Consider the following 43,238-nt stretch of genomic DNA (forward strand, 5'->3'; position numbering starts at 1 on the left):
GCATCGGCCATCTGCGCCGCTTCACCACCGAGCGGGTGGTTCCGGATCCCTCCCTGCCCGTCTACGCGGCCGTGGCCCCCTGGGCGGAGAAGGACAACGCCTATTACTTCTCCCTGCTGTACTCCGTCGGGGAGGCCTTCGGCTTCGAGATCAAGACGCCCTGGAAGGAGCTCACGGCCGAGCAGCAGCAGGTCCTGCTCAACGGCTCGAGCGAACCCATCGCCATCCAGGCCGACAGCCGCTACCGCAAGGCCCAGACCTACGTGCGGCCCTTCGAGGGGATCCTGCCCATCCTGGAGCGGCAGCTGCGCGATGCCAGCGGGGAGTCGGTGCGTCAGAAGCTCGAGAAGTTTCTGGAGCTGGTGCCCTGTTCCAGCTGCCAGGGGCTGCGGCTCAAGCCCGAGGCCCTGGCGGTGCGGGTGGGTCCCTTCCGCATCCATGAGCTGACCGGCAGCAGCGTGGCGGAGAGCCTGCGCCGGATCGAGGAGCTGATGGGGGTGGGGGAGAGCGAAGGGGCAGAGCCCCTGCTGACCCCTCGCCAGATCCAGATCGGCGAACTGGTGCTGCGGGAGATCCGCATGCGGCTGAAATTCCTGCTGGATGTGGGGCTCGATTACCTCAGCCTCGATCGCCCCGCCATGACTCTCTCCGGTGGTGAGGCCCAGCGCATCCGTCTTGCCACCCAGATCGGGGCGGGCCTCACCGGCGTGCTGTACGTGCTGGATGAGCCCAGCATCGGCCTGCACCAGCGGGACAACGACCGTCTGCTCGCCACCCTGCTGAAGCTCCGCGATCTGGGCAACACGCTGATCGTGGTGGAGCACGACGAGGACACGATCCGCGCCGCCGACCACATCGTCGACATCGGTCCGGGGGCGGGTGTCCATGGCGGCCACATCGTCGCGGAGGGAGGCCTGCAGTCGCTGCTGAATGAGCCCGAGTCCCTGACGGGCGCCTACCTCAGCGGCCGGCGGGCCATCCCCACGCCGCCGGAGCGGCGCTCCAGTGGTTCCCGGGCGATCAGCCTGGTGGGCTGTGAGCGCAACAACCTCGCCGGGTTCGATGTCTCCTTCCCGCTTGGGCGCCTGGTCTGTGTCACCGGTGTGAGCGGCAGCGGCAAGAGCACCCTGGTCAACGAACTGCTCCACCCGGCCCTGGAGCACAGACTGGGGATGAAGGTCCCCTTCCCGGCCGGCCTGGGCGAACTCAAGGGCATCAAGGCGATCGACAAGGTGATCGTCATCGACCAGAGCCCGATCGGCCGCACCCCGCGCTCGAACCCTGCCACCTACACCGGTGCCTTCGATCCCATCCGTCAGGTGTTCGCCGCCACGGTGGAGGCCAAGGCCCGCGGCTACCAGGTGGGCCAGTTCAGCTTCAACGTCAAGGGTGGCCGCTGCGAGGCCTGCAGTGGCCAGGGCGTGAACGTCATCGAGATGAATTTCCTGCCCGATGTCTATGTGCAGTGCGATGTCTGCAAGGGGGCCCGCTACAACCGCGAGACCCTGCAGGTCACCTACAAGGGCCACACCATTGCCGATGTGCTGGAGATGACGGTGGAGCAGGCCGCTGACGTCTTCAGTGCGATTCCCCAGGCGGCCGATCGGTTGCGCACGCTGGTGGATGTGGGTCTGGGCTACGTGAAGCTGGGCCAGCCCGCGCCCACCCTCTCAGGAGGGGAAGCCCAGCGGGTGAAGCTGGCCACCGAACTCTCCAAGCGGGCCACCGGCAAGACCCTCTATCTGATCGACGAGCCCACCACCGGTCTGAGTTTCTATGACGTGCACAAGCTCATGGAGGTGATGCAGCGGCTTGTGGACAAGGGCAACTCGATCCTGGTGATCGAGCACAACCTCGATGTGATCCGCTGCGCCGACTGGATCGTCGACCTCGGCCCCGAAGGAGGAGACAAGGGCGGCGAGATCGTGGTGTGCGGCACCCCCGAGGAGGTGGCTGAGCATCCCACCAGTCACACGGGCCGTTACCTGCGGCAGGTGCTGGCTCAGCATCCCCCCCTGCCGCTGGCTGTCTGAGGCTGGGCCTGCCGATGCCGCTCGCTGCCGCTGACCCCTGAGCGCTCCTGTGGTCCCATCCGTAGTGGTGCTGTCTGCTGGGAACACCATGGGCAGTGCTTGGGACCTAGCCTGGCGGCGACGATGGGTTGATCAGGTCCACCATGCGCACCCTGGTGACGACGCTGGCCAACAGCTTCATTCTCGACTCCCTGGATGCACCGGAGCCCGCACCCTGGGTTTACACCACCGCCATCCAGTCCTCGGCTGATCTGGTGTCTTCCCTCACCGGCATTGCCTGCCTCACCCGGGAACTCGGTTTCAATCGCGATCCTGAGACGCTGTATGCGGAGGACGGCCGTAGCGCCAGTTATCATGTGGATCACGAGAAACTGGCCATGGCGCTCACCGTGGATTGCAATCCGGTGCGCCAGACCGTTTCCCTTGCCCTCAGCGGTCTGCGCTGCGACGAGACCTACCGCTGGTTTCAGCGGGTCGAGACTGCTCTCTTCGGCGCCTGCTGATCGGATGGTGCGCCGTCGTCTCGCCTCCCTGGTCTGCCTCCCCGTGCTGTTGGGGGCCAAACCGGCGCGGGCCATTGAAGACGTCATCCTGCAGGTGCCCCTGCTGGATTTCGATTTCACCGTGCGGCTCAGTGAGCTGGAGAATCCGGAAACGCTCTGGCAGGGCTCCAGCGATCTGGCGGAACTGAACCGTGCCAGCCGCGGTGTGGTGGGGCGGCACCTGCGCGAGATCTTCGACAAACCCTTGCCGGTGCAGACCCGCCAGGTGGTCAGCCAGGCCGTCGGGACACCCCTGCTGGAGCAGGTGATTCTGGCGGTCTCCGCCCTTGGTCATGTCCAGGGCCTGCCTCCCGATCCCACCGGCCAGGACCTCAACGTCGTCCTGAATGCGGCCAGCCGTACGGGGGAACTCACCCTCTACACCGTCCTGCGGGCCATCCCGGGCCAGTCGGTCACCGTCGATCTGCCCCGGGCGCTCATGGACCTCCAGCGCATCGCCGCCCAACAGCGGCTGGCCACCGCCCTGGTCGACAGCCGTCCGCCGGTTTCGGTGAGCCCCTCACTGAGTTCCCCGGGGCCGCGCCCGGTCAGGCGGCGGGTGATGGAGGTGCCCACCCGCCATCGCCCGCTCCCGCTCGAGGTGGTGATGCTGGAGCCTGAGGGGGAGGGGGAGGGCCGCCTTGTGGTCATCTCCCACGGTCTCTGGGACAGCCCCGAGAGCTTCGAAGGCTGGGCCGCCCATCTGGCCAGCCATGGCTTCCGGGTGGCGCTGCCCCTCCATCCCGGCAGCGACGCCGTCCAGCAGCGGGCCATGCTCTCCGGCGAGACCTCACCGCCCGCTCCCGAAGAGCTCCGCCTGCGGCCCCTGGATGTCTCCGCGGTGATCGATGCCCTCAAGGCACGCTCGGTGGTGGTGATCGGCCATTCCTGGGGAGCCACGACAGCCCTGCAGCTGGCCGGCACCGCCCCGAGTTCCCGAAGGCTGATCGAGCGCTGTGGGGATCGCACCGATCCCGAGCGCAACCTCAGCTGGGTGTTGCAGTGCAGTTTCCTTGGTTCGGCGGACCGTGCCGGCCTGGCGGATCAGCGGGTGCTTGCGGTGGCGGCGGTCAGCACCCCCCTGCGGCTCCTGTTCGATTACGGCTCGCTCCAGACCATGCATGCCCGCGCCCTGCTGGTGAGCGGCAGCCGCGACTGGGTGGTCACCCCCGATCCCGAGGCCATGCAGGTGCAGACCGTGGCGAGCGCCCAGGGTCATCAACTGGTCGTGGCCAAGGGTGGGGACCACTTCAATCTGCGCGGTCCGGCGGGGGGGAACGGCGGCCCCCTGCGGGCTCTGCTGCTGGCCTGGGTTCAGACCGCCTTTGCGGCCGGCGATCGCAGCAGGCCCTCGCTCCAGGCTCCGCCGCTGCTGGCCCCCCAGGGCTGGGGCAGCTCTGAGCTGCCCCTGGTGGCAGCTCCCTGAGGCGTCAGGGAGCGCTGGACACGGCGGCCTCGTCAACCTCGCTAGCGGCGAAGTGGGGATTGCTTTCGGGCATCCAGTAGCTGAGTTCGTTATGCCAGTACAGCCGGCCGGGCACCTGGGAGGAACTCAGGGTGGTGTTGGCCATGGACGAGAGCAGCTGGCCCATCTCGATCGGTGAGAGGTCGGTCTGCACGTCATCACCGGCGATCTTCAGCAGGCCCGGCAGTTCGCCCAGCATGCTGGGCTGGATCAGCTTGCGGAAGACCTGGGCGAGCACCAGTTTCTGGCGCTCCATCCGTCCCAGATCACCCATCTCGTCGTGGCGGAAGCGCAGGAAACCTTCCAGGGCCTCACCCTTGAGAACCTGGGGGCCGGGGTAGAGGTCGATGTAGAGCCCCTGGGCGTTGTCGACGTAGTACATCCGCTTGGGCACGTCGACCTCGACGCCGCCGAGGGCATCGGCCAGGCGCTCCACGGCCCTCAGGTTCACCCGCACGTAGCGATCGACCGGGGTGTTCAGCAGCCGGCCCACCTCATCCTTCACCGCGTCCACGCCGCCGAAGGCATACAGGGCATTCGCTTTCAGCACCCCGAGCTGCTCAGATTCCACGAAGGTGTCCCGGGGCACCTGGAGCAGCTGGGTGGCGCCATCCTTCACCTGCACGGTGAACATCACGTCGGTGTTGTCACTGACCCGGTCGGTGCCCATCACCAGGACCCGCCGCTGGCCCATGGCGAAGGGATTCACGATGGCGGCCAACCGTTCCTGCGGCGCCCGGACGATCCCCGCCAGGGTGTGGCCCACCAGGTGGGGGAGGGGCCCCGCCAGGCCATAGCCGCAGGCGATGCCCAGGGCGAAGGGCAGCCAGGGCAGGCCGCGTGAGCGGCTGCGCGCCGGCAGCTCGTGGCGCTGGGTGCGCTGGGCCTGCTCCGCGGGCTGGTGCTGGTGCCGGCCGCCCAGAACGGACACCGACCGGGCCTGGGCCGCGCGCAGGGCCGTCCGTTCGGCACGGCCCAGGGAGCTGCGACGGGGCGGAACCGGTTGGGCCTGGGTCATGGGGGCTCCTGACCGGCGCACCTTAAGGGCCGTTCCCGGCCGGCACCAGGGTCAGCCGGCCACTACGCGGATCTGGCGGGCTGCCGCGTCGGCCCGGGCCCGCGCCTGGGCTTCATCGGCGCCGCGCGCCAGCGCCACCCCCATGCGCCGGTGCGGGCGGGCGTCAGGCTTGCCGAAGAGCAGCACCTGGGTGTCCGGTGTGCCCAGGGCCTCGGCCACCCCCTCGAAGCGCACCTGCTCGAGGCTCTGCTCGGCCAGGATCACCCGGCTGGCGGCGGGACCCACGCTGCGGATCGCCGGAATCGGCAGGCCGAGCACGGCCCTGAGGTGCAGTTCGAATTCACTCAGGTTCTGGCCCATCAGCGTGACCAGCCCGGTGTCATGGGGGCGGGGCGACAGCTCCGAGAACACCACCTCCAGCGCGCCGCCCTGGCCGGCGGCTGCCGTCCCCTCGGGTCGGCGGCAGAGGAAGAACTCCACACCGAACAGGCCGGCTCCGCCGAGCTCATCGGTGACGGCCCGCGCCATCGCCTGGGCCTGGTCCAGGGCGGCAGCGTCCAGGGCGGCCGGCTGCCAGCTGCACTGGTAGTCCCCCCGTTCCTGGATGTGGCCGATCGGAGGGCAGAACAGGGTGGGCCCCTCCCACTGCCTCACGGTCAGGAGCGTGATCTCCAGGTCGAAGTGCAGGAACTCCTCGACGATCACGCGGGTGCCGGTGCCGCGGGCCCCCGCCTGGGCGGCGTCCCAGGCGGCCTGGATGTCCTCCGGGCCGCGCACCACCGACTGACCTTTGCCCGAGGAACTCATCACGGGTTTGACCACCACCGGCCAGCCCAGCGGTGCGGCGGCCTCGGCGAGGGCCTCAGCGCTCTCCGCGTAGGCGAAGCGGGCCGTGCGCAGGCCGAGCGTCGTGGCGGCCAGATCCCGGATCCGGTCACGGTTCATGGTCACTGCCGTGGCCCGGGCCGTGGGAATCACGGTGATGCCCTTGGCCTCGAGATCAGCGAGGGCGTCGACGGCCAGGGCCTCGATCTCCGGGATCACCAGGTCCGGCTGATGGGCCCGCACCACGGCCTTGAGGGCCTCCGGATCGGTCATGGGCAGCACCTCGGACCGGTCCGCCACCTGCATCGCCGGAGCACCGCCGTAACGGTCCACCGCGATCACACGGCAACCCAGGCGCTGGGCCGCAATGGCCACCTCCTTCCCCAACTCCCCACTGCCCAGCAGCATCACCGTGCGGGGAAACGAGCTGGTCATCGGCAGGCGGAGGCAGAGCCGTCGATCCTGCCGCACCCCCCACCGGCCTGGACACCTGCTAGAGAAGCTCCTGCGGCGGCGGGAGCCATGGGCAGCCTGATCGGATGGAGCACGGCAGGGGATGCCGCCGATGGTCTGCTGTTCGGCTGGGACATCGCCACCCTGCAGAACGGTGCCCTGATCTATCTGGGGCTCTCGTCCCTGGCCTTCGTGGTGGTGTGGGTGGTGGGTTATCTGCGCCGCCGCTGAGCCCGCTGACCCGGGTTGGCGCCCGTGGGCCTCAACCGGGTTCCGTGCCGCTCAGCAGGGTCAGCTGACGCACCGGCGATTCCTCGCTCACGAAGCCGTAGGCCTCGAAGACGGCCGGATCGGGATGGGTGATCCGCTGACCCTCGGAGCTCAGTTCCAGCTCAAAGCCCTCCACGGCCATGCGGCGCATCAGGGCGGCCGCCTCCTCGAAGCGTGCGGCCATGGCCTCCAGGCTGGCGCAGTCGGCCGTGAGGCCGGTTTCCTTCCAGGTGAAGTAGGCCATCGGGCAGACGAGGGGGTGGGTGGATCAGGGGAGCAGCACCAGCCCCACCACCACCAGTAGCAGGCTCACGCCCCAGAAGCGGATCACCACCTGCTCCTCACCCAGGCCGCCCAGTTCGAAGTGATGGTGCAGCGGGGCCATCCGGAACAGGCGGCGGCCCTGGCCGTCGCTCCCCTTGGTCGCCTTGAACACCCACACCTGCAGGATCACCGACAGGGATTCCGCCAGGAACACCCCGCCCATCAGCAGCAGGGGCCAGAAACTGTTGGAGAGCAGGGCGACGGCACTGAGGGCGGCCCCCATCGCCAGGGAACCGGTGTCGCCCATGAACAGCCGAGCCGGATGGCGGTTGTGGGCCAGGAACCCCAGCCAGCAGCCCGCCATGGCCGCGCAGAAGCCGGCCAGGGCCGGGTCGCCTTCGTTGCCGCGCAGCATCAGTTGCAGGCCCAGCCCGGTGAACACCACGGCGCCGCAGCCGGCCGCCAGACCGTCGAGGCCATCGGTGAGGTTGGTGGCGTTGCTCTCCGCCAGGAAGACGAACAGGGCCAGGGGCCAGATCAGCAGGCCCAGGGGCAGCAGCCAGCCCAGGGGCAGGGCCACGGTGCCGGCTTCCTCCACCCCCAGGACCTGGGCCTGGTGGGTCCAGAGCAGGAACAGCACGGCGGCACCCGCCTGCAGCAGCAGCTTGCCCCGGGGAGTCAGACCGGTGTTGGTGTGCCGCCTCAGGCTGCGCCAGTCGTCGATGGCACCGATCGCCATGTAGGCCAGGGTGATGGCGGCGACAGCCACCAGCCGGGGATCGGCCGGACTGACCAGCCCTCCCACGATCACGCCGACCGGAACCACCAGCAGGCCGCCCATCGTGGGGGTACCGGCCTTGCTGAGGTGGGCCTGGGGCCCATCCTCCCGGATCACCTGGCCGAGCTTGAGCGAACGCAGCCGCGGCACGCCCCAGCCGGTGACCGCGGTCGCCACCAGGGTGGCGACCAGGAACGGCCAGCTGAGCATCGAGTTGGCGATGAACCGATCGCTGGCCAGGCAGGCCGCCAGCAGCAGCAAGCCCAGCAACAGCGCCGCTTGGCGGCTGTTGCTGGGCCAGGGGAAGGGGAAGCGGGTCAACAGGGGGGTGGGCCGGTGGGGTGGGCCCAGTTTCCCTTGCCTCAGTCCTCCCAGTCCTCTTCCTGCTGCTCGTCGGCCTGGTTGTAGTCCTCCTTTTCTCCCATCAGGGCGGAGAGCTCCTCCTCTTCGACCGTGCTCACTTCGGTGGCGGCGGTCTCCTCATCGGCCACCAGCCGGCCGCTGGCCTCCAGCCAGCTGAGCAGGTCCGGCTCGTCCCGCAGGGGCAGCACCGGAGCGGGCTCCGCGCGGCCGTAGCGGGTCAGCGACGGATTGATGCTGTCGAGACGACTGAGGCTGGAGGGGGAGAGATTGCTCATACGATCCGACGTCCGTTCAGGCTGGCGATGGAGTTCAGGCTGGGCGCAACGGGCCGCAACCCACGCGGGTCACGGGTTGGGAGCGGGCGGGTTCGGGAGGCCGGGCCCACAGGCGCCAATCCGCCACCATAGCTGCGACACTGCCGCCCCCGCATGCCTCCCCAGCCCCCCTTCGCCAAGCCGCGGGCCGTGCTGCGGCTGTGGGTCCTGGCCCTGGCCCTGAGCATGGCGCTGGCAGCGGCCGGGCAGCGCTGGCCCCAGCCGCTGGTGCCCGACCCCCGCTGGCTCGTTGCCCTGGTGCTCGGCGTCCCCCTGCTGGTGGGTCTTGCTCTGCTGGGGCGCTGGCCGCTGCCCGCAGCGACGGGGTCACCGGCGGTGGCGGGCCGCAGGGGAGAATCGGTCGACTGAGCGCATGGAGACGCGTTGATGGGCCGGGCCAAGAAGGCAGTGCTGGCGTATTCCGGCGGGGTGGATACAAGCGTCTGCATCCCCTACCTCAAGAACGAGTGGGGCGTGGAGGAGGTGATCACCTTTGCGGCTGACCTCGGCCAGGGCGATGAACTCGAGCCGATCCGCCAGAAGGCGCTGGATTCCGGAGCCTCCCAGTCGCTGGTGGGCGATCTGATCGAACCCTTCATCACCGAGTTCGCCTTCCCGGCCATCAGGGCCAACGCCCTCTATGAGGGCCGCTATCCCCTCTCGACCGCCCTGGCGCGCCCGTTGATCGCCCGCAGGCTCGTGGAGATCGCCCGGGAGGTGGGCGCCGACGCCGTGGCCCATGGCTGCACCGGCAAGGGCAATGACCAGGTGCGTTTCGACGTGGCCATCGGTGCCCTGGCACCGGAGCTCAAGGTGCTGACTCCAGCCCGGGAATGGGGGATGAGCCGGGAGGAGACCATCGCCTACGGCGAGCGCTGCGGCATTCCCTCCCCGGTCAGCAAGGCCTCCCCCTATTCGATTGATCTGAATCTGCTGGGTCGCTCGATCGAGGCCGGTCCGCTGGAGGATCCCGACGTGGAGCCCCCGGAGGAGATCTATGCCATGACCCGTTCGGTGGCGGAGGCCCCCGCCGAACCCCAGACCGTTGTGATCGGCTTCGAGCAGGGCCGGCCTGTCTCCATCGACGGCGTCCGCCTGGATCCGGTGACCCTGATCCGCACGGCCAACAGCCTGGCCGGCCGCCATGGGTTCGGACGGCTGGACATGATCGAGAACCGGGTGGTGGGCATCAAGAGCCGCGAGATCTACGAGACCCCGGGCCTGCTGATGCTGATCCGGGCCCATCAGGAGCTCGAGAGCCTCACCCTGGCGGCCGACGTGCTGCGCACGAAGCGCCAGCTCGAGCAGCAGTGGGCCGATCTGGTGTACCAGGGCCTCTGGTTCGGTCCCCTCAAGGATGCCCTCGATGGCTTCATCGACCGGACCCAGCCGGTGGTGAACGGCGAGGTGCGCGTCAAGCTGCACAAGGGCAACGCCACGGTGGTGGGTCGAAGCAGCCGCTCCAACAGCCTCTACGTGCCCGACATGGCCACCTATGGCGCCGAGGACCGGTTCGACCACCGGGCGGCCGAGGGGTTCATCTATGTCTGGGGCCTGCCCACCCGGCTCTGGGCCGCCAGCCGCCGCGGCTGAGTCTCCGCCTCAGGTCTCAGGGTCAGGTCCAGGCTGCCAGGCTGTTCAGGCGACGCCGCTGTCCTCCAGACCGAAGGCATGGCGCAGGGCGGCACCCAGCCTGGGCCGGGCGGCTCGGCCGTTCAGCCCATCGGCGGAAGCTCCGGCAGGGGCGAGCTGATGAAGGTTGTCCCGCAGGCTGCTGTTCTGCTCCAGCAGGCGCTGGCGCTGCTGGAGCATGGGCCCGACGCGCTCCTGGAACTTCTGCTCGAACAACTGGGGCAGGGTCTCCATCAGCGAGCGGAGCGAGGCCAGTTCCTCATGGGTGTGGGCCAGCTGCTGCCGCAGGGCGGCGAGCCTCTCGATACCAGGCTCCGCTCCCGCAACCCGTCTCGCGGGATCTGGAAGCGGAGCCTGGGGACTGTCAGGGACAGTGCCGTGGGCCGCCCGTGCGGGCATCCCGGTGGGCCGCATCGCCGGGGGCAGGTTGTCGGGGTGCAGCGGGAAGCTGCCCTGTGCTGGGGGAACCATGCTCATTGGCGGAACCTAGGCCGATCCCCCTCGGATGACAAGCAGGGCGGCTGGGCGCCGGCAGCCTGGTGCCTCAGCCCTCAGACGCCAGCGGGCTCGCCGGCGGGAGCTTCGCTCACGGCGCCCGGAACGGCGCGGGGGGCGGGCATGGGGCCGTCCTGCTTGACGGTGAGATAGCGGATCACATCCTCGGACAGGCGCATGGCCCGCTCCAGGGGGGCCACCTGCTGGCCGTCACCGTTGTGGTTCAGCTGGACGTAGATGCCTTCGCGGTGCTTGTCGATGGGGTAGGCCAGGCGACGCTTGCCGCGCATCTGACAATCCAGCACGTCGCCGCCGGCCTCGCTGACCAGGTCGCGGTACTTGTTGACGTGGGTCTCCACCTCTTCTTCCGGAATGTCCGGACGAAGGATGTACATCGTCTCGTAATAGGGCTGCGTCATGGGGTCGCCTGTCGGAAAAGGCCTCGGGGGCCGGGTGGAGGGCGTTGGCCGATGGACCGGGGGACCATCAGCGACGGATTGACCAACCTATCGCAGCAGTGTCGACCCTCAGTACAGCTGCATCCGCACGGCCTGGGAGATGGCCGGCAGATCGGCCTCCTCGCCCCGCAGGCTCTGCACCACCCCGAACAGCACCAGCACCAGGGCCCCGAGGAAGACCGTGTTGCTGAGGGTTCGCACGGCGAAGCCTGCCCCCAGGGGAGCCAGCAGGATGTTGAAGGCCAGGGCCAGCAGCACCAGCACGATGTCGACCAGAATCGCCTGCAGCACGCTGAAGCGGATCAGGTAGGGCACCCGGGCGTTGCGCACCACCGCCAGGAACAGCACCAGGAACAGCAGGAACCCGCCGAAGGGCACCGCCTGCTGCACCAGCGCCACGGGCAGGGCCGGCAGGGTCAGCCACTGCAGCATGGGGAAGAGCTGGAAGAGCGACCGTCCGAAGCTCACCGCATCCGCCCACGGCAGGAGGTAGGCCAGGGCCGCCAGCAGTCGTTGCCAGATCGGGGCGCCTTGCATGGCTGATGGGGAACGGGTCCGTGAAGGCTAGGCAGCCCCACGCCCGTCCTCGCCGGCCAGGCAGCGCTCCGCCGCCTGGCGCATGGCGTCCACCGGCACCGTCTGCTGCCCGGTCCAGAGGCGCAGGGCGGCAGCGCCCTGCTGCACGAGCATCTCCAGGCCGTCGATCACCCGGCACCCCTGGGCCGCGCTGGCCCGCAGCAGGGCGCTGGGACGGGGGGTGTAGATCAGGTCGTAGACCGTGCTGCCTGGGCTGAGGGCCCGAAGGGCTTCAGGGTCCAGGGGCGAGGCCTGCGCAGCGCCCGGGTCCCGGGGTGAGGCCATCCCCACGGGGGTGGTGTTCACCACCAGCTCGCTCTCGCGGAGCACCCCGGGCAGCTGGGTCCAGGGGATCACCTGCAGCTGCGGCGCCCAGGAGCGGCAGCCGTCGGCGAAGGAGAGCAGCGATCCGGAGCTGCGCCCGGCCACCAGGATCGCCCTGCAGCCCAGCTCCACCAGCCCCGCCACCACGGCCCGGGCGCTCCCGCCGCAGCCCAGCACCACGGCCCGGCAGCCGCTCCAGTCGCGTCCCCCGCTGCGGAGGGGGGCCAGGAAGCCCTCCACATCGGTGTTGGTGCCCAGCCAGCCCTCGCGTTCCCGCCGCTGCAGCGTGTTGACGGCGCCCACCCGGGCGGCCAGCGGGCTGAGCTCACGGCAGAGCGGGGCGACGGCCTGTTTGTGAGGGAGGGTCACGTTCAGGCCGCGGCAGTCCATCGCCTCCAGGGCCTGCACCACCTGCGGCAGCTGGTCCGCCGGGGCCGGCAGCGCCAGATAGACCCAGTCCAGGCCGAGTTCCTGCAGGGCGGCGTTGTGCATGGCCGGCGAGAGCGAGTGCCGCACCGGATCCCCCAGGACCCCCACCAGGGCGGTGTGAGCGGAGATGGAGAGGGCCATGACGGGCGATCAGGGCAGCGGCGGATCCGAACCGTAACCGCCTGTTCGGGAACCACCCCTCGCCTCGGCAAGGCCTCACTGATGAAGATGCAGGAACTCAACTTTCACCACCAAGGAGGTGGGAACCCATGGGAAAGGTCGTCGGCATTGACCTCGGCACCACGAACAGCTGCGTTGCCGTGATGGAGGGCGGCAAGCCCACGGTGATCGCCAACGCCGAAGGGTTCCGCACGACTCCCTCGGTGGTGGCCTACACCAAGAACCAGGACCAGCTGGTGGGTCAGATCGCCAAGCGCCAGGCGGTCATGAACCCCGAGAACACCTTCTACTCGGTGAAGCGCTTCATCGGTCGCCGCGTCGATGAGGTGAACGAGGAATCCAAGGAGGTCAGCTACGGCGTGGAGAAGGCCGGCGCCAACGTCAAGGTGAAGTGCCCGGTGCTGAACAAGCAGTTCGCCCCCGAGGAGGTGAGCGCCCAGGTGCTGCGCAAGCTGGCCGAGGACGCCGGCAAGTACCTCGGTGAGACCGTCACCCAGGCGGTGATCACCGTGCCTGCCTACTTCAACGACTCCCAGCGCCAGGCCACCAAGGACGCCGGCAAGATCGCCGGCCTCGAGGTGCTGCGGATCATCAACGAGCCGACCGCCGCGGCCCTGGCCTACGGTCTCGACAAGAAGAGCAACGAGCGGATCCTGGTCTTCGACCTGGGCGGCGGCACCTTCGACGTGTCGGTGCTCGAGGTGGGCGACGGTGTGTTCGAGGTGCTCTCCACCTCCGGCGACACCCACCTGGGCGGGGATGACTTCGACAAGGTGATCGTCGACTATCTGGCCGACAGCTTCAAGGGCAACGAGGGCATCGACCTGCGCCAGGACAAGCAGGCCCTGCAGCGCCTCACCGAGGCGGCCGAGAAGGCCAAGATCGAGCTCTCCAGTGCCACCCAGAGCGAAATCAACCTGCCGTTCATCACGGCCACACCCGAGGGACCGAAGCACCTCGATCTCACCCTCACCCGGGCCAAGTTCGAGGAGCTGGCCAGCAAGCTGATCGACCGCTGCCGCGTGCCGGTGGAGCAGGCCCTCAAGGACGCCAAGCTGTCGGCCGCCGAGCTGGACGAGGTGGTGATGGTGGGTGGTTCCACCCGCATCCCGGCCGTTCTCGAGCTGGTCAAGCGGGTCACGGGCAAGGATCCGAACCAGACCGTCAACCCCGATGAGGTGGTGGCGGTGGGTGCCGCGATTCAGGGCGGTGTGCTCGCCGGTGAGGTGAAGGACATCCTCCTGCTCGACGTCACGCCGCTCTCCCTCGGCGTGGAGACCCTCGGCGGCGTGATGACCAAGATGATCCCCCGCAACACCACCATCCCCACCAAGAAATCCGAGGTGTACTCCACTGCGGTGGATGGTCAGACGAACGTGGAGATCCACGTGCTGCAGGGTGAGCGTGAGATGGCCAGTGACAACAAGTCGCTGGGCACCTTCCGTCTCGACGGCATCCCGCCGGCCCCCCGCGGCGTGCCCCAGATCGAGGTCACCTTCGACATCGACGCCAACGGCATCCTCAGCGTGACCGCCAAGGACAAGGGCAGCGGCAAGGAGCAGAGCATCTCGATCACCGGCGCCTCCACCCTCAGTGAGAACGAGGTGGAGAAGATGGTCAAGGAGGCCGAGAGCAATGCCGCCTCCGACAAGGAGAAGCGGGAGCGCATCGACCTCAAGAACCAGGCCGAGACCCTGATCTACCAGGCCGAGAAGCAGCTGGGCGAGCTCGGCGACAAGGTGGGCGCCGAGGACAAGGCGAAGGTCGAGGAGTCCAGCAAGAAGCTCAAGGAGGCCGTTGAGAAGGAGGACTTCGCCACGATGAAGTCGGAGCTCGAAACCCTCCAGCAGGCTCTCTATGCCGCCGGTGCGGCGGTCTACCAGCAGGCCGCCGGTGCCGAGGCCGCAGCGGCCGGTGGCAACGGCGCCGGCCCCGACTCCGCGGGCTCAGCCGCCAGCGACGATGTGATCGACGCCGAGTTCACCGAGAGCAAGTGAACCCCGGCCGGTGACGGCCCTGAACTCCGTTCCAATCGCCCCGGCTTCGGCTGGGGCGTTTTCATGGGGTCTCCCGGTAGGGTCCGGCCAGCGGGAGACCCTCCGCCCGTCCCTTTCCGCGTGCCGATGGCTTCGCCCAGCTCCCGTCTGGCTCTGGTGACCGGCGCCTCCTCCGGCATCGGCGCGGCCACGGTTCATCAGCTGCTCGCAGGGGGTTGGCGGGTTGTGGCCGCCGCCCGGCGGGTTGAGGCCATGGAGGCCCTGGCGGCTGCGGGGGCCGCCGTCATGCCGCTCGATGTGGCGGATGCCGCCTCGCGGCAGGCGCTGGTGGAGCAGGTTCTGGCCCGGGAGGGACCGATCGAGGCGTTGGTCAACAATGCCGGCTACGGCCATATCGGGCCGATGGAAACCGTGGACCTCGCCGATGCCCGGGCGATGTTCGAGGTCAACCTGTTCGGCCTGATGGGCCTGACCCAGCTGGTGCTTCCCTCCATGCGGGAGCGTGGCCGTGGCCGTGTCGTGAACGTCTCCTCGATGGCCGGTGAGGTGGTGACGCCGGGTGCGGGCTGGTATGGCGCCAGCAAGTTCGCCCTGGAGGGGCTCAGCGATGCCCTGCGCCTGGAGCTGCAGCCGTTCGGGATCCAGGTGGTCGTGATTCAGCCGGGCCTGATCCGCACCGCCTTCGCCGAGGTCACGGCTCCCTCGATGGAGGCCAATCTGGGATCAGCGGTGTATGGCCCCATGATGCGGCGGGTCGCCGCCGCCTGGGAGCGGGTGTACCGCCGGGCCTCGGAACCGGAGCTGGTGGCGCGCACGATTGGCAGGGCCCTCGAGGAACCCACCCCTGAGGCCCGTTATGCCTGTGGCCACCAGGCAGCCGTCTCGATGGTCGCCCATCGGCTGATGCCGACGCGGCTGTGGGATGCCCTGCTCCGACGCGAAATGACCTGAGCTGGCCCGGCCGACCCGTGGGCTACTGGGCGATCTGGGCCACGGCCGCCTTGGATTTCTCGATCACCGACGCGGGCATGGTCACGTAGCCGAGTTCAGGCGCCAGGGCCTGGTTGGGTTCGGAGAGCATGGTGTTGAAGACCTTCTGCAGCAGCTCGGTCTTCTCGCCGTTGCCGCTCTGGTAGGCCAGGATCCAGGTGAAGGTGACGATCGGGTAGCCCTTGGCGGGATTGGGGTCGCCACCGATCAGGTCCGGCCCGAGATCGATCGCGCCGAGCGCCTCGCTTTCGCTTTCATTCGTGGGCTTGACGCTCTCGCCGGAGGCGTTCTCCAGGGCCGCGGCCTGCAGCGGGTCCTTCACATAGGCCACCTCCACGTAGCCCAGACCGCCATCCACCTGGCCGAGCTGGGCCGCCACACCCTCATTGCCCTTGGCACCGATGCCGGTGGGCCAGTTCACGGCCTTGTCGGCGCCCGGCCCGGATTTCCATTCGGGGCTGATCGCGGCCAGGTGCTTGGTGAAGTTGTAGGTGGTGCCGGAACCATCGGAGCGGTGCACGATGGTGATCTTCTTGTCGTCGCAGCCCAGCTCCTTGAAGTTGGTGATCTTGCCGAGGAAGACATCGGCCAGCTGCTTCTGGCTGAGCTTCAGCTCACAGCCCGGATTGTTGTAGGCCACGGCGATCGCGCCGGCCGTCATCGGGATCTGCAGGACGCCGCGAGCCACCTTGGCGATCTCCTCGTCCTTCATCGGCTTGTCCGAGGCACCGAAGTCCACCGTGCCGGCGATGAACTGACGCACGCCGGCGCCGGATCCCACCGACTGGTAGTTCACATTGATGCCGTCCCCGCTCATGTCCTTGAACCAGCGCTGGTAGATCGCTGCCGGGAACGAGGCTCCAGCGCCGCTGAGGGTGCCGGTCGGGCCATCCCCGCTGCTGCCGCCACCGCAGGCGGCGAGCGAGAGGGTGAGGCCCGAGAGCGTGAGGGCGGCGGTCGTGCGGCGCAGTCGGCCGGAGAGCAGCGTCATGAAAGTGGTGGCGGTGGAGGGAGGTAACGACGTCACCACCTCGACCGTACGCAAGCGCGCGGCCTGTTGCGATAACCGGTTCTTAATGCTCGATCGCCCTGTGCTCCACCTGCTCCAGCACCCACTGCGCCGAGGCCGGTGCCAGCAGGACACCGTTGCGGTAGTGACCGCTGGCCAGCAGCAACCCCGGTTCCAGCTCCTCCAGCAGGGGGGCCGGTCGGCCGACCGGATGGCAGCGGGCACCCTGCCACTGCCCTCGCACCGTGGCGTCCTGCAGCCAGCTCAGCTCGGCTCCGGCCCAGCCGCGCAGCTCGGCCAGCCTGCTCGGGTCGGCGCGGTCGCCAGGCTCCAGGGTGGCCCCCAGCCACAGGCGCCGCCCTCCAGCCAGGTCGGGCCGAGGCACCACGTTCTGGCCGCGCCACACCACCACCCCGGGCCAGGTCCAGCCGGGCGGGGCGCTCAGCTCAAGTTCCAGGGCCTGCCCCAGCACCGGTTCCATCGGCAGCCTGTGGCCGAGGGCCTCCAGCAGCCCGGCGCTGGCTACACCGGCGCTGAGCACGAGCCAGGCGGCGTTGAAGCGCTCGGCCGCGCCGCCGTGAACGATCCACTGCCCGGCCGGTCCACGGCTGATCGCGGCGGCCTTGGTGGCGTGGGTGACCAGGCCGCGGTCGCGGGCATCCGCCAGCAGGGCCGCCATGGCGGCCCTCGGGTCGAGCTGGCCGTCGTGGGGCGAGTGCAGAGCACCCAGGGCGGCGGCGGGCACGGCGGGCTGCAGCGTTGCCAGGCGCTCGCGGGACCAGAACGCCAGCGGGAAGCCCCGGGCCTGGCGTTCCGCCACCAGCCGTTCCTGCCGCTCCCGTTCCTGGGGGTCGGTGGCCAGCAGGAGCAGCCCCTCCCGCCGGCTCACCGGATGGCCGCGGGCCTGCAGCTCGCCCAGCCAGTCCTGCCAGAGCTGCAGGCTGCGCTGCCGCAGGCGCCAGGCCCGGCCGCTGCCGCGGTGGAACACCTGGGCCATCAACACCCCGAGAGCGGCCACACTGCCGGACCCTTCGCTCGGAGGGCCCTCCAGGGCCGGATCCACCAACGCCACCGGATGGCCCTGGCGCTGCAGCAGCCAGGCGCAGCAGAGGCCCACGATGCCCGCCCCGACCACCACCACGGGCTGGGAGCGGGCCACCGCGGGCCTCAAGGGTTCTGCCGGGAGGTGCTGAGCTTGAAAGGCCTCAGACCTGCTTCAGGTCGGCCTGCACCTGCTGGGGCAGGATCTGGGCGTAGCGCCCGAAGCCGCTGGCCACCTGGATGTAGGCCTTGCGCAGCTTCTCGCCGTCCTGCAGGCGGGCCGCCTCATCGAGCTGGGCCAGGGCGCTCTTGAGCTGGGTGGCGAGCTTGTCGGCCTCGGCCTGGTCGGCCGGCAGCAGGCGCTGGTTGATGTACAGCATCTGGCGCCCCACCTCCTGCATCGGCCCGTGGATCACGTTGCGGGTGAAGGTCCAGTCGCGGCTGTTGACCAGGGCGGCGAGCTCGGGCAGCCGGTCACGGGCGGCGAGGAACCCCTCGGCCTGGCGCTCGATCGCGGCGATGTCGTCGGTGCTCAGGGTGGGCGGCTTGGCCTGGCTGGCGTCACAGGCCGTGAGGCCGACCCCGAGCACGACGACCAGGGCCAGCATGGCCAGCCGGCGGAGCGGCAGGGCGATGGCGCTGCGCAGGCGGGAGATCAGGGAGGGCGCTGGCAAAGCAGGGGCCATCACGGTCAGGGGGGCCATCACGGTGAGGTCGTCGAGGCGTGGAGCTGACTGTATCGGCCCCGGCAGGGCGTTCCTGGATCACTGTTGCCCCTCGCCACATCCACGCCCAACGCTCTAAAACGGAGTGACTATGAGTTAGTGCCATGCGTCTCGCTGTCCTCCCCCTGGCCGCCATCCGCCGCCCCCTGGAGCGCAGCCTCGATGAGGCGAAGGTGGCGGCGCTGATGGCCTCGATCGCGGCCGAAGGGCAGAGGGAACCCATCGATGTGCTCGAGGTCGACGGCCAGTGGTGGGGGTTCAACGGCTGCCACCGGGTGGCGGCCCATGAACGTCTGGGTCTGCCCACGATTCAGGCCCGGATCCGGCGGGCCACACCCCAGGTGCTACGCATGCACATGCTCTGACGCACCCGTCCGGCCGCGACCATGCCGTCCTCGACCGCCATCCTCCAGGTGATCTGCCCGGATCGCCCGGCCCTGGTCAGCGAGCTCTCGGGCTGGGTGGCGGCGAACGGCGGCAACATCCGCCACGCCGATCACCACACCGACCTGGGGGCGGGCCTCTTCCTCAGCCGCATCGAGTGGGCGCTGGAGGGCTTCGGGCTGCCGCGGGAGGCGATCGAGCCCGCCGCGACCGCCCTGGCCGCGCGGCTGGGGGGGGAGGGTCAGCTCCACTTCTCCGATGTCCTTCCCCGCGCGGCCATCTTCGTGAGCCGCCAGGACCACTGCCTGGTGGATCTGCTCTGGCGGGTGCGGGCCGGGGAGCTTCCGATGCAGGTACCGCTGGTGGTGTCGAACCACCCCGATCTGCAGGACCTAGCGGAGGGGTTCGGGGCCAGCTTCGTGCAGGTGCCGCTCACGGCGGCCACCAAGCCGGAGGCTGAGGCCCAGCAGCTCGAGCTGCTGCGGGAGCACGGCATCGAGCTGGTGGTGCTGGCCAAGTACATGCAGGTGCTGAGCGCCGAGTTCCTGGCGGCGTTCCAGGGTGGGGGCGGGGCGCAGGTGATCAACATCCACCACTCCTTCCTGCCTGCGTTTCAGGGGGCGCAGCCGTACCACCGGGCCTGGGAGCGGGGGGTGAAGCTGATCGGGGCCACGGCCCACTACGTGACCGAGGACCTCGATGCCGGCCCGATCATCGAGCAGGCCACGGTGCACGTGAGCCACCGCGACGAGGTGGAGGACCTGATCCGCAAGGGCCGCGACACCGAGCGGCTGGCCCTCTCCCGGGCGGTGCGCCTGCACCTGCGCCGCCAGGTGATGGTGTACCGGGGGCGCACGGCGGTGTTCGACTGAGCCTCGTGCCAGGTGAAACTGTTGGCGAGGTGCAGAAACCAGGACAAGGGCAACTTCTTTCTGCTGGAGGTGAGAGTGAGTCAGGCGAGGTTGGTCATCGCCAAGGGATCGGTCCTTTCCCCCCCGAAGGTCTGGGCCAAGTCTGTACTGACCTTGAACCCTCCGATCAGCAGCAGGCCGGCCACGTGGGGAGCCGCCATGGATGTGCCGCTATAGGCCACTGTGGAGCCGTCAATCCGGAGGGATGTGATGTTCACGCCAGGAGCGGCATAGGCCACGTTGTCAACATCACCGGCACCAACGAGGTTGTCAAAATTTGTGAAAGAGGCGTTTTTGCTGTAGCGATCATGAGCACTGATCGTATAGATACCTGCCGCCGGGTTGCCAGCGCTTGCCGGGCTGAAGGAATCCACATCGGCATAGGAATTGCCGGCTGCCAGGGAAAAGCGAATCCCTTTTTCGGTGGCGGCTTGCTGAATCGCATCGTTCAGGGATTCAAAATATCCCCCGCCCAGGCTGAGATTGGCAACGTCGCCAGTCCCTGCAACTGTCATCATGTAATCGATTCCTGCAATGATCCCGCTGTAGGTGCCACTGCCCTGATCGTTCAATACCTTGATCGCAAACACCTTCGCGCCGGGTGCCACCCCGACAACACCACGGTCGTTGTTGATGGCCGCAATCGTTCCGGCGACATGGGTGCCATGGCCGTTTCTGTCGTAGAAGCCACTCTTGCGACTCCCTGTGAAATCTTTGTTGATCGGATCATTTTTGTCGAAGTTGAGGTCACCGGTGTTGGGGGAGATTCCGGTATCCAGGACAAACGCGCGTTTGCTCGCGAAGGATCCAATGGTTGAGGTTCTGTCCTGATTGCCCCAAACCCATTTCACCCCCCAGTCCAGCACCTGTGAAGTGGACTCCGCTGGAGCGTCACCCCCACCACCGGGTCCCTTGCCAGGAGGTGGTGCCGCGGCGTCGGGGCGACTGAGGCTCACCACCTGATCGGCTTCCACGCGCTTGACCCCGCCGCGGCGCTCAAGCGCCGCGGCCTGGGCGCTGGTGAGGCGGGCGGTGAGCATGCCGAGGTTCTTGAAGAGGGCCTGGGGTTGGACGTCCCCAAGGACCTCGCGAGCCCGCTCACTGAGAGGAGGGCCACCATCCTCGAGGGTGATGATGTACAGGCGTCGGGTTGCCGCCGCTTTGCTCGTGCCGGGCACTCCGGTGACGCGATCGACGGACGTCTGGAAAACTTGACCCTTCGGCGGCGTGTTCGCCGTCGTGAGGGGAACGCCTGCTGTGGTGACGCTCATTCCGGTGAGCGGATCGCTGCTGACCACAACCTCCTGCGAAGTTGATCCCTGGAGCTTAAGGATTTCTTCCTCTCCGCTCCTGCTCCGGCGATTTGGGCCGGAAGACTCCCAGGGTTCAAGAATGGAGGAAGCCATGATCCTTTGCCTGATCTCTGCTCAGAATATTAATTCTATCGCGGTTTTGTCGATCGGGCAATCGAAGGATCCGCAATTGATTTGAAGTTATTGGCTGCCGTTGCTCTCATGTTGGTCCGAGCTGCGGCTTCCCGGTCTCAGCGGTGGGGTTCAGGTTGGAGGGCCCGCCGCGCGTGCCCCTGCAGCACCTCCTTGCTCAAGGGTCCGCGCAAATGTTCCCATGGCAGCACCCGCTCCGGACTCCAGGTGCTGTGGACCACCTCCTCCCAGGGTGGCGGCGGCGGCATCCCCGCCGGTCGTTCCACCTCGCCGGCCAGCACGGCCCGGTAGGCCCGCTTCCAGCCCCCCAGGCTCTCGTGGCTGCCCCGGGCCGCGGCGATCACCGGCGCCAGGCGTCGGTCGCTGCGGGAGAGCAGCGCCTGGATCACGCTCCAGCCGTAGCTCTCGGGGCGCAGCTCGACCCCCTTGGGCTTGAGCCGTTTGGCCAGCAGCTTGAGGCGTTTCTCGGCTTCGGGCCGCACCCCCTGCCATTGGAAGGGGGTGTGGGCCTTGGGCACGAAGGTGCTCACGCCCAGGCTGAGCCGCAGGCCGGGGGTGGCCTTCTTGAGGTCCAGCAGCAGGGAAGCGGTCGCTTCGACGTCAGCCTCCTCCTCCGTGGGCAGCCCGGCCATGCCGTAGAGCTTCAGGCCGCTCAGGCCACCCTCCTTTGCGTAGTGGGCGGCGGCGAAGATCTCCTCGGTGGCCAGCTTCTTGTTCACCACCTCGCGCATCCGTTCGCTGCCGCTTTCGATCGCGATCGTCAGCGACTTGCTGCCGCGTTTGGCCAGGATCCGGCCCAGCTCCGGCGTCACCGTGGCGGCCCGCACTGAGCTCACGCTCACCCGGGTGTCCGCGAAACGGTCCTGGTCGAGCCACTGCAGCAGGTCGGCGAACTGCGGATGCTGCGTCACCGAGGCCCCCAGCAGCCCCAGCCGCCGCGTCACGGTCAGCCCCTTCTCCACCGCCGGGATCAGGCCGTCATCGAGGCTGGCGGTGCGGAAGGGCAGCGTCAGATAGCTGGCCAGGCAGAAGCGGCACAGCTCCGGGCAGCTGCGCACCACCTCCACCATGTGGATGTCCGGCCAGGCCGCCTCCGGGGTGACCACCGTGGAGTGGCTGAGCGTGTTGCCCTGCCAGGTCTGTTTGGAGATTGTGGCGGGAATGCCGCTGCGCCGGGGCACGACCTCGAGCAGCTCACCATCCGCCCCGTAGCGGGGTTCGTAGAGCGCGGGCACATAGACCCCGCTCACCCCGGCCAGGTGCACCAGACGGTCAGCCCGGGGGGCATCGCGGCAGGCCTGCAGGGCCTCGATGAAGGCCGGCAGCAGCAGCTCGCCATCGCCGAGCAGCACGGCATCGAAGAACGGCGCCAGCGGTTCCGGATTGGCGGTGAGCACCGGTCCACCGCCGAACACGATCGGGTCGTCATCGCCCCGCTCGCAGGCCCAGATCGGGATGCGCTGCTGCTCCAGCAGGTCGAGCAGCACCGGGCCATCCAGCTCCCAGCTCAGCGACAGGCCGAACAGGTCGCAGCGGCGGTGGACGGGGTCACCCCGGTCGGTGAACAGGCGCCGCACGTCCACATCGGGCCGCCTGGCCAGGGTGGCCCACACCACCTGATAGCCCAGGCTGGTGATGCCGACGCTGTAGGTGCTGGGGAAGGCCAGCACCGCGCGCAGGGCCCCGGCCTCCGGCTGGGCGGGTTCGAACAGCAGCGTTTCCTGATGCAGGGTCGACGGGGTGCGTCCGGACCCATCCAGGGTCTCACCCGGACGGATGCCCTGGCGCTACTGGCCCATGAGGGCTGAGAGCGGACCTATCAGCCCGGTGACGGCCGAGGAGGCTTCCCCGCCGCTGGGGCTGCCGCCCACGGTCTTGATCAGCAGCTGGGCCGCCTGGTCGATGGCCGGCCACTTGTCGCCCGCCAGCGGCTGGATGACGGGTGCGGCCTTCTGCCACAGCGCCGGGAAGCCCCCCAGGGTGGTGAGGGCGGCCTGCAGCTTGCCGCCGTTGAGCTGGGCATCCCCCTGCCTGAGCAGATCCAGCACCGGGTTCACGGCCGGGGCCAGCGCGGCCTGCCCGGTCGTGGTGGCGGCCTCCTTCACCGTGTCCTGCACCGTCTGCTTGGCCTGCTGACAGCTGCTGAGCAGCAGACCGCCCGCCAGCGCCCAGGCCATCCCCATGCCCAGCAGGCGGGTCCGGCGCAGGGAGCCGGCCTGATGGCGGGGGGTTGAGCCAACGGCTTCTGCCGCGGCACGTTGGGCCGTCACCATGACCACTCTGCAATGTTCATCACGAACCTATTCAGGTCGAGCCGGTCTGCCCGTCCCCGCCGGGTGTCCGTTGCAGGTTGTGATCCGGCCCCGTCTCCAGGGGCCGGGGCCGCAGTGGGACGGAGTTGAGGCGCAGGCTGCTGCCGGCATCCGGCTCAGCGGGGCCTCCGGGGGATGGGGTCTGCAGCATCAGCCGCTTGAACAGCGACTGGGGGTGCAGCAGCCGGGCCATCACCAGGCTGCCCAGGCAGGCCACCAGCACGGGCCTGAGGATCAGCAGTTCCTTGGTCACCGCGAAGGTCAGGAAGGTGGCACTGATCGGCGCGCGGGCGCAGGCGGCCATGAAGGCCCCCATGCCGGCGAACACCGCGGTGCTGGGAGCGGCGAGACCGAGCTGCTCCAGCGCGGCAGCCGCAGCCAGCCCCAGCGCTCCCCCGAGGGTGAGCATCGGCGCGAACAGTCCGCCGGGCGTGCCCGCCGCTGCTGCCATGCCGGTGGTGAGGAACACCACCAGAAAGATCGCCAGCGCCTTGGCAAGGTCCACATCGCCTTCGGCGATCGCCTGCCGGATGCCGGCGCGGTTGAGAAAGTCCGGCGGCAGCCAGGCATCGACCAGCCCCAGCAGGGTGCCGGTGGCGGTCATCGCCCCGGCCAGGGGAATCCGCCAGCTCTGGCGCAGACGCTGCAGCCCCATCACGTAGCGGCAGTAGAGCTCGGCGGCCATGGCCACCAGGGCTCCCAGCAGGAAGAGCCACAGCAGGTCGATCGGGCGCACGACCACGAAGGCCATCACCTGCCGCTGCAGCTGGAAGATGCTGTCGGAAGCCCCGACGCCCGACTCCGGTTCGAGATTGACCAGCCGGGCCAGCCCGAGCAGGTCGGCCCAGGTGTCGGCCCAGAAGGTGGTGACCAGCACCAGCAGCATCACCACCGGTCGGGCGCCCTGCAGGAGTTCTTCGAGCGCGTAGAGGAAGCCGCCGATCGGCGCCCTGAACACCGCCGCAATGCCGGCGCCGCCCCCGGCGGCCACGATCAGCCGGCGGAAGGCGTTGGGTGCACGCAGCAGCCGGGCCATCTCCCAGCCCACCGAGCTGCCCATCTGCACCGAGGGGCCGGAGGGACCGAGCGGAAAACCACTGCCGATCGCCACGATCCCGGCCACCAGCTTCACGGCCGCCACCTGGAACCCCATCGGAATCGGCTGACGCCGCAGGAACTGCATCACCTGCGGAATCCCCGAGCCCTGGGCGGCCGGGGCCAGCAACTGCACCAGCAACCCCGCCACCAGGCCGCCACCGCCGCCGATGGCCGGCAGCACCAGCCAGCGGGGGCCCAGCTCCAGCATGTGGATGCGCCAGCGTCCCAGCCCATCGAGGCCACTGCGGAAGACCAGCGCGGCGGTGGCGGCCCCCAGCCCCGTGACGATCAGGGCCAGCACCACCACCAGCCAGCGATGCTCCAGCAGCTGCCGGATGGACGTGCTGCGCACGGGCTCCAGCCGCGGCAGGCGCAGCGCGGTGGTGCCTGCGGGTCGTGGTGTCAGTCGCAGGCGACCCAGCATCGGGCCGTCCCCATCAGACCCCGGCCAGCACTTCAGCCTCCGCCTCGGCGCTCACCACCCGCCCGGAATCCTCGAAGCCCTCGATCTGATCGAAGTTGAGGTAGCGGTACAGCTCGGCTCCGTAGGGGTCAATCTTCTCGGCGGCGATCGCCAGGTACTCCTCCTTGCTGGGGATGCGGCCCAGCTGGGCGCACACCGCCGCCAGTTCGGCGCTGCCCAGGTACACCTGGGCGCCGTTGCCGAGGCGGTTGTTGAAGTTCCGGGTGCTGGTGGAGAACACCGTGGTGTTGTCCTCCACCCGCGCCTGGTTGCCCATGCAGAGCGAGCAGCCGGGCATCTCCATGCGCGATCCGGCAGCTTCGAAGATGGCGTAGTAGCCCTCCTCCTTGAGCTTCTCCTCGTCCATGCGGGTCGGTGGGCACACCCACAGCCGGGCGGCGTTCTCACCCTGGCCCTGCAGCACGTTGGCAGCGGCGCGGTAGTGGCCGATGTTGGTCATGCAGGAGCCGATGAACACCTCATCGATCCGCTCGCCCGCCACGTCACTGAGGGTCTTGACGTTGTCGGGGTCGTTGGGGCAGGCCAGGATCGGCTCGGTGATCGCATCGAGGTCGATCTCGATGATCTCGGCGTACTCGGCGTCGGGGTCGGCCTCCATCAGCTGCGGATCGGCCAGCCAGGCCTCCATCGCCTTGATGCGGCGCGCCAGGGTGCGGGCATCGCCGTAGCCGCGGGCGATCATGTTCTTGAGCAGCGCCACGTTGCTGCGCAGGTATTCGCTCACCGTGTCCACCGAGAGCTTGATCGTGCTGCCGGCACAGGAGCGTTCGGCGGTCGCATCCGTCAGTTCGAAAGCCTGCTCCAGCTTGAGATCGGGCAGGCCCTCGATCTCCATGATCCGGCCGTTGAACACGTTCTTCTTGCCCTCCTTGGCCACGGTGAGCAGCCCCTGCTGGATGGCCACGTAGGGGATGGCGTTGACCACGTCGCGCAGGGTCACGCCCGGCTGCAGCGAGCCGCTGAATTTCACCAGCACCGATTCGGGCATGTCGAGCGGCATGGCGCCGATCGCGGCGGCGAAGGCCACCAGGCCCGAGCCGGCCGGGAAGGAGATGCCGAGGGGGAAGCGGGTGTGGCTGTCGCCGCCGGTGCCCACGGTGTCGGGCAGGAGCATGCGGTTGAGCCAGCTGTGGATGATGCCGTCGCCGGGCCGCAGGGCCACGCCGCCGCGGGAGGCCATGAAGTCGGGCAGCTCGGCGTGGGTCTTGAGATCCACGGGCTTGGGGTAGGCGGCGGTGTGGCAGAAGCTCTGCATCACCAGATCCGCCGAGAAGCCCAGGCAGGCGAGCTCCTTCATCTCATCGCGGGTCATCGGCCCGGTGGTGTCCTGGGAGCCCACGGTGGTCATCAGCGGCTCGCAGCTGGTGCCCGGCCGCAGGCCCGGCAGGCCGCAGGCCTTGCCCACCATCTTCTGGGCCAGGGTGAAACCCTTGCCGGTGTCGGCCGGGGCCGCCGGGCGGATGAACAGCTCGCTGGGGGGCAGCCCCAGCTGGGCGCGCACCTTGTCGGTGAGCGAGCGGCCGATCAGCAGGGGGATGCGGCCGCCGGCCCGCACCTCATCGGTGATCGTGCTGGGTTTGAGCTCGAAGCGGGCCACGATCTCACCGGCGCCGGGCTCACCGGCGGCGCGCTCGATCGTGCCGGCGTAGGGCCGGATCGTGATCACATCGCCGGAGTTCAGCGCGGTGACGTCGCACTCGATCGGCAGGGCGCCGGAGTCCTCGGCGGTGTTGAAGAAGATCGGCGCGATCTTCCCCCCCAGGATCACGCCGCCGCCGCGCTTGTTCGGCACATGGGGGATGTCGGTGCCGGTGTGCCACAGCACCGAGTTGATGGCCGACTTGCGCGAGCTGCCGGTGCCCACCACGTCGCCCACGTAGGCCACGGGATGGCCCTTGGTTTTCAGCTGGGCGATCAGCTCCAGGCCGCCGGGCATGCGGGTCTCCAGCATCGCCGTGGCGTGCAGGGGGATGTCCGGGCGGGTGGTGGCGTGGGTGGCGGGGGAGAGGTCGTCGGTGTTGGTCTCGCCCTCCACCTTGAACACCGTCACGGTGATCGCGGCCGGCAGTTCGGGCTTGGCGGTGAACCACGCCGCAGCGGCCCAGCTGTCCACCACCTGCTTCGCCCAGGGGTTGGTCTCGGCCAGGTCCAGCACGTCGTGGTAGGCGTCGTAGACCAGCAGGGTGCGGCTGAGTCCCTCGGCGGCGGCCCGGGCGATGACGTCGTCGTCGCTGCCGAGCAGCTCGATCAGGGCCCCCACGTTGTAGCCGCCGATCATGGTGGCCAGCAGCTCCACGGCCTGCACCGGGCTCACCAGGGGGCTCGACGCCGTTGTCTTGGCCACGCCGGAGAGCCAGCCGGCCTTCACGTAGGCCGCCTCATCCACCCCCGGGGGGATGCGCTCGCTGAGCAGGTGCAGCAGGAAGGCTTCCTCGCCGGCGGGGGGAGCCTGCAGCAGTTCGGTCAGGGCCTGGGTCTGCTCGGCTGTCAGGGGCAGGGCCGGCACCCCCAGGGCCTCGCGCTCTGCCGCGGCGGAGCGGTAGCGGGTCAGGAAGGTGTCTTCAGCCATGCCCAGCGGGGTCCATCTCTGAACCCATTGTTCTTGGCCGTGATCCCGACTGTTGGTGTGAACAGCTGCAAAAGGCGGCTGTCTAGGGTGGAGAGTCCCGGCACAACGCCAACTTCTGGCCCCTTTCAGCCATGCACGCCACCACCAGTGATCTCCATGTGGTGGAAACCCGCCCGCTGGTGTCTCCGGCCCTGCTGCACCGGGAACTGCCGATCACGGAGCGCACCGCGGACACCGTGCAGCAGGCCCGGGAGCGCATCCAGGCCATCCTCCACGGCCGAGACTCCCGGCTTCTGGTGATCGTCGGGCCCTGTTCGGTCCACGACGTGGCCGCCGCCAAGGATTACGCCGACCGGATCGCCGCGGCCCGCGACCGCCACCGGGGTGAACTGGAGGTGGTGATGCGGGTGTATTTCGAGAAGCCCCGCACGACGGTGGGCTGGAAGGGTCTGATCAACGACCCCCATCTCGACGGCAGCTACGACATCAACACCGGTCTGCGCCTCGCGCGGGAACTGCTTCTCCACGTCGGTGAGCTCGGACTGCCGGCGGCCACCGAACTGCTGGATCCGATCGTGCCCCAGTACATCGCCGATCTGATCACCTGGACCGCCATCGGCGCCCGCACCACCGAGAGCCAGACCCACCGCGAGATGGCCTCGGGGCTCTCGATGCCGATCGGCTTCAAGAACGGTACGGACGGCAGCATCGCCACCGCCATCAACGCCGTCGAGGCCGCGGCCCGCCCCCACCATTTTCTGGGCATCAACCAGGAGGGCTACGCCTCGATCATCACGACCACGGGCAATCCCGACGGCCATCTGGTGCTCAGGGGCGGCAAGGGCGGCACGAACTACCACCCCGAGGCGATCGAGGAGGCCGCCCTGGCCCTCGAGGCCCTGGGTCTGCCCTCCAGGCTGATGGTCGACTGCAGCCACGGCAACTCCAACAAGGACTACCGCCGCCAGGCCGAGGTGGCGGACCAGGTGGCCGCCCAGGTGGCCGCTGGCAGCCGGCACGTGATGGGGGTGATGCTGGAGAGCCACCTGGTGGCCGGGAACCAGAAGATTGCGGCGGATCTCTCCACCCTCACCTACGGCCAGAGCATCACGGACGCCTGCATCGATCTGAGCGCCACCACCGATGTCCTGGAGCGGCTGGCGGCTGCCGTCCGCAGCATCGCCAACCGTCCGCAGCCGGTGGGTGTGGGCTGAAACGGCCAGCCGCTCCTCGCGGCGCGCCTCCAGGTGAGACGCCAGGCTGATGTTCTGGCACTCGAATATCGAGAGTGCTGACTATCCGGTCGGGGCCCACTTCTGCAACAGACTGTTCTTCGTGAACAGCATTTCGTGCGGCTGTGCATAGGGTTTCTGCAGTTCCTCGGGGGCAGTCATGACCTTCCTCCTTCAGTTCTGCGGCCTGACAGATCCTCTGCAGATGTTCTATCTGGAACAGGCGCGCGGCCCGGCCTTCGCCGGTTTCCGGCCCTTCCAGCTGGATGATCTGCTGGGTTGGTCCCAGGCGATCGGCCGCCAGCGGCAGTGGGATGGCGTGGCCATCCACAACGCGGTGATGGAGGCGTGGCTGGAGAAGGCGGAGCTGATTCGCCAGTGGCAGCTGCGGCTTCGGGAGGAACCCGGCGACCGGGTGGTGGTCGCGGGTCTGGGGACGCCCCAGGACTGGGAGCGTCGCTGCGAGGATCTCCTCGAGGCCTAGCGGCACCCCTCGCGGCGCCCTAACCCAGCCTCTGCCACAGCCAGGCCACCCCGAGGGGGACCGTGAGGTTGTCCACGCCCACCAGCGCGACCTGCTCCAGCAGGGTCGCCGCCGCCGCCATGGCCACCACCGCGCCAGGACCGGGACCTCCCACCGTCGCGCTCAGGATGCCGAGCACCGTGACACTGGCGAGCCCCATCACAGCCGTGCCGGCCACGGAGCGGCGCTGGCCCAGCACCTTCCAGCTCGGCGACGGCCAGAGGGGGCCCAGCAGTCCCGCCAGCCCATCCCCCAGGGCCATCACCAGCACGCCGGCGGCCACCGGGGCCGGCTGGTCAGGCCAGAACCACCACAGCAACAGGGTGATCGACGCCCCGTAGGCGACGGTGCCGTAGCTGTGGCGCCCCACATCCTCCACCGCCGGCAGCAGCCGGGTGCGGTGGTTCAGGGCAGCCAGCACCGTGACAAGGGCGGCAGCCGGCAGGGCCACCCCGCGATCAATGCCCAGGCCCCAGGCCATCGGGATGACCAGGCCTGTGCCGATGTGCACCAGTTTGCGACTCCATTCCCGCTGCGCCTGGGCCAGCTCCCCGTTCCAGCGACGGCGCACCAGCACGGCAGCGGCGCTGAGGACGGCCAGCCATCCGGCCACCGCCAGCACGGCGACCAGCTGATGCTGCCAGTCGGTCACCCGGCGCCTCCGCTCAGGCGGCCTGCTGGTAGTTGCTCATCAGGCGCAGCTTCATGATCGCCTTGGCTTCCAGCTGGCGCACCCGCTCGCGGGAGACGTTGATCAGCCGACCGATCTCGGCCAGGGTCAGCGGCTCGGATCCTTCCAGCCCGAAACGCAGCCGGATGATCGTCTGCTCACGCTCGTTCAGCTGGGACAGCCAGGCACCGAGGTGTTCCTTCTGGATGTGGCGGTCCATGGAGTCGAAATGCTCGTTGCTGGCCGGATCGGCGATCAGCTCTCCCAGGGTGCTGCGGTCCTCCTCGCCCCGGGCATGGGCATCGAGCGAGGCACAGGGAGCACTCTGGGCCATCAGCTCCTCGAGTTCCTCCGGGCGCATGTCCATGGCATGGGACAGCTCCAGCCGGTTGGGCTGCCGGCCCAGCCGATGGGAGAGCTCCCGCGTGACGCGGCGCATCTTGGAGAGCTTTTCACTGATGTGGATCGGAAGCCGGATGGTGCGGGCGCTGTTGTCGATGGCCCGGGTCATCCCCTGGCGGATCCACCAGTAGGCATAGGTGGAGAACTTGTAGCCCATCGCCGGATCGAACTTGTCGACGGCGCGCTCCAGACCGATCGCCCCTTCCTGCACCAGGTCCAGCAATTCCAGGCCCTGGTTCTGATATTTCTTGGCCACACTCACGACCAGGCGGAGGTTGGCGGCCATCATGCGGTCGCGTGCCCTCTGGGCCATGCGTAACTGTCGCTTGTGCTTCGGGGTCAGCTCATCAACTGGTACGGACTGGAGGCGTTTTCCGGCCTGAACGTGATGGGCGAGCTCGATCTCTTCGGCCGGTGTGAGCAGTGGCACACGGCCGATGTTGCTGAGATACCAGCCGATGGAATCGGCACTCAGGCGGCCGGACGAACGGGGTCCTGTCGCACGTGTAGCCTGGCCTGTCGCAGTTAGAGATTGGGCCGACTTCTTGACGTCAACCAAGGTGACGCGAGAAGCGGATTGCGTAGGCGTCCCCACACCCTTGCCTCCGAATTTGGATTTGCGCGGAATGTAGCACTCCTGCCACCCTTGCAACGGTGTGAATTGGAAGACTTTCTGTATCGATGCATTAATGATGTTTTTGGTGTCAAATGATGCGGTTTTTATGCAGTGGAGCCGGCCGCTTTGCCGACTGGCTCACGCGCTGCCGTCAGGCCCCCCCGCCAGCGCTTCATCAGCGTCGCCTGGGTCAGGGTGGCGTCGCCCTCGACGGGGCGCTGGCTGAACTGCCCTTCGGGCCCCATGTGCCAGGCGCCGGCGTCATGGAGGTAGAGATCCAGCAGCTCCTCCAGGTGATGGCGCAGCACGGGGTCTTCCACCGGCGCCACGGCCTCGACCCGGCGGTCGAGGTTCCGGGTCATCCAGTCGGCGCTGCCGATGAAGACCTCCGGCTCACCGGCATTGCCGAACCAGAACACACGGGAGTGCTCGAGAAAGCGGCCGATCACGCTCACCACCTCGATGTGGTCGCTGATGCCGGCCATGCCCGGCCGCAGGCTGCACATGCCGCGCACCACCAGCTGAATCCTCACGCCCGCCTGTGAGGCCTCGTAGAGGAGAGCGATGATCGCCGGGTCGACCAGCGAATTCATCTTGGCGCGGATGTGACCCTCACGCCCGGCCCGGGCGTGGTCGATTTCCCGGCGAATCAGTTCTTCCATCCTGCTCCGCAGGCTGACCGGAGCAACCAGAAGGCGGCGGAAGCTCTGCTGCTTGGAGAACCCCGTCAGGTAATTGAACAGTTCCACCAGATCCGCCCCGAAATCGGGGTTGGCGGTCAACAGGCCCAGGTCGGTGTAGAGGCCGGAGGTACGGGCGTTGTAGTTACCGGTGCCGATGTGCACATAGCTGTTGAGCCTGTCCTTTTCCTTGCGCACCACCAGCAGGATCTTGGTGTGGGTCTTGAGACCGATCACGCCATACACCACGTGGACCCCGGAGCTTTCCAGTCGCTTGGCCCACTGGATGTTGTTGTCCTCGTCGAAGCGGGCCTTCAGCTCCACCAGGGCCATCACCTGTTTGCCATTCTCCGCGGCCCGGATCAGCGCGGACACCACCCCCGAATCCCTGGAGGTGCGGTAGAGGGTCATCTTGATGGCGAGCACCGAGGGATCGTCGGCGGCCTGGTTCAGGAACTCCTCCACGGAGGTGGTGAACAGGTCGTAGGGATGCTGCAGCAGCACATCCCCGCGGCGGATCACCGAGAAGATGCTCTCGAACTCCTCGGCCTTGATCGATCCGTCCTCCAGCAGGCTCTTCTGGGCACGGGCCAGGGCCGGGGCGGTGCGCCCCTTGTGGGGTTTCTCCTTCAGCTGCGGCAGGGGTACCGCCATCAGGCTCATCAGATCGTCGAGTCCGAGCGGACCATTGATCCGGTACACGTCCTGGGGCTCGACCGCGGTGCCCTCCATCAGCAGCTGCACCACCGACTCCGGCATCTCGTCGGCCACCTCCAGGCGCACGACTTCGCCGCCGCGGCGACGTTTGCGCAGCCCCTCCTCCAGGGCTTCCATCAGGTCGTCGGCCTCCAGGTCCCGCAATTCCAGGTCGGCGTCGCGGGTGACCCGGAAGAAGTAGTGCCCCTCCACGCTCATGCCGGGAAACAGCAGGGAGAGGTTGAAGGCCACCACCTGCTCCAGGGGGACGGCGGTGAACACCGGTGAAGGTTGTCGGTCGCTCAGGTCCGTGGGGATCTGCACGAAGCGCGGCAGGATTTTCTGCGGCACCTTGACGCGGGCGAACTCCTGCTGTCCCGTCTCCGGATCCCGCACCAGCGCGGCCACGTTGAGGCTCAGGTTGCTGATGAAGGGGAAGGGGTGGGAGGGGTCCACCGCCAGGGGGGTCAGCACCGGAAAGATGGCGCTGCAGAAATAGTCGTCCACCCAGGAGCGCTGGGCGTCATTGAGGTTGGCGTAGTCGATCAGCTGAAGGCCGTACTCCGCCAGGTGGCTCTTGAGGGAGTGGCGGTAGTGCTGCTGCTGCAGTTCCAGCAGGGGCCTGAGTTTCTGGCGGATTGCCTCGAGTTGTTCCTGGGGGGTGAGGCCGTCATCGCTGAGGCAGGTGACACCCGCTTCCAGCTGGGACTTGAGGGTCGCCACCCTCACCATGAAGAACTCATCGAGGTTGTTGCTGAAGATGGCGCTGAACTTGGCCTGCTCCAGCAGGGGGCGCCGCTCGTCGAGCGCCTGGGCCAGGACCCGGTAGTTGAAGTCGATCCAGCTGAGCTCCCGGTTGATGTAGAGCTCGGGCGGCACCGTGGGTGCGGGATTGGCTGTGACCATCTGGGCAACGTAGCAATCTCAGCGGGTCTTCCCCGGTGTCGTGCCCGCTTGACGGGGGGCATCGGGCAGCCCCCCGGCCACCAACAGCACCACCCCGCACATCAGACTGATGCCCAGCCAGAACGGGCTCCGGTGGCCGATGGTCTCGTAGGCCAGGCCGGCCAGGGGGGGGCCGATGAAGCCGGCCAGGCTCTGCAGACCCTGCAGGCTGCCCAGCGCGGCACCCTGGCCGGAGTCATCCAGCCGGCGGGAGACGAGCGACCGCAGGCAGGGGGTGACCAGGCCGGTGCCCAGGGCCAGGATCGCCAGGCCGCTGAACACCGACACGGTGGCGCTGCCGGGGTTGGCGCTGGCGATCAGCAGGCATCCGGCGATCACGAAGCCGAGGCCAGCCAGGCTGAGTCGCCACTCGCCGAACCGTTTGACCAGCGGACCGATCAGCCCACCCTGCACCACCGTGGCCACCACTCCGACAACGAGAAAGGCCGCGCCGGCCAGGCCGGGGCCCCAACCGAAGGCCTGCTTGAAATAGAGCACCAGCACGGCGGTGAAGCCGCTGAAGCCCAGAAAGAACAGAAAGAAGGCGCAGCACAGGCGCCGGATCCGCTCCTGGGCGAACACGCGGGCCAGTTGGCCGAAGGGGTGCAGATCCCGCTTGCGGGGCAGGGGACGGCGCGCCTCGATCGGATGGGTTTCCGGCAGCAGGGTGATCACCAGCACCAGGTTCAGGGCCGCGATGCCCACGGCGAGCAGCAGGGGCAGGGTCACACTGATCTGTCCGAGCAGGCCACCGAGGGCAGGGCCGAGGATGAAGCCCAGCCCGAAGGCCACGCCGATCAGGCCGAAGGCCTGGGCGCGCTTTTCCGGAGGTGAGATGTCCGCCAGGACGGCGCTCGCCGTCGCGGCGGTGCCGCCGCTCACCCCGTCGATCAGCCGCCCCGCGAAGAGCAGGGCCAGGGGAACGTTGCTGCCGGCGGCCCAGGGGATGGTTCGCCAGTCGGTGGCGATCGTCAGGGCGAACAGTCCCAGACCGAGCACGGAACCGGCCACGCATCCGGCGATGACCGGCTTGCGCCCATGGTGGTCGCTGAGGGCGCCGATCAGCGGTGTGAAGCTGAACTGGGCGAGGGCGTAGCTGCCTGCCAGCAGTCCCAGGGTGCGTCCGTCGTTGCTGAACCCCGCCAGCAGGAAGGGCAGCAGCGGAAAGATCAGCGACTCACCGAGGCGGTCGTTGAGCAGGGTCAGGAACGCGCACAGGAGGGTCGGTGCTCGTGAGCGCTGCAGGAAGGGCACGGCGACGTGCGGGATCTTCCTCACCCTCCCACGGCCGTTGTCCCTCGCTGCCCTTGGGCAACGGCCGAACCGCTGCTGCCCACGCCGGCTTGTGGCGGCCTTCGGGTGGGTGCAGGCTGACGGGAGTGTCCCGGCGTCCCGGTCCGCGCTCCGCCATGCCCTCCACCAGCCCGCCGTTCAGGATCCTGCTGATCAGCATCCACGGCCTGATCCGGGGGGCCAACCTGGAGCTGGGCCGGGATGCCGACACGGGCGGCCAGACCAAGTATGTGGTGGAGCTGGCCAAGGCCCTGGCGAGCTGCCCGAGGGTTGCCGGTGTCGAGCTGATCACCCGCCGGATCAGCGACCCCGCCGTGAGTGCGGACTATGCCCGTCCCGTGGAGTCTCTGGGGGAGAAGGCGCGCATCGTGCGGATCGAGGCCGGTCCTCCCGATTACCTCCGCAAGGAAGAGCTCTGGGATCACCTCGACAGTTTTGCGGACAATCTTCTGGCCTGGATGCAGCAGCAGCCCTGCTGGCCGGATGTGGTGCACACCCACTACGCCGACGCGGGCTATGTGGGCGTGAAGCTGGCCCACATGACCGGGCTGCCCCTGGTCCATACGGGCCACTCGCTCGGGCGTGACAAGGTTCGCCGCCTGATCGCTGCGGGACTGTCGCTGGATCAGATCGAGGAAAGCTACAAGATGTCTCGGCGGATTGATGCCGAAGAGGAGGTGATCACGGAGGCCTCGCTCGTGATCACAAGCACCCGCAATGAAATCGAAGACCAGTATGAACTCTACGACTGCTACAGCCCCGACAAGATGGTGATCATCCCACCGGGTACGGACCTGCAGCAGTTTCACGTTTCCGACGATCAGGAACAGGGCGATGGCACCATGTTTCGGGATAGTCTTGAGCTGTTTCTCAAAGATTCCGCCAAGCCGATGATTCTGGCCCTCTCAAGGCCAGACCTGCGCAAGAACATCGTTACGCTCTTGGAGGCTTATGGTGAATCAAAGCCGTTGCAGAAGCTCGCAAATCTTGTCATCGTTGCGGGCAACCGTGAAGACATCCGGGATCTGGATGAAGGCCCTCAGGCCGTCTTCACGGAGTTGCTCCTGGCCATCGATTCCTATGATCTTTATGGGTGTGTCGCCCTGCCCAAGCACCACACCTCCGAGGATGTGCCGCTCATCTACCGATTGGCAGCCAGATCCCGGGGCGTCTTCATCAATCCCGCTCTGACGGAACCATTCGGACTGACCCTGCTGGAAGCGGCAGCCAGCGGGCTTCCCCTGGTGGCCACCGAGAATGGCGGTCCTGTCGACATCATCGCCAACTGCCGCAATGGATTGCTGGTGGATCCCCTCAACAAGCAGGCGATGGCCCAGGCCCTGTTGTCTATCCTGGAGGACCGTGACCGCTGGACTGAATATTCGGAGAATGGCGTGAACTATGTTGCCCAGTACTATTCATGGCAGGCCCATGCCGATGCCTATCTCCGTCAGCTTGAGTTGCTTGTCCAACGCAAGACGCCGGCTTTGGGCACGTCCAGAATTCAGCGCAGCTCCGGCCGCCGTGGCAAGGCCATCTTCACAGCGATCGATAACACGCTGCTGGGCGATCGCGAAGGCCTGGATCTTCTCAGTCAGTTGATCCGCCAGCGCGGCAAGGATTGCCTGTTCGGGATCGCAACCGGCAGACGACTGGATTCGGTGCTGGCCATCATGCGTGAATATGATATTCCTGTGCCGGATATCCTGATCACAAGCCTCGGAACTGAAATTTACTATGCCCCCAACTGGCTCCCGGACCTGGCCTGGGCCAAGCACATCAACCACCTCTGGACCCCCCAGGTGCTGAGGGCCATTCTGAAGGAGCTTCCGGGGCTTCAGCCCCAGCCCAGAAAGGAACAGAGTCCATTCAAATATTCCTATCACTATGATGGCAATCTGGCGCCATCACTGGATCAGATTCGCGCCATGCTGAGGCACCAGGAACTTTCCGTGAATGCCACCCTGTCCTTTGGGCAGTTCCTCGACTTTGTCCCGGCGCGAGCCTCGAAGGGTCAGGCACTCCGGTTTGTCGCCCAGCGCTGGAATATCCCGCTGGAGAGGATTCTGGCCACCGGTGGTTCTGGAGGGGATGAGGATATGCTGCGCGGCAACACGCTGGGTGTGGTCGTGGCGAACCGACATCGGGAGGAGCTCTCCATCCTTGGAGATACGGAGCATGTCTATCTGGCTGAGCAATCCCATGCCAGAGGCATCCTTGAGGCGATCGAGCACTATGACTTCCTCAACCTCTAGCCACGTTGCCCTGGGTCCGAGCTGGGAGGGGAGAGGGCGCCATGGCTGATCCAGGCCTGGCCGCCGGGACGGCCCCAGCCCCGGAACGGCTGTTGCTCTGCACCGATCTCGACCGCACCCTGCTGCCCAATGGCCGCCAGCCGGAATCGCCTCAGGCGCGCCCCCTGTTCGCCCGGCTGGTGCAACGCCCGGAGGTGACGTTGGCCTACGTGAGTGGCCGCGATGCCGGCCTCGTGGCCGAGGCCATCCGCGATTACGCCTTGCCCACGCCGGACTGGGTGGTGGCCGATGTGGGCACCACCCTGCTCCAGGTTTCCCCCGAGGGCTGGATCTCCCATCGGGGCTGGCACCAGGCCATCGGCAGGGATTGGGGTGGGCGTACGGCCTCCGACATCCAGGATCTCCTCGCAGATCTGGATCGCCTCCACTTGCAGGAGCCGAGCAAGCAGAACACCTACAAGCTCAGCTTCTACACAGAACTCGGCTCCGACGTCTCCAGCCTCCAGGTGGAGATGCAAAGGCGATTGAATCGCCAGGGATTCCAAGCCAGCCTGATCTACAGCATTGATGAGCCAGCTCAGATTGGGTTGCTGGATGTTCTGCCGGCTTCGGCCACCAAGCTCCATGCCATCCAGTTCCTGATGCAGACCCTGAATTTTCCGATGTCCCAGACCCTGTTCGCCGGTGACAGCGGCAATGATCTGCCGGTCATGCAGAGTGAGCTGCCCTCAGTGCTGGTCGCCAATGCAGATCAGACTGTGATCGCCCAGCTGGACTGCAAGCCCGGCGAGCGCCATTCCGAGTGGAACCTCTATCTTGCCAGGGGGGGCTTCATGGGCATGAATGGCAATTACAGCGCGGGTATTCTCGAAGGATTCCTGCACTTCCATCCCCACCTGTCCACCTGGCTGGAGGCGTGCTGAGACGGGGCCGACCAGTGGCCACTCTGGCACAGCCTCCCGCTCCCCAGCAGTGGGTCCGGAGGCCAATCGACCATGATGGTCTGGGGAAAGGGTTGTAGCCCCTTCGTGCTCCATGGATTGCCGCCATGTATGAACAGGTCTCGCACTCTCTGCTGAACGCAATCCTTGACGATCTGAAGCCGGAAATTCGTCGCCAGGATCTCAGGCACTTCTACACGCGACTGGGCGCCAACTTCTACGCTATCCATTCCCTGTTTTACACCCTTTACGGGGATCGACCCGACTTCAAGCGTCAGATGCTTCGCCTGGTGGAGGCGATGGCCGAGGCCTATATCAACCGCAGGCCGGAGCTGGAAGCGCTGGATATTGCCCGTGAGAAAGATCACAACTGGTTTCTCTCTCAGCAATGGGTCGGCATGGCGCTGTACACGAACGGCTTTGCCAAGAACCTCAGAGATCTGGCTGACAAGACGGATTATTTTCAGGAACTGGGTGTCAACATGATTCATGTGATGCCGATCCTGAAGTGTCCGATCGGCAAGAGTGATGGCGGCTATGCGGTCAGCGACTTTCGGCAGATTGATGAGCGGGTAGGGGATCTCGCCGACCTGCAACATCTGGCGGCTGAGCTGCGGCGGCGGGACATCCTGTTGGTGCTCGACATCGTGATGAACCACACCTCGGACGAACATCACTGGGCCCGCCTGGCCAGCGAGGGTGATCCCGTCTATCAGGATTATTATTATATGTACGAAAGTCGTGACATTCCTGACCTATTTGAGCGCACAATGCCCGAGGTCTTCCCGGAGACTTCGCCTGGCAACTTCACCTGGAATGAGCAGGCCCAGAAATGGGTAATGACTGTCTTTCATGGCTATCAATGGGATTTGAACTACAGCAATCCTGAGGTGTTCATCGAGATGCTCGGTGTTGTGCTCTTCTGGGCTAACAATGGCGTCGATATCATGCGCCTGGATGCTGTTGCGTTTCTCTGGAAGGAGATCGGCACAGACTCTCAGAACCAGAGGAATGCCCACCTGCTGCTGCAGCTGATGAAGGATTGCTGCCAGGCAACCGCCCCTGGCGTGTTGTTCATCGCCGAGGCGATTGTAGCCCCTGTCGAGGTGATTAAGTACTTCGGCGAGGATGCCATCATCGCCAAGGAATGCGAGATTGCCTACAACGCCACCTTGATGTCGCTCCTCTGGGACGCTGTGGCGACGCAGAACGCCAGGCTGCTGTCACAAGGGTTGCAAAGTCTGCCCAATAAACTTGATCGGGCGACCTGGCTGAATTATCTCCGTTGTCATGATGACATCGGTTTCGGATTCGACGATGTGGATGTCCGTGCTGTCGGCTATGACCCTAAGGCGCACCGGCGCTTCCTGCTCGACTTCTTCTGCGGTCAGTTCGAGGACTCGCCGTCTCGCGGCCTGCCCTTCATGCAGAACGAGGCCACCGGCGATGCCCGCATCTGTGGATCGCTGGCTTCTCTGGCGGGCCTGGAAAAGGCCGTGGCGGAGGCTGATCCCAAGCAGATCGCGACGGCCATCAGCCGCATTCTCCTGCTGCACAGTGTGATTCTTTCCTTTGGAGGAATTCCTCTTCTCTACAACGGCGATGCCCTGGGCCTGCTGAATGACTATGGCTACCGGGAGGATCCCGCCAAGGCCTCCGACAACCGCTGGGTCCATCGGCCGAGCATCGATTGGCAGCATGCCGAGACGCGTCATCAGGCGGGCACCATGGAGCATCGTCTGTTTTCGTCGCTGCGGCGCATGATTGCCATCCGCAAGTCTTTGGTGGCCTTTGCCGATTTCAACAATCGGGAGTTGCTCGCCACTGGAAACGACCATCTGCTCTGCTTCCTGCGTGCCTACCCGGCCCGACCTTCGGAGCAGGTGCTGGTGGTTGCCAATTTTCATTCCACGCCGGAGCCCCTCAGTGCCGAGGCGCTGTGTCGTCGCGGGCTGGACCTGGCGGCTCCGCAGATCGACCTGTTCACCGGTCGCAGGCCCCTGCGACGGGAGGGCGACATCCTGCTGCAGAGCTATCAGTTCTACTGGCTCAAGCAGGTCTGATCCCCACAGGCCGATGACCTGCCTGAGTCAGTCCAGCCACGGCGGCGGATTTGCTCCCATGATGTCCAGCGCTCCCCAGCGCCGGCCCCGGCCCCGCAGCATGGATGGATCCCAGCTCAGTCACCTCAATGCCCGCGGGGAGGTGCGCATGGTGGAGGTGGGTGATCGCCCCCAGACCCTGCGCACGGCGGTGGCCGAGGGGGTGATCGGCCTGGGGCCGGCCTTGCTGAGGGCCGTGCTCGATGGCCGCACCCCCAAGGGGGATGTGCTGGCCGTGGCGCGGGTGGCCGCCATTCAGGCGGCCAAGCGCACCGCCGAACTCATTCCCCTCTGCCACCCGATCGCCCTCAGCGGCGTTGATGTGGCCATCACCCCCACCGAGGATGCGGCGGGCCTCAGGATCACCGTGACGGCCCGCACCACGGGCCCCACCGGCGTGGAGATGGAGGCGCTCACGGCTGTGCAGGTGGGTCTGCTCACCCTGTACGACATGGTCAAGTCGGCAGAGCCGGCCATGACGATCGGCCCGGTGCGGCTGCTGCGCAAGGAGGGGGGGCGCCATGGCCCCTGGACGCACCCTGAGGTCGCCGCGTCCGCGGCCCCGGCTTGAGCGCCATGGCCGAACCGTTTCCGCCGGAGGGCCTGCCTCTGGACCAGGCCCGGCGTCTGGTGCTCGATGGGCTGGTGCGCCGACCTGGCGTGGAGACGGTGGCGCTTGCCGCGGCGCTGGGTCGGGTGACGGCCGCTCCCGTGTCGGCCCCTGAGGCCATCCCGGGCTTCCGGGCCTCCGTCATGGATGGGTATGCCCTGGCGGGCCCGTCTCCCCCACCGCTGGGCAGCCGCTGGACCCTGGTGGGGCGGGCCGCTCCGGGAGCTCCCTGGGCGGGCCCTCTGGCGCCGGGGGAGGCCGTGCGCATCCTCACGGGGGCGCCGCTGCCGGCTGGGGCCGGCTGGGTGGTGCCCCAGGAGCTCGTCGGGCTGGAGGCCGACCAGGCCATCCGGGTGGAGAGGGCCGTGGGCACGAACCCCTGGATTCGAGCCGCCGATGAGGAAGCGGCTGCCGGCCAGGAGCTCCTGGCGGCTGGACAGCGGCTGGGGCCGGCCGATCTGGCACGGCTGGCCAGTTGCGGGGTGCCGGAGCTGGCGGTCGTCCCCCGTCCCCGGATCGGCCTGCTGATCAGCGGCGATGAGCTCACACCGGTGGGCGCGTCCCGGCGCCCCGGCGCGATCTGGGAGAGCAACGGCACCCTGTTGGAGGCCCTGCTCACCCGGCTCGGTCAGGCGGTGGCGATGAAGCGCGTGGTCCCCGACGATCCGGCGGCGCTCCGTCAGGCTCTCGAGCTCCTCGCGGAGCGGACGGATGTGGTGGTCAGCACGGGGGGGGTGTCCGTCGGGGACAGTGACTGGATCCGGCCCCTGCTCGAGGACCTGGGCAGCGTCGCCTTCTGGAAGCTCTTCCTCAAACCCGGTCGACCCTTCGCCTTCGGGACGTTGGCAGGCAAGCCTTTTTTCGGCCTGCCCGGCAATCCCGTCGCCGCGGCGATCACGGCCCTGCAGTTGCTCTGGCCTGCCCTGCAGCGGCTGGAGGGCGCGGAGCTGCAGCTGCTGCCGAGGCTGCGGGTGCGGCTGGCCACCGCGCTGTCGCGGGCCCCGGGCCGGCCGGAACTGGTGCGGGCCACGCTGGAGGTGGGACCCCAGGGAGAACTGCTGGCCAGGGTGGCGGGTCCCCAGGCCTCCTCGCGCCTTGGGTCCCTGCAGGCTGCCGACCTGCTGCTGGAGCTCCCGGCTGCCTGCGGATCCCTGGCGGCCGGAGCGGAACTCTGGGCCCAGCTGCTGCGCCTGCCCATCTTTTAGGCGATCACCTTCACCTGGACTGGCTCAGGAGGGGCGGGCGGCTCACAGCGCCGTGTTGCCCGCCAGCCAGCGGCTGTGGCCATCCAGGCCGTGCTCCCGCTTCCAGAACGGGGCGTCGTGCTTGAGCCGCTCCAGCAGGGCCTGGCAGCAGCGCTGGGCAGGACCGCGGCGGTCGGCGACCACGGCGACCAGCACGATGGCGTCTCCGGGCTCCACCAGGCCGACCCGGTGGTGCACCATCACGGCGATCACGCCGTGCTCCCCCATGAGCTCCCGCGCCTGGCTGTCGAGACACCGCTCGGTCATCCCCGGGTAGTGCTCCAGCTCCAGGCCCGTCAGGGGTTCCCCGTGGCCGCCGCGGCCGCGGGCCCGGCCCACGAAACTGGCCTCCGCCGCGGCCGGGCCACCGGATTGCCGCGCCAGCAGCTCATGCCAGCTCTGCAGCAGCGCCAGCGGTTCGAAACGCGCCGGGTGGAGGGCGATCAGCGGCTCCATGCTCAGCCGCCGCTGATCGGAGGGAGAAAGGCCAGCTCGTCGCCAGGGCGCAGGGGCTGATCGGCGGACGCGAAGCGCTGGTTGATGGCGATCCGGATTCCGGTGGCTCCGGGCTGGCAGGCCTCCAGGCCGAGCTCCGTCCAGATCCGGGCCGGGGTCGTCCCAGGCTCCAGCGGCAGGCGGATGAGGCGCTCCCCCCAGCCGGCCCGCTCCCGCAGCGAGGCGAAGAGCAGCACGCGCAGATCACCACCGCCGGGTCCCATCGGCTCGTTCGAACAGGCGACTCCTCCTAGACCAGGATGGTCGTTTGGAGCGGTTCCGGTGGGTCTCGCCATCGCCCTGCTGACGGTGTCCGACACCCGCACCCTGGCGGACGACCGTTCCGGAGCAGCCCTGCTGGCGCGCCTCGAGGCCGACGGCCATCGACTCGTCGCCCGGCAGCTGGTGCCGGACGACCGCTACCGGATCCGGGCCGTGGTGAGCGGCTGGATCGCCGATCCCGACGTTCAGGTGGTGCTGAGTTCCGGTGGCACGGGCCTCACCGGACGGGACGGCACACCGGAAGCTGTCGCCCCCCTCCTCGACAAGACCATCGACGGGTTCGGCGAGCTCTTCCGGGTGCTGTCGTTTGAGACGATCGGCACCAGTGCACTCCAGAGCCGTTGTCTCGCCGGGGTGGCGAACGGCACGGTGGTGTTCGTGCTGCCGGGTTCCCTCGATGCGGTGGAAACGGCCTGGGATCGGCTCATCCACGCCCAGCTGAGCGACGCCACCCGTCCCTGCAATCTGGTGCAGCTGCTGCCGCGTCTCCTGGAGGTCGCGGACTGAGGTGGGTTCGGGGTGTGAGCGGCTGTGCAACGTCCCGTCCGGGGATCTAGCTCGGAGGGACATTCTTGGACAGACTGCGGGTGCGGCAGTGGTCCAAGCTGCGGAGCCCACGATCCGACCTGCCAGCCCTTTTCACTCCGTGCCGCTCCTGCCTGCGCCATGACCAGCGATCCCACCGACCTCAAGGTCCAGAGACTCCGGGAGGTTGGCATCTTCTCCGCGACACCCGAGGATTTGCTGCGCCAGTTGGCCGATGCCCTCGCGGAGGTGGAGCTCGCCCCCGGCGAGCCGCTGTTCGCGAAGGACGATCTGGGCACCTGCATGTACGTGGTCGTCTCCGGCCTCGTCCGGGTTCATCTCC

41 protein-coding genes and 2 pseudogenes are annotated in these 43,238 nt (G+C 67.8%); 19 read left to right on the top strand and 24 right to left on the bottom strand.

Translation table 11 applies throughout. The features are described 5' to 3' along the window. From uvrA to ACLD7X_RS07700, 3 genes are all read left to right on the top strand, one after another. Positions 1-2,033, top strand: a 2,033-nt coding sequence (gene uvrA / locus ACLD7X_RS07690; protein ID WP_411422965.1) for an excinuclease ABC subunit UvrA, incomplete at its 5' end; no start/stop codon positions are given. Between the two features lie 128 nt (positions 2,034-2,161). Next, on the top strand, positions 2,162-2,536 hold the full coding sequence (locus tag ACLD7X_RS07695; RefSeq protein WP_411422966.1) for a hypothetical protein: 375 nt from the start codon (positions 2,162-2,164) through the stop codon (positions 2,534-2,536). A 4-nt stretch (positions 2,537-2,540) separates the two neighbouring features. Continuing rightward, positions 2,541-4,001, top strand: coding sequence for an alpha/beta fold hydrolase (locus tag ACLD7X_RS07700; RefSeq protein WP_411422967.1), 1,461 nt, complete (start codon positions 2,541-2,543; stop codon positions 3,999-4,001). 4 nt (positions 4,002-4,005) lie between these two features. Here the strand turns inward: ACLD7X_RS07700 and ACLD7X_RS07705 are convergent, their stop codons facing one another. Together ACLD7X_RS07705 and purT are read right to left on the bottom strand one after the other, a co-directional pair. Further along, positions 4,006-5,058, bottom strand: a complete 1,053-nt coding sequence (locus tag ACLD7X_RS07705; RefSeq protein ID WP_411422968.1) for an LCP family protein — start codon at positions 5,056-5,058, stop codon at positions 4,006-4,008. A gap of 51 nt (positions 5,059-5,109) precedes the next feature. Next, on the bottom strand, positions 5,110-6,318 hold the full coding sequence (gene purT / locus ACLD7X_RS07710) for a formate-dependent phosphoribosylglycinamide formyltransferase (RefSeq protein WP_411422969.1): 1,209 nt from the start codon (positions 6,316-6,318) through the stop codon (positions 5,110-5,112). Between the two features lie 87 nt (positions 6,319-6,405). Between purT and ACLD7X_RS07715 the strand changes: the two genes are divergently transcribed. Next, positions 6,406-6,567 carry a hypothetical protein gene (locus tag ACLD7X_RS07715; protein ID WP_411422970.1) on the top strand — a complete coding sequence of 54 codons (162 nt, stop codon included), beginning with the start codon at positions 6,406-6,408 and terminating at the stop codon, positions 6,565-6,567. A 31-nt stretch (positions 6,568-6,598) separates the two neighbouring features. Here ACLD7X_RS07715 and ACLD7X_RS07720 read toward each other — a convergent pair whose 3' ends face one another. The 3 genes from ACLD7X_RS07720 to ACLD7X_RS07730 are packed head-to-tail and all read right to left on the bottom strand — an operon-like array spanning position 6,599 to position 8,286. Further along, positions 6,599-6,850 carry a hypothetical protein gene (locus tag ACLD7X_RS07720; RefSeq protein ID WP_411422971.1) on the bottom strand — a complete coding sequence of 84 codons (252 nt, stop codon included), beginning with the start codon at positions 6,848-6,850 and terminating at the stop codon, positions 6,599-6,601. A gap of 24 nt (positions 6,851-6,874) precedes the next feature. After that, on the bottom strand, positions 6,875-7,969 hold the full coding sequence (gene mraY / locus ACLD7X_RS07725; protein WP_411422972.1) for a phospho-N-acetylmuramoyl-pentapeptide-transferase: 1,095 nt from the start codon (positions 7,967-7,969) through the stop codon (positions 6,875-6,877). A gap of 41 nt (positions 7,970-8,010) precedes the next feature. Further along, positions 8,011-8,286: a DUF3134 family protein gene (locus ACLD7X_RS07730; RefSeq protein WP_411422973.1), complete on the bottom strand. Its 276-nt coding sequence runs from the start codon at positions 8,284-8,286 to the stop codon at positions 8,011-8,013. Positions 8,287-8,439: 153 nt separating this feature from the next. On the opposite strand from ACLD7X_RS07730, the gene ACLD7X_RS07735 reads away from it, so the two are divergent. Both ACLD7X_RS07735 and ACLD7X_RS07740 read left to right on the top strand, forming a co-directional pair. Then, entirely contained in the window at positions 8,440-8,694 is a 255-nt protein-coding gene (locus tag ACLD7X_RS07735) for a hypothetical protein (protein WP_411422974.1), read from the top strand. Positions 8,695-8,712: 18 nt separating this feature from the next. Further along, positions 8,713-9,918: an argininosuccinate synthase gene (locus ACLD7X_RS07740; RefSeq protein ID WP_411422975.1), complete on the top strand. Its 1,206-nt coding sequence runs from the start codon at positions 8,713-8,715 to the stop codon at positions 9,916-9,918. Between the two features lie 45 nt (positions 9,919-9,963). On the opposite strand, the gene ACLD7X_RS07745 is transcribed toward ACLD7X_RS07740, so the two are convergent. From ACLD7X_RS07745 to ACLD7X_RS07760, 4 genes and pseudogenes are all read right to left on the bottom strand, one after another. Next, complete coding sequence (locus ACLD7X_RS07745) at positions 9,964-10,428, bottom strand: hypothetical protein (protein ID WP_411422976.1); 465 nt, start codon at positions 10,426-10,428, stop codon at positions 9,964-9,966. A gap of 80 nt (positions 10,429-10,508) precedes the next feature. After that, positions 10,509-10,871: a 30S ribosomal protein S6 gene (gene rpsF / locus ACLD7X_RS07750; RefSeq protein WP_411422977.1), complete on the bottom strand. Its 363-nt coding sequence runs from the start codon at positions 10,869-10,871 to the stop codon at positions 10,509-10,511. Between the two features lie 108 nt (positions 10,872-10,979). Continuing rightward, positions 10,980-11,453: pseudogene (locus tag ACLD7X_RS07755) on the bottom strand (Tic20 family protein); the annotation flags it as partial. Between the two features lie 21 nt (positions 11,454-11,474). Continuing rightward, on the bottom strand, positions 11,475-12,380 hold the full coding sequence (locus ACLD7X_RS07760) for a shikimate dehydrogenase (RefSeq protein WP_411422978.1): 906 nt from the start codon (positions 12,378-12,380) through the stop codon (positions 11,475-11,477). 128 nt (positions 12,381-12,508) lie between these two features. Between ACLD7X_RS07760 and dnaK the strand changes: the two genes are divergently transcribed. Then, positions 12,509-14,416 carry a molecular chaperone DnaK gene (dnaK, locus tag ACLD7X_RS07765; protein WP_411422979.1) on the top strand — a complete coding sequence of 636 codons (1,908 nt, stop codon included), beginning with the start codon at positions 12,509-12,511 and terminating at the stop codon, positions 14,414-14,416. A gap of 126 nt (positions 14,417-14,542) precedes the next feature. Further along, positions 14,543-15,367, top strand: coding sequence for an oxidoreductase (locus ACLD7X_RS07770; RefSeq protein ID WP_411422980.1), 825 nt, complete (start codon positions 14,543-14,545; stop codon positions 15,365-15,367). Between the two features lie 22 nt (positions 15,368-15,389). Here the strand turns inward: ACLD7X_RS07770 and pstS are convergent, their stop codons facing one another. From pstS to psbQ, 3 genes are read right to left on the bottom strand one after another with little or no spacing between them, the layout of a single operon-like run. Next, entirely contained in the window at positions 15,390-16,451 is a 1,062-nt protein-coding gene (gene pstS, locus ACLD7X_RS07775) for a phosphate ABC transporter substrate-binding protein PstS (protein ID WP_411422981.1), read from the bottom strand. Positions 16,452-16,479: 28 nt separating this feature from the next. Then, entirely contained in the window at positions 16,480-17,574 is a 1,095-nt protein-coding gene (locus ACLD7X_RS07780) for an NAD(P)/FAD-dependent oxidoreductase (protein ID WP_411422982.1), read from the bottom strand. A 46-nt stretch (positions 17,575-17,620) separates the two neighbouring features. Further along, positions 17,621-18,142 (bottom strand): photosystem II protein PsbQ, encoded by a 522-nt coding sequence (gene psbQ, locus ACLD7X_RS07785; RefSeq protein ID WP_425625125.1) that lies wholly within the window; start codon positions 18,140-18,142, stop codon positions 17,621-17,623. A gap of 143 nt (positions 18,143-18,285) precedes the next feature. Between psbQ and ACLD7X_RS07790 the strand changes: the two genes are divergently transcribed. Both ACLD7X_RS07790 and purU read left to right on the top strand, forming a co-directional pair. Continuing rightward, on the top strand, positions 18,286-18,546 hold the full coding sequence (locus tag ACLD7X_RS07790) for a sulfiredoxin (protein ID WP_411422984.1): 261 nt from the start codon (positions 18,286-18,288) through the stop codon (positions 18,544-18,546). A gap of 21 nt (positions 18,547-18,567) precedes the next feature. Further along, positions 18,568-19,437 (top strand): formyltetrahydrofolate deformylase, encoded by an 870-nt coding sequence (gene purU / locus ACLD7X_RS07795; protein ID WP_411422985.1) that lies wholly within the window; start codon positions 18,568-18,570, stop codon positions 19,435-19,437. A gap of 80 nt (positions 19,438-19,517) precedes the next feature. Here the strand turns inward: purU and ACLD7X_RS07800 are convergent, their stop codons facing one another. From ACLD7X_RS07800 to acnB, 5 genes are all read right to left on the bottom strand, one after another. Then, complete coding sequence (locus ACLD7X_RS07800) at positions 19,518-20,882, bottom strand: S8 family serine peptidase (protein ID WP_411422986.1); 1,365 nt, start codon at positions 20,880-20,882, stop codon at positions 19,518-19,520. A 137-nt stretch (positions 20,883-21,019) separates the two neighbouring features. Beyond that, positions 21,020-22,651, bottom strand: coding sequence for a B12-binding domain-containing radical SAM protein (locus ACLD7X_RS07805; RefSeq protein WP_411423004.1), 1,632 nt, complete (start codon positions 22,649-22,651; stop codon positions 21,020-21,022). 57 nt (positions 22,652-22,708) lie between these two features. After that, entirely contained in the window at positions 22,709-23,194 is a 486-nt protein-coding gene (locus ACLD7X_RS07810) for a hypothetical protein (protein WP_412007190.1), read from the bottom strand. Between the two features lie 31 nt (positions 23,195-23,225). After that, complete coding sequence (locus tag ACLD7X_RS07815) at positions 23,226-24,755, bottom strand: chloride channel protein (RefSeq protein WP_411422988.1); 1,530 nt, start codon at positions 24,753-24,755, stop codon at positions 23,226-23,228. Positions 24,756-24,768: 13 nt separating this feature from the next. Continuing rightward, positions 24,769-27,384, bottom strand: a complete 2,616-nt coding sequence (gene acnB / locus ACLD7X_RS07820) for a bifunctional aconitate hydratase 2/2-methylisocitrate dehydratase (protein ID WP_411422989.1) — start codon at positions 27,382-27,384, stop codon at positions 24,769-24,771. A 131-nt stretch (positions 27,385-27,515) separates the two neighbouring features. Here acnB and ACLD7X_RS07825 point away from each other — a divergent pair, with 131 nt between their 5' ends. Then, a complete protein-coding gene (locus ACLD7X_RS07825) occupies positions 27,516-28,598 on the top strand; it encodes a 3-deoxy-7-phosphoheptulonate synthase (protein ID WP_411422990.1) in 1,083 nt (360 codons plus the stop codon). Between the two features lie 178 nt (positions 28,599-28,776). Next, positions 28,777-29,100: a hypothetical protein gene (locus ACLD7X_RS07830; protein ID WP_411422991.1), complete on the top strand. Its 324-nt coding sequence runs from the start codon at positions 28,777-28,779 to the stop codon at positions 29,098-29,100. A gap of 19 nt (positions 29,101-29,119) precedes the next feature. Here ACLD7X_RS07830 and ACLD7X_RS07835 read toward each other — a convergent pair whose 3' ends face one another. The 5 genes and pseudogenes from ACLD7X_RS07835 to ACLD7X_RS07855 all read right to left on the bottom strand — a co-directional run bounded on the left by ACLD7X_RS07835 (position 29,120) and on the right by ACLD7X_RS07855 (position 34,402). Then, on the bottom strand, positions 29,120-29,791 hold the full coding sequence (locus ACLD7X_RS07835; RefSeq protein ID WP_411422992.1) for a phosphatidate cytidylyltransferase: 672 nt from the start codon (positions 29,789-29,791) through the stop codon (positions 29,120-29,122). Between the two features lie 13 nt (positions 29,792-29,804). After that, positions 29,805-30,524 carry a sigma-70 family RNA polymerase sigma factor gene (locus tag ACLD7X_RS07840; protein ID WP_412007200.1) on the bottom strand — a complete coding sequence of 240 codons (720 nt, stop codon included), beginning with the start codon at positions 30,522-30,524 and terminating at the stop codon, positions 29,805-29,807. Between the two features lie 69 nt (positions 30,525-30,593). Next, a pseudogene (locus ACLD7X_RS07845) lies at positions 30,594-30,806 on the bottom strand (sigma-70 factor domain-containing protein); the annotation flags it as partial. A 125-nt stretch (positions 30,807-30,931) separates the two neighbouring features. Further along, positions 30,932-33,109, bottom strand: a complete 2,178-nt coding sequence (gene ppk1 / locus ACLD7X_RS07850; RefSeq protein WP_411422994.1) for a polyphosphate kinase 1 — start codon at positions 33,107-33,109, stop codon at positions 30,932-30,934. Positions 33,110-33,127: 18 nt separating this feature from the next. Further along, positions 33,128-34,402 (bottom strand): MFS transporter, encoded by a 1,275-nt coding sequence (locus tag ACLD7X_RS07855; protein ID WP_425625126.1) that lies wholly within the window; start codon positions 34,400-34,402, stop codon positions 33,128-33,130. A gap of 155 nt (positions 34,403-34,557) precedes the next feature. On the opposite strand from ACLD7X_RS07855, the gene ACLD7X_RS07860 reads away from it, so the two are divergent. The 5 genes from ACLD7X_RS07860 (at position 34,558) to ACLD7X_RS07880 (ending at position 41,554) form a co-directional block, all read left to right on the top strand. Then, positions 34,558-36,696, top strand: a complete 2,139-nt coding sequence (locus tag ACLD7X_RS07860; RefSeq protein ID WP_412007276.1) for an HAD-IIB family hydrolase — start codon at positions 34,558-34,560, stop codon at positions 36,694-36,696. 41 nt (positions 36,697-36,737) lie between these two features. Next, positions 36,738-37,619: an HAD-IIB family hydrolase gene (locus tag ACLD7X_RS07865; RefSeq protein WP_411422997.1), complete on the top strand. Its 882-nt coding sequence runs from the start codon at positions 36,738-36,740 to the stop codon at positions 37,617-37,619. A gap of 125 nt (positions 37,620-37,744) precedes the next feature. After that, positions 37,745-39,700 carry an amylosucrase gene (locus tag ACLD7X_RS07870; RefSeq protein WP_411422998.1) on the top strand — a complete coding sequence of 652 codons (1,956 nt, stop codon included), beginning with the start codon at positions 37,745-37,747 and terminating at the stop codon, positions 39,698-39,700. A gap of 13 nt (positions 39,701-39,713) precedes the next feature. Further along, positions 39,714-40,310, top strand: a complete 597-nt coding sequence (moaC, locus tag ACLD7X_RS07875; protein WP_411422999.1) for a cyclic pyranopterin monophosphate synthase MoaC — start codon at positions 39,714-39,716, stop codon at positions 40,308-40,310. 5 nt (positions 40,311-40,315) lie between these two features. Then, positions 40,316-41,554: a molybdopterin molybdotransferase MoeA gene (locus ACLD7X_RS07880; protein ID WP_411423000.1), complete on the top strand. Its 1,239-nt coding sequence runs from the start codon at positions 40,316-40,318 to the stop codon at positions 41,552-41,554. Positions 41,555-41,596: 42 nt separating this feature from the next. Here the strand turns inward: ACLD7X_RS07880 and ACLD7X_RS07885 are convergent, their stop codons facing one another. Together ACLD7X_RS07885 and ACLD7X_RS07890 are read right to left on the bottom strand one after the other, a co-directional pair. Next, positions 41,597-42,049, bottom strand: a complete 453-nt coding sequence (locus tag ACLD7X_RS07885; protein ID WP_412007275.1) for a molybdopterin synthase catalytic subunit — start codon at positions 42,047-42,049, stop codon at positions 41,597-41,599. Positions 42,050-42,051: 2 nt separating this feature from the next. After that, positions 42,052-42,312, bottom strand: coding sequence for a MoaD/ThiS family protein (locus tag ACLD7X_RS07890; protein WP_412007274.1), 261 nt, complete (start codon positions 42,310-42,312; stop codon positions 42,052-42,054). 58 nt (positions 42,313-42,370) lie between these two features. On the opposite strand from ACLD7X_RS07890, the gene moaB reads away from it, so the two are divergent. Together moaB and ACLD7X_RS07900 are read left to right on the top strand one after the other, a co-directional pair. Then, positions 42,371-42,877, top strand: a complete 507-nt coding sequence (gene moaB, locus ACLD7X_RS07895; protein ID WP_411423002.1) for a molybdenum cofactor biosynthesis protein B — start codon at positions 42,371-42,373, stop codon at positions 42,875-42,877. A gap of 159 nt (positions 42,878-43,036) precedes the next feature. Beyond that, the coding region (locus ACLD7X_RS07900; protein WP_411423003.1) for a cyclic nucleotide-binding domain-containing protein at positions 43,037-43,238 on the top strand (202 nt) is incomplete at its 3' end.

It is taken from the genome of Aphanothece microscopica RSMan92, from assembly GCF_046613545.2.
Lineage (GTDB): Bacteria > Cyanobacteriota > Cyanobacteriia > PCC-6307 > Cyanobiaceae > NIES-981.

Bases quoted from the DNA above. Each gene is read 5' to 3' on its own strand.
- ACLD7X_RS07705 (WP_411422968.1), bottom strand. From the start codon at position 5,058: ATGACCCAGGCCCAACCGGTTCCGCCCCGTCGCAGCTCCCTGGGCCGT.
- ACLD7X_RS07720 (WP_411422971.1), bottom strand. From the start codon at position 6,850: ATGGCCTACTTCACCTGGAAGGAAACCGGCCTCACGGCCGACTGCGCC.
- moaC (WP_411422999.1), top strand. From the start codon at position 39,714: ATGACCTGCCTGAGTCAGTCCAGCCACGGCGGCGGATTTGCTCCCATG.
- ACLD7X_RS07740 (WP_411422975.1), top strand. From the start codon at position 8,713: ATGGGCCGGGCCAAGAAGGCAGTGCTGGCGTATTCCGGCGGGGTGGAT.
- ACLD7X_RS07760 (WP_411422978.1), bottom strand. From the start codon at position 12,380: ATGGCCCTCTCCATCTCCGCTCACACCGCCCTGGTGGGGGTCCTGGGG.
- rpsF (WP_411422977.1), bottom strand. From the start codon at position 10,871: ATGACGCAGCCCTATTACGAGACGATGTACATCCTTCGTCCGGACATT.
- purU (WP_411422985.1), top strand. From the start codon at position 18,568: ATGCCGTCCTCGACCGCCATCCTCCAGGTGATCTGCCCGGATCGCCCG.
- ACLD7X_RS07790 (WP_411422984.1), top strand. From the start codon at position 18,286: ATGCGTCTCGCTGTCCTCCCCCTGGCCGCCATCCGCCGCCCCCTGGAG.
- ACLD7X_RS07735 (WP_411422974.1), top strand. From the start codon at position 8,440: ATGCCTCCCCAGCCCCCCTTCGCCAAGCCGCGGGCCGTGCTGCGGCTG.
- acnB (WP_411422989.1), bottom strand. From the start codon at position 27,384: ATGGCTGAAGACACCTTCCTGACCCGCTACCGCTCCGCCGCGGCAGAG.
- dnaK (WP_411422979.1), top strand. From the start codon at position 12,509: ATGGGAAAGGTCGTCGGCATTGACCTCGGCACCACGAACAGCTGCGTT.
- ACLD7X_RS07815 (WP_411422988.1), bottom strand. From the start codon at position 24,755: ATGCTGGGTCGCCTGCGACTGACACCACGACCCGCAGGCACCACCGCG.
- ACLD7X_RS07810 (WP_412007190.1), bottom strand. From the start codon at position 23,194: ATGGTGACGGCCCAACGTGCCGCGGCAGAAGCCGTTGGCTCAACCCCC.
- ACLD7X_RS07890 (WP_412007274.1), bottom strand. From the start codon at position 42,312: ATGGGACCCGGCGGTGGTGATCTGCGCGTGCTGCTCTTCGCCTCGCTG.
- ACLD7X_RS07860 (WP_412007276.1), top strand. From the start codon at position 34,558: ATGCCCTCCACCAGCCCGCCGTTCAGGATCCTGCTGATCAGCATCCAC.
- purT (WP_411422969.1), bottom strand. From the start codon at position 6,318: ATGACCAGCTCGTTTCCCCGCACGGTGATGCTGCTGGGCAGTGGGGAG.
- ACLD7X_RS07825 (WP_411422990.1), top strand. From the start codon at position 27,516: ATGCACGCCACCACCAGTGATCTCCATGTGGTGGAAACCCGCCCGCTG.
- ACLD7X_RS07830 (WP_411422991.1), top strand. From the start codon at position 28,777: ATGACCTTCCTCCTTCAGTTCTGCGGCCTGACAGATCCTCTGCAGATG.
- ACLD7X_RS07840 (WP_412007200.1), bottom strand. From the start codon at position 30,524: ATGGCCCAGAGGGCACGCGACCGCATGATGGCCGCCAACCTCCGCCTG.
- ACLD7X_RS07885 (WP_412007275.1), bottom strand. From the start codon at position 42,049: ATGGAGCCGCTGATCGCCCTCCACCCGGCGCGTTTCGAACCGCTGGCG.
- ACLD7X_RS07700 (WP_411422967.1), top strand. From the start codon at position 2,541: ATGGTGCGCCGTCGTCTCGCCTCCCTGGTCTGCCTCCCCGTGCTGTTG.
- ACLD7X_RS07730 (WP_411422973.1), bottom strand. From the start codon at position 8,286: ATGAGCAATCTCTCCCCCTCCAGCCTCAGTCGTCTCGACAGCATCAAT.
- ppk1 (WP_411422994.1), bottom strand. From the start codon at position 33,109: ATGGTCACAGCCAATCCCGCACCCACGGTGCCGCCCGAGCTCTACATC.
- ACLD7X_RS07865 (WP_411422997.1), top strand. From the start codon at position 36,738: ATGGCTGATCCAGGCCTGGCCGCCGGGACGGCCCCAGCCCCGGAACGG.
- ACLD7X_RS07880 (WP_411423000.1), top strand. From the start codon at position 40,316: ATGGCCGAACCGTTTCCGCCGGAGGGCCTGCCTCTGGACCAGGCCCGG.
- ACLD7X_RS07870 (WP_411422998.1), top strand. From the start codon at position 37,745: ATGTATGAACAGGTCTCGCACTCTCTGCTGAACGCAATCCTTGACGAT.
- ACLD7X_RS07745 (WP_411422976.1), bottom strand. From the start codon at position 10,428: ATGGTTCCCCCAGCACAGGGCAGCTTCCCGCTGCACCCCGACAACCTG.
- psbQ (WP_425625125.1), bottom strand. From the start codon at position 18,142: ATGGCCCCTGCTTTGCCAGCGCCCTCCCTGATCTCCCGCCTGCGCAGC.
- ACLD7X_RS07800 (WP_411422986.1), bottom strand. From the start codon at position 20,882: ATGGCTTCCTCCATTCTTGAACCCTGGGAGTCTTCCGGCCCAAATCGC.
- ACLD7X_RS07715 (WP_411422970.1), top strand. From the start codon at position 6,406: ATGGGCAGCCTGATCGGATGGAGCACGGCAGGGGATGCCGCCGATGGT.
- ACLD7X_RS07770 (WP_411422980.1), top strand. From the start codon at position 14,543: ATGGCTTCGCCCAGCTCCCGTCTGGCTCTGGTGACCGGCGCCTCCTCC.